Below are 56,777 nucleotides of genomic sequence, written 5' to 3'. Positions count from 1 at the left end.
ACGTCACCCCGGTCAGCTCCTCGGACGCGGCCCACAGCCGCTGCCCCGCCACGTCGTTGAGGGTCCAGGGCGCCCGCCAGGACGGTGCGGGCGCCCCGCGCCACATGGCGATGTGCGGGCCGGTGAAGGAGTCGGGCCGCACGCCGGGTTCTGTCGCGGCGTACAGGATCGGCAGCGCGCCCGCCTCGGCAGGCTGCGCGATGACCCGGTTGCCGATCCGCACGAGCCGCTCGGCGGCCCGGCGCCCCTCGGCGAGCGGTCCGGTGGTCTGGAGGTTGGTGGCCGCGTATCCGGGGTGGGCCGCGGCCGCCACCAGGTCCCTGCCGTGCGCCGCCGCCCGGCGCGCCAGCTCGTGCGTGAACAGCAGGTTGGCCGTCTTGGAACGGGCGTAGGCGATCCAGCGCCGGTAGCGCCGCTCGCTGTTGAGGTCGTTGATGTCGATGTTGGCGAGGGCGTGCATCCCGCTGGAGACGACCACGACCCGGGCCTCCGGCGCCGCCAGCAGCGCGGGCAGCAGCAGGCCGGTGAGGGCGAAGTGTCCCAGGTGGTTGACCCCGAACTGCGTCTCGAAGCCGTCCGCCGTCGTCCCGTACGGCAGCGCCATCACCCCGGCGTTGTCGACGAGCACGTCCAGCCGCTCGTAGGGGAACCCGGCCGCGAACTCGCGTACGGAGGCGAGGTCCCCTAGGTCGAGCCGGGCCAGCTCGACCCGGGCGTCCGGCAGTTCCGCACGGAGCCGGTCCAGGGCCGCATTGCCCCGGGCCTCGCTGCGGCACGCGAGCACCACCCGCGCGCCCTTGCGGGCCAGTTCCCGTGCCGTGACGAGCCCGATCCCGCTGTTGGCGCCGGTGACGACGGCGACGCGGCCGCTCTGGTCCGGGATGTCCTGTGTGTTCCAGCCTGGCATGGCAGGCTCCCTCCGTCGGTGGCCGCGATCCACCCTACGAGGGGCCGCGCGCCGCCTGATCGAACGGGGGCGTGCACGCGTACTCGGGCGTGCACGCCCCCGGTCGGATACGGCGAGGAGGCCCCGGTCAGGTACGGCGAGGAGGCCCCGGGCCCGTGGACCCGGGGCCGCTGTCAGCCCACCGGGCTCGACCGCCGGCCGTCCGAGAGCGGCCGGGTGTCGAGGTAGAACCACTCGGCGTCGGCCGGGGGCCAGGGGGAGGGTTCCCCCACCGCTTCGCCCCACGGTTCCTCGGCCATGGCCGTGACCGGCCGCTTGGGCAGCGGTGCCTGGGCCTCTCCCGCCGGCGCCGCGGCCCGCCCACCGTCCGGCTTCGCCTCCCCCGGCATCAGCAGCTCCACCCGCAGCCCCAGTCCCCGCTGCTGGGCGGTGAACTCCTCGACCTGGTTGCGGCAGGCGTGGTCCAGGTGGGTCACGCCGGTCAGGTCGAGCCGGATCCTCGGCTTCCCGGCCGCGGCGGCGGCCTCCAGCGCCTCGATCACCTTCGGCAGCCGCAGGAACGTCGCGTTGCCGGCCATGACGACCTTCGCGGTGTCGTCCTCGACGTGCTGGCGGATCGCGGTCTGAGACATCCGCAGCGCGGCCAGCACGATTCCCGCGGCGAGACCGATCAGCACGCCCTCGAGCAGCGCGGTCACGACGATGACCAGCGTGGTCAGCGTCATCACCCCGAACTCGCCCTTGTCCTGCCGCCACATCTTCGGGAACTCGGCGGGCCCGAACAGCTTCCAGCCGCTGTGCACGAGGACACCGGCGAGCACCGAGATCGGGATCAGCGCGAGCACCTGCGGCAGCAGCAGCGCGAAGGCGAGCAGCCACAGGCCGTGCAGGGTGCGCGAGAGCCGGGTCTTGGCTCCCGCCTGGACGTTGGCCGAACTGCGGGCCACGACCGCCGTGATCGGGAGCGCGCCGAGGAGGCCGGCGACGGTGTTCCCGGCGCCCTGGGCGATCAGCTCGGTGTTGTAGCGGGTGCGCGGACCGCTGTGCATGCGGTCCACCGCGGCGGCCGTGAACAGGCTCTCGGCGGACGCGATGACCGTGAAGGTGAGGATGGCGGTGATGATCGCCCCGTCCGCGAGCCCGGCGAACTGCTCGGGCCCGGGCACCGACACGGACGCGAGCAGGTTGCCCACCTGGAGCGTCTTCACGTCCACGCCGGGCAGCGCGGCGACCACGATGCCGATGCCCACGGCGACCAGCGCGGCCGGGATCTTCCCGGCCGGGCCCGGCACCTTCTTCCACACGAAGCTGAGCACGATCGTGACGACACCGAGCAGCGTGGCGATCATCGCCTGCGGGTCGGTCAGGATCCCGGCCAGCAGTCCGGGGATGCCGGCCATGTTCTCGAGCGCCGTGCCGGGGGCCTTGGCGTCGGCCATCGGGTAGGCCTGGCTGAACATCAGCGGCACGCCGATGCCGGCCAGCATGCCCTGGACGACGGCGACCGAGATGGCCTGGAACATCCGGCCGAGCCGCACCAGTCCCAGGATGATCTGGAGGATCCCGGCGAACAGCACGATCACGCCGAGCATGGCCACACCGACCTCGGCGACGGTCTCCGCGACGAGCGCGGCGAGGCCGGCGGCCGGCCCGCTGACCTGGAGCGTACTGCCGCGTGCCGCGCCGACGACCAGACCGCCGATCACCCCGGAGATGATCCCGAGCTCGGCGGGCACGCCGGAGGCGACGGCGACACCGATGCACAGCGGCAGGGCGACGAGGAAGACGACGAGGGAGGCGGTGATGTCGGTGACGAGGTCGGCCTTGGTCCGGGCCCCGGCTTTGCCACCCCCGCCCTTCGCACCACCGGACACACGGCTGATCAGCCCGCCCAGCACACCGCCCACGGCACCTCCGGCCGAGCCGCCGGCCGGTTCACCGGACGATCCGCCCGACCACCGACTCGCAGCGCCCCCTTCCGGGTCCCGCGCCGAACCGCCGCCCGGGCCACCCGACCGGCCACCCAGGGAACCGCCCGCCGAACCGCCAGACCACCGACTCGCAGCGCCTCCTGCCCGGTCCCCCGCCGGACCGCCGGACCGCCGACTCGCAGCACCTCCGGCCAGGCCCCCGCCGGGGCCACTCGCCCCCGACCGGCCGCCCGTCAAACCGTCCGGAGGTCCGCCCGGCCCCCAGCCCGTGGCGCCTTCGGCCGCGCCACGCACCGGCCCACCCGACTGCCAGTCCCCCGAGCTCCGCGCGGAGCCGCCGGACCCCCAGTCCGCCGTGCCCTCCGCGGAACCGCCTGTCCGCCACTCCGCAGCGCTTCCGTCCGAACCAGCGGCCCCCCAACCCGCCGCGCCCTCACCGCGACCGCCCGGCCCCCAGCCTCCCGAGCCCCCTGGGAAGCCGCCCGACTCCCAGCTCCCCGAGCTCTCCGCGGGACCGCCCGCCCCCCAGTCCGAAGCACTCCCCTCGGAACCGGCCGCTCCCCAACCCGCGGCGCCCTCGCCGCGAGCGCCCGCTCCCCAGTCCCCCGAGCCCTCTGCGAAGCCACCCGCTCCCCAGTCCCCCGAGCCCTGTGCGGAACCTCCCGACTCCCAGTCCGAAGAACCGGAACCAGCCGCCCCCCAGCCCGCAGCCGTATCTCCCGCCGGACCGGCCGCCCGGCCCCCCGACGCGGCGCCACCGCGTCCCCGCCCCCGCGCATGCGCCCCGCTCACGCGGCATGCACCCGGAAGGCGCCGTCGTCACCGAGTTCGTAGACGAACGCCGTGTCGACCTCGTAGTACCAGCCGTGCAGACGCAGTCGGCCCGCGTCGAGCCGCTGTCGCACCACCGGGTAACTCCGCAGCGACGCCAGCTGGTTGACGACATTGCCCTGGGACACCTCCGGCAGCGACGGGTCGTCCGGTGCGGATTCCAGGACGGGGGCCAGTTCCGGGCGGGCGATGTGGAGCCAGGCGTCCACGCCGGGCAGGGCGGACAGGTCGTCGCCGGACTTCAGCGCGCCCATCGCGCCGCAGTGTGAGTGACCGCACACCACGATGTCCTGAACCCCGAGCACCTCCAGTGCGTACTCGATGGTGGCCGCCTCTCCCGAGGCCCCGGGCCGTCCGTAGGGCGGCACGATATTTCCCGCGTTACGCAGCTCGAATATCTCACCGGGCCGGGCTCCGGTGATCAGTGCGGGTATGACCCGGGAGTCCGAGCAGGTGATGAACAACGCCTCCGGATATTGCCCTTCGGCCAGTTTCCGGTATTCGCCGCTGTCGAAATCGACGCGCGTCCTGAATGTGCGGGCACGGTCCAACAACGCCTTCAACTTAACCTCCTGAGCTGCGGTTTCCTTCGATGCACCCCACCGTAGACGGACGACCTACAGCGGAAGGTTAAGCGAACTCCAGAGCCCGGCCAGGAATTGAACATTCTTTGTCGGGATACCCTTACCAACGGTCATCTTGTAGCGTGTGAACTCCAGGGCAGAAAACGCGAATTCACGCTGCCCGGATTCATGCCGGCTCACGGAGAGACAGGACGTATGGGCCTACGAGTGCTGCTCATCGAGGACGACGAGACGATCGCGGAGCCGCTCACCGAGGGGCTCGGCCACTTCGGGCTGACGGTCGACCACGTCGCCACCGGCGCGGACGGACTGAGAGGCCCGTACAACGACGTCGTCCTGCTCGACCTGGGACTGCCGGACATGGACGGCATCGACGTCTGCCGCGGTATCCGGCAGGTCTCGGACGTGCCCATCGTCATCCTCAGCGCCCGGGGCGAGGAGGCGGACCGCGTGCTGGGCCTGGAGCTGGGCGCCGACGACTACCTGGCGAAACCTTTCAGCGTGCGGGAGCTGGTGGCCCGGGTCCGGGCCGTGACCCGCCGCACGCAGCGCACCCAGCAGCCGTTCCCCGAGACCCCGGGCACACCGAACACGCCGGCCGCGCCCGGCACCCCCGAGCCACCGCCGCCCTACGAAGCGGCCCCCTCCCCCACGTACGAGCCGGCCCCGGCCCTCTCCTACGACCCCCCTGCCACACCGTCGTACGATCCGGCCCTCGATCCCCCGCACGACCCGGGCCCGCTCGTGGTGGACCGCCGTACCCGCCAGGTCTGGGTCGGCGACTCCCCCGTGCCGCTCACCCCCAAGGAGTTCGACCTGCTGGCGCTCCTCAGCGAGGACCCGGGCGCGGTCTACTCGCGCCAGCAGATCCTCGACCGCGTCTGGGATCCGCACTACGACGGCCCGACCAAGACCCTGGACGTCCATGTGGCCGCGCTGCGCCGCAAGTTGGGGCACCCGGCGTGGATCAGGACACTGCGGGGCGTGGGCTTCCGGCTGGCGGTGCACACCGGGCCGGACGCCCCGCAGGTGACCTCTCCATGACCCGTCGGCTGTTGCTCAGCTACCTCAGTCTCGCCGCGCTGGTGCTGCTCTGCCTGGAGATCCCGCTGGGCTTCGTCTACTCGCGCGGGGAGCGGGAGCAGGCGGTCAACGCGGCGAAGGACGAGGCCGAGTCGGTCTCCGCGTACGCCGCGCTGTCCCTCGCGGCGGGACGGGCCGAGCAGGACCTGCCCGCGCGGGTGGAGCACTGCGCCCAGCGCATCGGCGGGAAGGTGGTGATCGTCGGCGCCTCGGGCGCGCCGCTCGCCACCTCGCACCCCATGGACCCCTCGGTGTCCGGCGCCCTGGCCGACCGGCCGGGCATCGCGGCCGCGCTGCGGGGCACCTCGACGGTGGACGTGCGCACCTCCACGATCGGCGGGGTCGAGTACCTGTCGGTGGCCGCGCCGGTCGGCCAGGAGGCGCGCCCGGTGGGTGCCGTGTGGCTGACGGTGCCCACGCGGACGGTGCACGAGCGGGTCCACCACGTGTGGCTGCTGCTCGCCCTGGGCGGACTGGCCGTGCTGACGGCGGTGGCCGTGGTCGGCTTCGCCTTCGCCCGGTGGGCCGGCCGCCCCATCCGTGAACTGGAGCGGGCCACGCACGAGCTGGGGGAGGGCGGCGGCCGGTTCACCCCGGTGACGATCACGAAGGGCCCACCGGAAGTACGGAGTCTGGCGGCGGCGTTCAACCGCACCGCGGCCCGCTTCGCCCATCTGCTCGCCTCCCAGCGGGCGTTCGCCGGCGAGGCCTCGCACCAGCTGAAGACCCCGCTCGCGGCGCTGCGGCTGCGCCTGGAGAACCTGGAGCCGGACGTCGCCGCCCGGGCCCGGGGCAGCCTCACCGCCGCCGTCACCGAGACGGACCGGCTCGCCCGGATGGTCGAGCACCTGCTGGCGATGGCCCGGCTGGAGGAGCACGCGGCGATCCCCGCCACCGTCGACCTGGGCGCGGTCTGCGCGGAACGGCACCGCACCTGGCAGCCCATGTTCGCACGGGAGGACGTCTCCCTCGTGCTCTTCGCGGGCAGCGTCGGCCCGGTGCTCGCGGTGCCCGGAGCCGTCGAGCAGATCATGGACAACCTGCTGTCCAACGCCCTGCGGGCGTCCCCGCCCGGCAGCACCGTCACGATCGAGCTGCGGATGCCGGCCCCGCCCCGCCGCGCGCTGCGCGACAGCCGCCCCCGCTGGGTCGACCTGCACGTCACCGACGAGGGCCCCGGTATGACGGAGGAGCAGCGGGCCCGCGCCTTCGACCGTTTCTGGCGCGCCCCGGGCGCTCCCAAGGGCGGCTCGGGACTCGGACTCGCCCTGGTGCAGCGCCTCGCCCACGCCAGCGGCGGCGAGGCGACCCTGCACGCGGCGGCGACGGGCGGCCTGGACGTGGTGATCCGGCTGCCGTCCGTGCGACCGTCGGCCGAGGGGCCCGGGCCGGGCACGGACCGGCCGAGGGGCGGCCGGAGACGAGAAGCCCCGGCGCTGCCCGCGTGAGGCCGCGGACGACAACGCGTCAACTTGAGTCAGAGAACGACAACTTGAGGCAATGAACGACAAGACGGGGCCCGCGGGCGCCTGGTCCCACAGGCGGCACACAGCATGCCGTCCCGCGGCCACGAATTGTCCATACCCCGTCAACCCTGTCCGCTTAGCGTCCCTCCCGCCTCCCCCCGCGCACAACCCTGCCGTCGACCGGCGGCAGGGCGGTACGGCACCTCTTGGAGTGAGAGTGGAACGTCGTAGCCTCCTGCGTGCGGCCGTCCTCGGCGGCACCTCGGCCGCCCTGGGCGGAACCCTGTGGCGCGGCGCCGCGTACGCGGCCCCGGCCCAGCCCGGCACCGGCCCCTACGGGCCGCTGGGCTCCCCGGACGCCAACGGCATCAGACTCCCCAGCGGCTTCACCAGCCGGGTGATCGCCCGGTCGGGCCAGCGGGTCGGGACCACGTCGTACACCTGGCACAACGCCCCGGACGGCGGCGCCTGTTACGCCGACGGCACGGGCTGGATCTATGTCTCCAACTCCGAGATCAACCCCTCGGGCGGCGCGAGCGCGGTGAGGTTCTCCTCGACCGGCGCGATCACCGGCGCGTACCGCATCCTGTCCAACACGCGCCAGAACTGCGCAGGCGGCAAGACGCCGTGGAACACCTGGCTGTCCTGCGAGGAGGTGTCCCTCGGCTACGTCTACGAGACCGACCCGTGGGGCACGAACGCGGCGGTGCAGCGTGCGGCGATGGGCCGCTTCAAGCACGAGGCGGCGGCCGCCGACCCGGTACGCAAGGTGATCTACCTGACCGAGGACGAGACGAATGGCCGCTTCTACCGCTTCGTCCCGACGACCTGGGGCAACCTGTCCTCCGGCAGGCTCCAGGTGATGGTCGCGGGCAGCGCCACGAGCGGCTCGTTCACCTGGGCCGACGTCCCCGACCCGGACGGCTCGCCCACCGCCACCCGCTCCCAGGTCTCCGGTTCGAAGTCCTTCAACGGTGGCGAGGGCTGCCACTACGCCAACGACATGGTCTGGTTCACCACCAAGGGCGACAACCGCGTCTGGCAGCTCAACCTGCTGAACAACACGTACGAACTGGCCTACGACGACTCCCTCGTCAACGGCACGGCCCCCCTCACCGGCGTCGACAACATCACCGGCGCCTCCTCCGGCGACCTCTTCGTCGCCGAGGACGGCGGCAACATGGAGATCTGCGTCATCACCCCCGCCGATGTCGTCGCCTCGTTCCTCCGCATCGACGGCCAGTCCGGCTCGGAGATCACGGGCCCGGCCTTCTCCCCGGACGGCACCCGCCTGTACTTCTCCAGCCAGCGCGGCACCAGCGGCAGCTCCTCGGGCGGTATCACCTACGAGGTGAGGGGCCCGTTCCGCGCGTAACCGCACCACCCGCCTTCACGTGACCATCACAAAATGGTCACCTCCCCGTCATCCCGGACCGCCCGGACCTACGGTCGTCCCCTCACGTGTCACCACTGGGGGGACGACCATGACCAATCCGTACACCGGCCCGAACGCCAACCCGTATCCCGGGCCGCCCATCCCGCCCGCGCCGCAGCCCGCACGCCGGGCGCCCCGCTGGGCCCGCAAGCGCTACGTGCTGCCCGCCCTCGGCCTGGCCTGGTTCATCGGCGTCGGCATCGGCGCCTCCGGCGACACGACGGCCGACGCGAAGCCCGCGGCCGCGAAGCCGCAGCCGACCGTCACGGTCACCGCGACCACCACCGCCACCGCCACCGCGACACCGCTCGCGAAGAAGCCGGAACCCGCTCCCACGGTCACCGCCACCAAGACCGTCAGAGCCACCACCACGGTCACCGCACGACCGGCCGCGGGCGGCGGCTCCGACGACAGTGGTTCGGGCGGTTCGGGCGGCTCAGGGGGCTCGGCGGACGTCTACTACGCCAACTGCGACGCCGTCCGTGCCGCCGGCGCCGCCCCCATCCACCGGGGCGAACCCGGCTACGCCTCCCGCTTGGACCGCGACAACGACGGCGTCGGCTGCGACACGTGACACGAGTACGTCGGTGACCATCGGCGCGTCCGGCCGTTCCACCGTTTGGGCAGCTCGTCCCGGGCTGCCCTGCCGACGGAAGGAACAACACCGTGGACACGACCGTGCCCGCCACCGAGGTACCGCGCGTGCTGCCGCGTGACGAGTGGGTCAAGACCCTGCCGCAGTCCATCGTCGCGGCGTGCGTGCTGCTCCTCGACGCCGAGGACCGGATGCTGCTGCTGCGCTACGCCGAGGGCCAGCCCGGCGCCGGGCTCTGGGGGCTGCCGGGCGGCATGCTCGACCACGGAGAGGACCCCCTCGGCGCCGCGTGCCGGGAGCTGCACGAGGAGACCGGCATCGTCCTGGACCGGGAGCCCCGGTTCATCGGCTACGACCACCGGGCCGATGTGAAGGGCACGGGCCCGGTGATCGACTTCTTCTTCCACGGCGGCCGGCTCGCCCCGGAACAGACCGTCAGGCGCAGCGGCGAGCACGACCAGGACGGCCTGTTCGCCCTCTCCGACCTGGAGTCCACCCCGCTCATGCCCCCGCTGCCGGCCCTCGCCGCCCTGCACACGGCAGCCCTGACGGGGACCGTCGTCTGCCTGCGGGAAGGACTGCCCCGGTGACAGCCCCACGGGCCCGTCGGACCTCGCGGGACGCGGAGCGCGGGTCCGCCTCCCTTACCCGGCCGCCCGCACCCGAACGGATCGCCAGAGAGCGGCGGCGCACCTCCGCACAAGGTGCGCCGCCGCTCTCCTCCGTGCTCCGGAGCCGCCGCGATCGGTGAGGGTCGGGGACCGCCGACGGCTCCGGGTCCTGAGCGGCCCCGCGCGGGCCACGGTGAGGTGACCTCGCGCGGGCCGCGGTCTACCGGTGGTCGCTGCCCTGCGACTGCACCGCCGCCCGGCCCGCCTCCAGCCGGGCCACCGGGATGCGGAACGGGGAGCAGGAGACGTAGTCGAGTCCCACCTCGTGGAAGAAGTGGACCGACTCCGGGTCACCGCCGTGCTCGCCGCAGACGCCGAGCTTGAGGTCCGGGCGGGTCTCGCGGCCGGCCTGGGCGGCGAGCTTCACCAGGGAGCCGACGCCGTCCTTGTCGATCGTCTCGAACGGGGAGACGCCGAAGATGCCCTTCTCCAGGTACGCGGTGAAGAAGCTGGCCTCCACGTCGTCCCGGGAGAAGCCCCACACCGTCTGGGTCAGGTCGTTCGTGCCGAAGGAGAAGAACTCGGCGGCCTCGGCGATCTGACCGGCGGTCAGGGCGGCGCGCGGCAGCTCGATCATCGTGCCGATGGACAGCTTGAGCTGCGTGCCCGAGGCCGCCTCGACCTCGGCGATGACCTGGTCGGCCTCCTCGCGCACGATCTCCAGCTCCTGCACCGTGCCGACGAGCGGGATCATGATCTCGGCGCGCGGGTCGCCCTTGGCGGCCTTGCGCTCGGCGGCGGCTTCGGCGATCGCCCGGACCTGCATGGTGAACAGGCCGGGGATGACCAGGCCGAGGCGCACACCGCGCAGACCGAGCATCGGGTTCTGCTCGTGCAGCCGGTGCACGGCCTGGAGGAGGCGCAGTTCGTTCTCGTGCGGCTCCTGGCGGGACTCGGCGAGGGCGACGCGCACCGACAGCTCGGTGATGTCGGGCAGGAACTCGTGCAGCGGCGGGTCCAGCAGCCGGACGGTGACCGGCAGGCCGTCCATCGACTCGAAGAGCTGGACGAAGTCCTGCTTCTGGAGCGGCAGCAGTTCCTTGAGGGACTCCTCGCGCTCGGCCTGGGTGTCGGCCAGGATCAGCCGCTCCACCAGCTCGCGCCGGTCGCCGAGGAACATGTGCTCGGTGCGGCACAGGCCGATGCCCTGGGCGCCGAAGCGGCGGGCCCGCAGCGCGTCCTCGGCGTTGTCGGCGTTGGCCCGCACGCGCAGCCGGCGCTTGCGGTCGGCGAACGCCATGATGCGGTGGACCGCCTCGACCAGCTCGTCGGCGTCCTCGGCACCGGCGTGCATCCGGCCCTCGAAGTACTCCACGACCGGGGACGGTACGACCGGTACCTCACCGAGGTACACCTTGCCCGAGGAGCCGTCGATGGAGACGACGTCGCCCTCCTCGACGACGTGCCCGCCCGGCACGGTCATCCGGCGGCGCTTGGTGTCGACCTCCAGCTCCTCCGCGCCGCAGACACAGGTCTTGCCCATGCCGCGCGCGACCACGGCAGCGTGGGAGGTCTTGCCGCCGCGCGAGGTCAGGATGCCCTCGGCGGCGATCATGCCGTCGAGGTCGTCGGGGTTGGTCTCGCGGCGGATCAGGATGACCTTCTCGCCGGAGCGGGACCACTTGACGGCGGTGTAGGAGTCGAAGACCGCCTTACCGACCGCCGCGCCCGGGGAGGCCGCGATGCCCCGGCCGACGGTCGCGACCTTCGAGTCCTCGTCGAAGCGCGGGAACATCAGCTGCGCGAGCTGGGCGCCGTTGACGCGGGTGAGCGCCTCGGCCTCGTCGATCAGGCCCTGGTCCACCAGCTGGGTCGCGATGCGGAACGCCGCGCCCGCGGTGCGCTTGCCGACCCGGGTCTGGAGCATCCACAGCACACCGCGCTCGATGGTGAACTCGATGTCGCAGAGGTCCTTGTAGTGGTTCTCCAGCGTCTCCATGATCTGCATCAGCTGGTCGTACGACTTCTTGTCGATCCGCTCCAGCTCCGCGAGCGGCACGGTGTTGCGGATGCCCGCGACCACGTCCTCGCCCTGGGCGTTCTGGAGGTAGTCGCCGTAGACGCCCTGGTGGCCTGAGGCGGGGTCGCGAGTGAAGGCGACGCCGGTGCCGGAGTCGGGGCCGAGGTTGCCGAAGACCATCGAGCAGACGTTGACGGCGGTGCCCAGGTCGTGCGGGATGCGCTCCTGGCGGCGGTAGAGCTTGGCGCGGTCGGTGTTCCAGGAGTCGAAGACCGCGTGGATGGCGAGGTCCATCTGCTCGCGCGGGTCCTGCGGGAAGTCCCGGCCGGCCTCGGTCTTGACGATCTTCTTGAACTTGGTGACGAGCTTCTTGAGGTCCGCGGCCTCCAGCTCGGTGTCGACCGTGACCTTCTTGGTCTCCTTGGCCTTCTCCAGCGCGTCCTCGAAGAGCTCGCCGTCGACGCCGAGGACGGTCTTGCCGAACATCTGGATGAGGCGGCGGTAGGAGTCCCAGGCGAAGCGCTCGTCGCCGGCCTGCTTGGCCAGGCCCTGCACCGACTTGTCGGAGAGGCCGATGTTGAGGACGGTGTCCATCATGCCGGGCATGGAGAACTTGGCGCCCGAGCGCACCGACACCAGCAGCGGGTCGTCGGCCTGGCCGAGCTTCTTGCCCATGCGCTGCTCCAGCGCGTCGAGGTGCGCACTCACCTCGTCACGCAGTGCCGCCGGCTCCTCGCCGCTGTCCAGGTAGACCTTGCACGCCTCGGTCGTGATGGTGAAGCCGGGCGGAACCGGGAGGCCCAGGTTCGTCATCTCGGCGAGGTTCGCGCCCTTGCCACCGAGGAGGTCCTTGAGGTCCTTGTTGCCCTCGGTGAAGTCGTAAACGAACTTCACGCCCTCAACACTCGTACCGTGCTCAGCTACGTGGGGATCTTTGTTTTCCGACACGGGTCTCGACTCCTCGAGGACGCGGTGGCTGCCCTGACGGCGAGGAACATACCCAGATCAAAGGCTTCTGGGTACGTCCACTCGCGCGTCATACGCCTGTAACCACTCGGCCGCCAGCAGATCGAAAGTCAAGGCTCGGCAAGCGATCACAGCCGTATGTTTTCACTTCTTGAACGCGTGAACCTCCACAGCCCCCTGTTGGGCGCTCAAACGAGCGAGCTTCGGCACGAATGATTTCGCTCGATGAACGATCAAAGGGTGGCACTCAGTGCCACCCTTTGAGAAGTGCAGTCGCTCAAGATCCGCTCATCTGAGCGCAACCCTTATCAAGGGTGGCGAGAATCACGCTGCCACAGCCGAGGGGATTTCACCATGCGGACGCGTCTCGCGACCGAAATGTCCCTGTCACACCCCGAGGGCGCGCAGCCGTTCCTCGACCCGCTCGGGGGCGTAGAGGTGCTCCACGACCATCGCCCCGGCCCCGACCAGCCCGGACCGCTCGCCGAGCCGTGACGTCACGACGTCCAGGTGGGCGGTGGAGCGGGGCAGCGCCCGCTGGTAGAGCAGTTCGCGCACGCCCGTGAGGAAGGGGGTTCCGGCCAGATCCCCGGCGATCATCAGCACCCCGGGGTTGAGCAGCGTCACCACGGTCGCCAGCACGTCCCCGACACGGCGCCCGGCCTCCCGGGCGAGACCGACCGCCTCGGGATGCCCGGACGCCAGCAGATCCCGTACGTCCGAGCCGGAGGCCGCCGGCACCCCGGCCTCCGCCAGCCGCCGCGCCACCGCGCCACCGCTCGCGACGGCGGCCAGGCAGCCGTACGAACCGCACCGGCACAGCGTCTGGGCGCCCTCCGGCACCCGGATGTGCCCGATGTCCCCGGCACCCCCGTCGATGCCCCGGAACACCGCGCCGTCCACCACGACCCCGGCGCCGATGCCGGTGGAGACCTTGACCAGCACGAAGGCGGAGCACTCGGGATAGCCGGTGCGCTGTTCGCCGTAGGCCATGAGGTTGGCGTCGTTGTCCACCAGCACCGGCACCTCGGCGGCGCCCGTGTGCTCGGCGAGCGCCCGGGCCAGCCGGCTCCTTATGTCGTAGCCGTCCCAGCCGGGCATGATCGGCGGCTGGACGACGCGGCCGGTCTCGGTGTCCACCGGGCCGGGCACGGCGAGCCCGACCCCGCACACCGACTCGGCCCCGCGCCCGGTCTTCTCCAGCAACTCGCCGAACCACCGGCCGAGTTCACCCAGCGCGAGGTCCGGCCCGTCGTCGACGACGAGGGTGCCGGAGTGCTCGGCGAGGATCTCGCCGCTCAGCGACAGCACCGCCGCCCGCGCGTGCCGGGTGTCGAGGTCGGCGGCCAGGACCACCGCGTGCTCGTCGTCGAACTCCAGGGTGATGGAGGGGCGCCCGCCCAGCGGGGAGTCCACCGGCCCCCCGGCGCCCTCGCGCAGCCAGCCCGCACGGAAGAGCCGGTCGAGCCGCTGCCCGACGGTGGCCCGGGACAAACCGGTCGCCTGCTGGAGCGCACCCCGGGTCACGGCACGGCGACTGCGCACCAGTTCGAGCAGTTCGCCGGCGCTCGCCTGGCCGGCACCTCGTCCCGTTCTGACGGGCCGTCCGGTCATGCACACCCCCTTGTGTTTCTCAACCTTGCCTTACATAGTGGGTTTTGCGTGTTAAATAGACGTAACCCCACGGTAGCCGCAGCCGAACCTGCCGGCCGGACGTCTTTCCGGAGAGCCCCGAGTGGACAGCACCGCCCAACGCGCCCCTCGTCCCACGGGACGAACCGTTGCATACGATCCGCCCGTCCCCGCGCCACCCCTGCATGTCAGGGCCGCCGCCGTGCTGGAGGCCGGCTGGACGGGCACGTCCACGGTGCCCTCGCGCGGTCTGTATCCGCACCAGTGGTCCTGGGACTCGGCGTTCATCGCGATCGGACTGAGGCACGTCTCGCCGTTACGGGCACAGACGGAGCTGGAGACGCTGCTGGCGGCCCAGTGGGCGGACGGGCGGATCCCGCACATCGTCTTCAACCCCTCCGTCCCGCTCGACGCGTACTTTCCCAGCCCCGACTTCTGGCGCTCCTCGACCGCGGGGCGCGCCGCGGGCGCCCCGCGCACCGTACAGACCTCCGGGATCGTGCAGCCACCGGTCCACGCGCTGGCCGCCTGGCTGGTGCACCTCGCCGACCCCGGTCTGTCCCGGGCGCGCGGCTTCCTCGCCCGGGCGTATCCCCGGCTCGCGGCCTGGCACCGGTATCTGCTCCACCGGCGCGACCTGGGCGGAGGCGGACTGGTGTCCGTCGTGCACCCCTGGGAACAGGGTATGGACAACAGCCCCTGCTGGGACCGTCCGCTCTCCCGGGTCACTCCGGCCCCGGCCCGCTCCTTCCGCCGCGCCGACCTCGACCACGGCTCCCCCGAGGACCGGCCGACAGATCTGGACTACGGGCGGTACGTGCGGCTGGCCACCGACTACCGGGATCGCGGATACCTCGACGGACCGGGCGGCTTCGCCGTGGAGGACCCGGCGTTCAACGCCCTGCTCATCGCCTCCGAGTACGCCCTGGCCCGGATCGCCCGCGAGCTGGGCGCGGCGGCTCCGGCCCGGCAGGAGCGCGCCGAGCGGCTCACCGACGCCCTGGTGGAGCGGCTGTGGGAGCCGTCGGCGGGGACGTTCCTGTGCCGGGACGTGTGCGCCGGGGAGCTGATCCCCGAGCGCGGTGTCTCCGGGCTGATCCCCCTGCTGCTGCCGAACCTGCCCCGCGACCTCGCGGCCACCCTGGTGCGCACCGTCTGCGGCCCGCACTTCGGGCTCGGCGGCACGACCCGGCTGGTGCCCAGCTACGACCTGCTGGGCGACGCCTTCGACCCGCACCGCTACTGGCGCGGCCCGGCCTGGTTCAACACCAACTGGCTGCTGGAGCGCGGGCTGCGGCTGCACGGCGAGCGCGGCCGGGCCGACGCCCTGCGCAGGGGGATCCTGCACACCGCGGGCACCTCCGACTTCGCTGAGTACGTGGACCCGCACACCGGACAGGCCTGCGGCGCCACAGGCTTCGGCTGGACCGCCGCGCTCACGCTCGACCTGCTGCACGACCGGCCCGCATGGGACAAGGACTGCGTCACGGCGATCAAGGGAGAGGTTCGGGGATGACGGACCGGCATCATCTGCTCGTGCACGGCGGGACCTTCGCCGCCGTCGGCGACCGCGGCGACATCAGCGGCTACCGGGGCGGCAGCGCCCCGGACGGAATGTTCGTACAGGACGCGAGGCACCTGAGCCGGTGGCAGCTCACCGTCGACGGGGCCGTGCCCGACACGCTGACGCCGGTGGCCGACGCGGACACCGCGCGCTGCGTCCTGGTGCCGCGCGGGGGCCGCAACGAGCCGCCCGCGTACACGCTCTTCCGCGAACAGGCCGTCGGGGACGCCTCCTTCGTCGAGTCGCTGCGGGTCACCAGCAACCGTCCGGCGCCGACGACGGTCCGCCTCGCGGTCACCGCCGACGCCGACTTCACCGACCAGTTCGAACTGCGCTCCGACCACCGCACCTACACGAAGGCCGGCGCCGTCCGCTCCCGCCAGGTCCTCGGGCACGGCGTGGAGTTCACCTACCGGCGCGGCGAGTGGCGGTCCGTCACGACCGTGACAGCCGAGCCCCAGCCGGACGCCGTGGAGGAGACCGGCACCGGCGCCCGCCGCCTGGTGTGGACCCTGGACCTCGAACCGCACGGCACGGCCGAGCTGCTCCTGCGCGTCATGGCCCGCCCGCACGGCGACAAGCGCGCCCTGCGCGTGCCCCGCTCCCCCGCCGCCCTCCAGGAGCGGCTCCTCGCCCGGGAGGGCCGGTTCATGGAGGGCGTGGCCTTCCCGGCCGGCTGGCCGGAGCTGTCCGCGGCCTGCGCCCGGGGCCTCGCCGACCTGGCCGCGCTCCAGGTCCCAGCGACCGGCCCGGACGGCGAGGAACTGCGCGTGCCGGCCGCCGGCGCCCCCTGGTTCCTGACCCTGCTGGGCCGGGACGCCCTGCTGACCTCGCTGTTCGCACTGCCCTACCGGCCGCGGCTGGCCGCCGCCACACTGCCCGCGCTCGCCGCGACCCAGGCCACGGACACCGGAGTCAGCGAGGTCGCCCAGCCCGGCAAGATCGTGCACGAGGTGCGGCACGGCGAACTGGCGCACTTCGGCCAGGTCCCCTACGCCCGCTACTACGGCTCGGTCGACGCCACGCCGCTGTTCCTCGTCCTGCTCGGGGCGTACACCGAGCAGACCGGCGACACGGACCTGGCCCGCCGTCTGGAGCGGCACGCCCGGGCTGCGGTCGGCTGGATGCTCGACCACGGCGGCCTGACCTCGCGCGGCTATCTCGTCTACCGCGCCGACCAGGGCGGCCTCGCCAACCAGAACTGGAAGGACTCCCCCGGCGCCATCTGCTCCGCCGAGGGCGCCCGCCCCAACGGCCCGGTGACGGCCGCGGGCGCCCAGGGCTACGCGTACGACGCGCTGCGCCGCACGGCGTGGCTGGCGCGCACGGTGTGGCAGGACGGCACGTACGCGGACCTGCTGGAGCAGGCGGCCGGTGACCTGCGCGACCGTTTCCAGCGGGACTTCTGGATGCCGGAGCGCTCCTTCCCGGCGCTCGCGCTCGACGGCCGGGGCCGGCAGGTCGACGCGCTCGCCTCCGACGCCGGGCATCTGCTGTGGTCCGGCCTGCTGGACAAGGAGTACGGCGAACAGGTCGGCCGGCGCCTGCTGGAGCCGGACTTCTTCTCCGGCTGGGGCGTCCGCACCCTGGCCGCCGGCCAGCCGGCCTACCACCCGCTCTCCTACCACCGCGGCTCGGTCTGGCCGCACGACAACGCGCTGATCGCGCTGGGCCTGGCCCGCTACGGGCTGCACGACGAGGCCCGGGCGATCGCCCGCGGCCTGGTCGACGCGGCGAGCGCGACCGGCCACCGGCTGCCGGAGGTCCTCGCGGGCTACGGCCGCGACACCCATCCCGAGCCGGTGCCGTACCCGCACGCGTGCGTGCGTGAATCCCGGTCGGCGTCGGCCCCGTTGGCACTGCTCACGGCGGTCGGCGGCGTCTGAGCACCGGGTTGGCCCAGGGGGTGTCCCAGAGTCCCGTCGTCCGCCCGGAGGGCGGGCCCCGCGGCGTCCGGTGCGTGCTCTGGGGGTCCCCCCGCACGAAGGCTGGGAGAGTGCCGGGCGGACGCCCGCGTACTGGTTGTACGCGGGTGGTCGCCCGGTGCGGCGAGTGGGGGCACCTCCCACGCCCTTGAGGCAGTGGGGGAGCGTGCCGGGCGTCGCGAGGCAGGCGGGACTCTGCGGACACCCCCTGGCGTTTGCCCGGAGTTTGCCGAGCGCTGGCCCGGCCGGCTGAACACACCTGCCGGACGCACCGTACGGAACTGCGGCGGACCCGTACCCCCACGCGGGTCCGCCACTTCGCCGCGTTCCGCACGGGAAGGACCTCCGGGTGCCTGTCTTCACACGCTTCAGCCGGTCGCCGCAGCCGGGCACCCCAGGGGCCGAGGCCGAGACGGAGCGTGACGCGAGGGAGGAGCCCGAGCCCGTCGCGGCGGAGGCGGAGACTCCCGCCCCCCGATCCCGCCTCGCCCGCCTCCGCACCTGGCGCGCCCGTCACCCGCGGGCCGCCCGCGCCCTGCGCCTGACCACGACCGCCCTCGCCGCCGTCCTGGTCCTCGGGGCCCTGCTCCTGCCCAACACCCTCCCGGCCGTCGAGCCGGACCGCTTCGCGCGGATCCCGGCCGAGGCGGTCATCGGGGCCGTCGTCATGCTGGTGCTGCCGAGCCGGCCCCGGCTGGTGGCGGCGGTGCTGTACGGGCTGGGGCTCACCGCGCTGACCACGGTGAACCTGCTCGACATGGGGTTCAACGAGTATCTGGGCCGGGGCTTCAACGCCGCGCTCGACTGGGACCTGCTGCCCGACGCGCAGGCGTACGTCGAGGACACGCTGGGCGGGGGCGTGGCGACCGCCGCGGCCGTCGGCGCGGTCGTGCTCGTCCTGCTCGTGGCCGCCGTCATGGTCACGGCGACGGTCCGGCTCGCCGACGTGCTGTCCCGCCACCGCGTCCGGGCGACCAAGGGCGCCCTGCTCGCCGGCACCGTCTGGGTCACCTGCGCCGCCCTGGGCCTGACGCTCTTCGGGGGCCCGATCGCCTCCGAGCGCGGGGCCGGGACCCTCCGCGTGCACGCGCAGCGGACCGTGCAGTCGCTGCGGGACGAGGCGGCGTTCGCACGGGAGGCCAAGGCGGACACCTTCGGCAACACCCCGCCCGACCAGCTGCTGCCCGACCTGCGCGGCAAGGACGTGATGTTCACGTTCATCGAGAGCTACGGCCGCAGCGCGATCGAGGACCCGGTCATGGCACCCGGCGTCGGCCGGACCCTCGATGCGAGCACCGAGGCCCTGGCGAAGGCCGGCTTCCACGCCCGCAGCGGCTGGCTGACCTCGGCGACCTACGGCGGCAGCAGCTGGCTCGGCCACTCCACGACCATGTCCGGCCTGTGGATCGACAACCAGCGCCGCTACCGCACGGTCACCGCGGGCGACCACCTCACCCTCACCAAGGCGTTCCGGAAAACCGGCGCGTGGGACACGGTGGGCGTCATGCCGGGCGTGCAGAAGGGCTGGCCGGAGGAGAAGTGGTACGGCCTCGACAAGCTCTACGACGCCTTCGACCTGGGCTACCGGGGCCCGAAGTTCAGCTGGTCGACGATGCCCGACCAGTACGCGCTGGAGGCCTTCCAGCGCCGGGTGCACGGAAAGAAGCGCGACAAGCCGCTGATGTCGTTCGTCATCCTGACCTCCAGCCACCAGCCCTGGGCGCCCCTTCCGAAAATGGTCGGCTGGGACGAACTGGGCGACGGCTCGGTCTTCGACGCCGTCCAGAAGGCGGGCAAGAAGGCGTCGGACGTCATCACCGACACGACCAAGTCCCGGCAGGAGTACGGCAAGTCCATCCAGTACTCGGTCACCAGCCTCACCCAGTGGCTGGAGCGCTACGGCACCGACGACACCGTCCTGGTCTTCCTCGGCGACCACCAGCCCATGGCCCGGGTCAGCGGCAACCGCGCGAGCCGGGACGTGCCGGTGTCCATCGTCGCGAAGGACCCGAAGGTCCTCGACAAGGTCTCCGGCTGGAACTGGACGGAAGGCCTGGAGCCGGACCGCGACGCCCCCGTCTGGAAGATGAGCGCGTTCCGCGACCGCTTCCTCAAGGCGTACGGCTCCACACCGCACGCCTCGGGAGGCTGATCAGCCGCCGGAGGTGTCCAGCTCCGCTTCCTCGCCGACGCCCGCGCAGTCGTACGGGTCCTTCAGCCAGCCGTCCGGCAGCACCACGCGGTTGTTGCCGGACGTACGGCCCCGGGGCCCGTCGGCTCCGGCGGGCCAGGGCTGGTCGAGGTCCAGTTCGTCGAGACCGGCCCGCAGCTCTTCGAGCGACGAGGTGATCGCGAGCCGCTTGCGCATCTCGGAGCCGACCGCGAAGCCCTTCAGATACCAGGCGACGTGCTTGCGGAAGTCGATCACGCCCCGGGCTTCGTCGCCGATCCACTCGCCGAGCAGGGTGGCGTGCCGGACCATGACGTCGGCGACTTCCCGGAGGGCGGGCCGCGCGATGTCCTCGGAGCGCCCCTCGAAAGCGGCCACGAGGTCGGAGAACAGCCAGGGCCGCCCCAGGCACCCGCGCCCGACCACCACACCGTCGCAGCCGGTCTCGCGCACCATCCGCAGGGCGTCCTCGGCCGACCAGATGTCGCCATTGCCGAGCACGGGGATCTCCGGCACGTGCTCCTTCAGCCGCGCGATGGCGTCCCAGTCGGCGGTGCCGCCGTAGTGCTGGGCGGCGGTGCGGCCGTGCAGCGCGATGGCGGTGACGCCCTCCTCGACGGCGATCCGGCCGGCGTCGAGGAAGGTGATGTGGTCGTCGTCGATGCCCTTGCGCATCTTCATCGTCACGGGCAGGTCGCCGGCACCGCTGACCGCCTCGCGCAGGATGGCCCGCAGCAGGTTCCGCTTGTACGGGAGCGCGGATCCGCCGCCCTTCCGGGTCACCTTGGGCACCGGGCAGCCGAAGTTGAGGTCGATGTGGTCGGCGAGGTCCTCCTCCGCGATCATGCGGACGGCCTTGCCGACGGTCGCCGGATCCACGCCGTACAGCTGGATGGACCGGGGCCGCTCAGTCGCGTCGAAGTGAATGAGCTGCATCGTCTTCTCGTTGCGCTCGACCAGCGCCCGCGTGGTGATCATCTCGCTCACGAACAGGCCCTTGCCGCCGCTGAACTCCCTGCACAGGGTGCGGAAGGGCGCGTTGGTGATCCCGGCCATGGGTGCCAGGACGACGGGGGGCTGGACGGCGTGCGGACCGATCTGAAGGGACGTGGGCATTCCTCCATTGTGCCGTGCAATGAGACGGCACAATTCGTTAGTTAGGCACACTATCGAAGGGTGCGTACGATGATCCGCATGCCCGAGCTCAGTCACCGCCGGCGGATGCTGGTGCTGGGGGCGGTGACGAGCGGGCGGTGGGCCCTTGGGGCTGCCGACCGGACGGCCGCGCGGCTTGAGTCTGTGGAGGTGCGGGAAGCGGTGGGGGCTGCGGAGCGTGCCCAGCCGCGGGCGAGGGTGGCTGGTCGCGCGGTTCCCCGCGCCCCTGAGGCTCCTGCCGTACGACGGCTGCGAGACCCCGTGACGGCATTCACAGCCTGCCAACCACCCCCCGGAGCGCCGGTGATGTCGATCTTGCTGCACACTCCTTGCTGCGAGCAGACCGGATCCGCCGGATTCCTGGACGCGGGAGACGTCATGGCGCAGATCGACACCAGCAAGGTCAGCCGCTGGGACCAGCACGGCCGGGAGCACGTGGTGCGGGTGCAGCGCACGGGCGTGCAGCGGACGATCAGATGCGACACCTGCGGCTGGCGCAGAAAGGCCCAGTTCCTGCCCTGGCTGAAGGCCGAGGAACACCTGGCGGAGGCCCATCAGGCGACGGTGGACCCGACGGCGGCGTGAACGGCGGAGGGGCCCTGGTACGGACGGGCCTCAGTAGAGGATCGAGGGCAGGTACGCCCCGTCGGGCTGGTTGTACAGGCCGATGGTCATCAGGCTCATCAGCTGAACGACCTTGAGGCCGTTGGACAGGCACCACCTCAGCAGCACACTGTCGCTCACGGGGACGAGGATGCCCGGCCCGGCGAACTGCGGGGCCGCAGCGATCAGGGCCTGGAGGTCCGGGGTGGTCTCACCGACGGCGTGCGCGAAGAAGGCCAGGTCGGTGGCGTACCCGGTGACGCGCCCCGCGCGCTCGACAACCCGGGCGGTGCCCTGTTTGAGCGCATCGGCGACCTCGCCACCCCGGTCGACGCCGTGGACCCGCCGGCACACGTCGTTGCAGACGCCGAGGTCCGCGTCCGTGGCCTCCCGCACCGTGTAGCCGGGCAGCGCACGCCCGATCGGCGGGCCCTGGACGCAGGCGACCGTGGCCCGGTGGACGAAGCCCAGGCTGACGTACAGCGAGAACGACCTGTTGTGGTAGCCGGTCTGCAGCAGCCGGATGCCCGGCGCCCCGCGCTCGTCGGCCCGCTCCATCACGTCCCGCATCAGGCGGCGGCCCACACCCGCGTTCTGCAGGGTGGGGTCGACGGTGACGGGCCCGACCCCGACGACGGCCGAGCGTTCGTCGAGGAAGTTGCTGCCCACGATCCGCCCGTCGAGCTCGGCGACGACGCTGTAGAAACCGGGGTGCGTCAGGGCTCCCTCGATCACCGCGACACCCACGTCGGGGCTCGGGAAGTCAGGTGGGAACGCGTGCTCCTCGGCGATGCCGGTGAAGGCCTCGTAGCAGATCCTTCCGCATTCCGCGGCATCGTCCGCGGTGCCCGGGCGAAGTATGAGATCCACGATCGCCATCCCCTTCTCAGCGCCCCCGCGCGGCGACCCACGCCTCACTTCCCATCCTGTGCCCCTCCCGGCCGGGGCGCACCCGGTAGGGACGGCGATCCCCTCAGGGCCGCAGTCCTCGCATCAGCAGGTCCACGACCGCCGTGAAGTCGGCCTCGGCCCCCGGCTCTTCCCACTCCCGGGCGTAACCGGGGTCGTGGAAGCGACCCGTCGCCTGGAAGACCGCGCGGGCCGTGGCCTGCGGGTCGGCGGCGGCGAAGTCGCCGGTCTCGACGCCGGCCTGGATGATGCGGGTCAGCTGGGACGTCAGGTCGGCGATGTGCTCACCGACCGCCGCGCCGTTCTCGCCCGTGAGGACCGTGTACGTGGCGAACAGCTCCGGGTCCCCGCCCGCCTTGCGCCGCTTCGCGGCGAACAGCGCGGCGAGCCAGTCCCGCAGCCGGGCCTCCGGGGCACCGTCCCCCTCGGCGATGCCCGACAGCTCCCCGGACGTGCGGTCCAGCCAGCGCTTGGTGACCGCCTCGCGCAGCGCCGCCTTGGTGCGGAAGTGACGGTAGACGCTGCCGTGGCTGACGCCGAGCGCGCGGGCCACGTCCACCACGGTGGCCTTGGCCGGGCCGTGGCGGCGCAGCACATCCTCGGTCGCCTCGAGGATGCGCTCGGCGGTCAGGATCTCGCTGGTCGGTGCCATGCCCTGACCGTACCCGGAGCCCGGTTCAGCTCTCGAGGTGCGCCATCTGGGCCGCCGGGTAACGGTCGCCCGCGGCGGCGCCGGGCGGTACGGCCTCCTCGATCGCGGCCAGGTCGGCCGCGTCCAGCGTGACGTCCAGCGCGCCCAGCGCCTCCGTGAGCCGCTCGCGGCGGCGGGCGCCGACCAGGGGCACGATGTCCTCGCCGCGGGAGAGCGCCCAGGCGATGGCGATCTGCGCGACGCTGACGCCCTTCTGCTCGGCGATCTTCCGCAGCGCCTCGACGAGGTTCAGGTTGTGCCGGAGGTTGTCCCCCTGGAAGCGCGGCGACATCGCCCGGAAGTCGCCGGCGCCGAGTTGCCGGTCGGCGGTGAAGTGGCCGGAGATCAGGCCCCGGGAGAGCACGCCGTACGCCGTGATGCCGATGCCCAGCTCGCGCGTGGTGGGAAGGATCTCGTCCTCGATGCCGCGCGAGATGAGGGAGTACTCGATCTGGAGGTCGGAGATGGGCGCGGTGGCGGCGGCCCGGCGGATCGTGTCGGCGCCGACCTCGCTGAGGCCGATGTGCCGCACGTACCCCTTCTCGACCAGTTCAGCGATCGCGCCGACCGTCTCCTCGATCGGCACGTCGGGGTCGAGGCGGGCGATGCGGTAGACGTCGATGTGGTCGACGCCGAGCCGCTGGAGGGAGTACGCGGCGAAGTTCTTCACGGCGGCGGGCCGGCCGTCGTAGCCGGACCAGCCGCCGTCCGGGTCGCGCAGGGCGCCGAACTTCACGCTGACCAGGGCCTGTTCACGCCGGGCGGCGGAGGTCGTGCGCAGGGCCTCGCCGATCAGCATCTCGTTGTGGCCCATGCCGTAGAAGTCGCCGGTGTCCAGCAGGGTGACGCCCGCTTCGAGCGCCGCGTGGATGGTCGCGACGGACTCGGCCCGGTCCGCCTCGCCGTACAGCGCGGACATGCCCATGCAGCCGAGACCGAGGGCGGAGACCTGGGGGCCGGTGGTTCCGAGGGTTCGGGTTCGCATCGTCATGCCGTCCACTGTGCCATGACAGCTGACAAATTTCAATATCTGTCATTCGATACTTGTCAGCCCGCTCCGGAACCGGGGCCCCTGGCCGTGGCTACCGCGCCGTGACCGCCAGCTTCGCGCCCAGTGCCACGAACGATCCCGCGAACCCCCGCCGCAGCCACGCCATCACCCGGGGCCGTCCGATCACATGGCTGCGCACCGAGGCGGCCAGCACCCCGTAACCGGCGAACACGGCGAAGGTCGCCAGCATGAACACCCCGCCGAGCGCCGCCATGTGCACCACCGCGTGCGGCTCACCCGGGCTCACGAACTGCGGCAGGAACGCGAAGAAGAAGATCGTCAGCTTCGGATTGAGGATGTTGATCAGCACGCCCCGCACGATCACCCGCCGCGCGGACACCGGCGCCGCCCGCTCCTCCTCCACCACGAGCGCCTCCTTGTCCCGCATGGTCGCCCACGCCATGTACAGGAGGTAGGCGACCCCGGCGTACTTCAGCACCTGGAAGGCGGTCGCGCTGGCGTGCAGCAGGGCGGCGACCCCGGTGACCGTGGCCAGCAGATGCGGCACGATTCCGAGCGTGCACCCGACGGCCGCGACGACGCTCGCGCGCCTGCCCCGGGAGAGCGCTGCCGCGAGGGTGTAGACGACCCCGGTGCCCGGCGTGGCGACGACGACAAGAGTGGTCAGCAGGAAAGCGATGCTCATGCGCTCACCCTGACGCCGCGCCGCTTCCGGAAACAGGGCCAATCGGCAGCAGCATTGAAGGACCAATCAGGCCGGCCACAGAAGCGCTCACCCGCCCCACCGGTCGACATGCATCACACCGGCTCCGAGAATGGAAGAGCCGGCGAGCGGTCTCCCCGGCGGCGCCTGCCCACCGGCCGCGCGGAACTCCTGCGCCGCCCGAGGGAGCGCGCCATGACGATCCGTATCGCCACCTTCAACACGGAGAACCTCTTCCGCCGTCCCAAGGTCTTCCGCCTCCCCGGCGACAAGCAGCGCCGGGAGGTCCTGAGCGACTACTCGAAGCTGATCTCCCTCCTGGAGAAGAAGACCTACGACGACGAGACCAAGGAGCGCATCGCCGAACTCCTCAAGAAGCACCGGGTACACGACTCGCGCAAGGACAGGCCGTTCTTCGTCAACGAGACGCGCGGCCAGGGGACGCTGTTCAAGACGAGGGGCAGCGGCGAGCACGTCACCTTCGAGATCGTCGCCAAGGGCCGCTCGGGGTGGACCGGCTGGGTGGAGCTGGTCCGTGACGACCTCGACTGGGAGGCCGTGCACAACACGGGCCGGGTGATCGCCGAGGTCGACGCCGACATCCTGCTCGCGGTGGAGGTGGAGGACCGCACGACCCTGCGCCGCTTCAACGAGCAGGTGCTGGGCGGCGACCTGAAGAAGACGCCGTACCCCTACGATATGGTGATCGACGGCAACGACCCGCGCGGCATCGACGTGGGGATCCTCAGCCGCCACCCGATCACGTCCATGCGGTCCCACGTCTTCGACCCCGACCCGGACCGGCCGGGCGAGTACCTCTTCAGCCGGGACTGCCCCGAGTACGAGATCCAGACCGGCGGCACCCCGCTGTGGCTGCTGGGCAACCACCTGAAGAGCCAGAGCGGCGACGACCCGGAACTGCGCATCGCCCAGGCCCGGCGCGTGGCGTCGATCTACCAGAGCGCCCTGGAGCGTTCCCCGTACGTCGTGGTCGCCGGGGACCTCAACGACGAACCGTCCAGCGAGGCGATCCGGGCCCTGCTGGGCACCGGCCTGCGGGACGTGATGAGCCACCCGGAGTACCGGGGCACTCCGGGCACCCACGGCACGGGCACCTCCGAGAACCAGAAGCTGGACTACCTGATGCTGCCGCCGCCGCTGTGGGACCAGGTGCAGCACGTCGAGGTCGAACGGCGCGGCATCTGGGCGCCGTCCACGATCAAGTCCTTCGACACCGTCACCTCGAAGTGGAACCGCGCCTCGGACCACGCGGCCGTCTACGCGGACCTTGACCTCTGAAACGCGGCGGTGCCGGGCCCTTCGAAGAGGAACCCGGCACCGGCGTACGTACGAGAAGCGATCAGCAGCCGACCAGGCGGGCCGCCAGGTAGCCCTCGATCTGGTCGAGGGAGATGCGCTCCTGCTTCATCGAGTCACGCTCGCGGACGGTGACCGCGTTGTCCTCCAGGGTGTCGAAGTCGACGGTCACGCAGAACGGCGTGCCGATCTCGTCCTGGCGGCGGTAGCGGCGGCCGATGGCGCCCGCGTCGTCGAACTCGATGTTCCAGTGCTGGCGCAGGGCCTGGGCGAGGCCCTTGGCCTTCGGGGACAGCTCCGGGTTCCGGGACAGCGGCAGCACCGCGACCTTCACCGGGGACAGGCGCGGGTCGAGGCGCAGCACCGTGCGCTTCTCCATCTTGCCCTTGGCGTTGGGCGCCTCGTCCTCGATGTAGGCGTCCAGGAGGAACGCCAGCATCGCGCGGCCGACACCGGCCGCGGGCTCGATGACGTACGGGGTCCAGCGCTCGCCGGCCTCCTGGTCGAAGTAGGTGAGGTCCTGGCCGGAGGCCTTGGAGTGGGCGCCGAGGTCGTAGTCGGTGCGGTTGGCGACGCCCTCGAGCTCACCCCACTCACTGCCGCCGAACTGGAAGCGGTACTCGATGTCGGCGGTGCGCTTGGAGTAGTGGGAGAGCTTCTCCTTCGGGTGCTCGTACCACCGCATGTTCTCCTCGCGCAGGCCGAGACCGGTGTACCAGTTCCAGCGCTGCTCCATCCAGTACTCCTGCCACTTCTCGTCCTCGCCCGGCTTGACGAAGAACTCCATCTCCATCTGCTCGAACTCGCGGGTGCGGAAGATGAAGTTGCCGGGCGTGATCTCGTTGCGGAAGGACTTGCCCATCTGGGCGATGCCGAACGGCGGCTTGCGGCGCGAGGTGGTCTGCACCTGGGAGAAGTTGGTGAAGATGCCCTGCGCGGTCTCGGGCCGCAGGTAGGCGATGGAGCCGGAGTCCTGGGTCGGGCCGAGGTGGGTGGACAGCAGGCCCGAGAACTGCTTGGGCTCGGTGAACTGGCCCTTGTTGCCGCAGTTCGGGCAGTTGACGTCGGCCAGGCCGTTCTCCGGCAGGCGGTTGTGCTTGGCCTCGTAGGCCTCCTCCAGGTGGTCCGCGCGGAACCGCTTGTGGCAGGAGGTGCACTCGGTCAGCGGGTCCGTGAAGGTGGCGACGTGACCGGAGGCGACCCAGACCTCGGGGGCCAGGATCACGGACGAGTCGATACCGACGACGTCCTCGCGCGACGTCACCATGTAGCGCCACCACTGGCGCTTGAGGTTCTCCTTGAGCTCGACACCCAGGGGGCCGTAGTCCCAAGCGGCGCGCTGACCGCCGTAGATCTCACTACAGGGGAATACGAAGCCACGGCGCTTGCTCAGGCTGACGATGGTGTCGATCTTGTCGGCGGCCACGGTGCTCTCTTCATTACGACGACGGGCGACGAAGCGAGTTGCTTCCAGCGAATGCTTCAGGTTACCGGCGGGGGCGCCCCCTCAATCAAATCGCTCCCCCTCCCGCGACCGCCAGACCCCCTCCACGGAACCCGCTCAGCCCTTTTGTTGACAACGGTTTCCATATTTGTTGAAAATGAGTGTCATGAACGTACGACGACGCCTCATATCCGCCACCGCGGTCACCGCGGCCACCGCTCTCGGCCTCGGTGCTCTCTCCGCCTGCTCCAGCGACAGCGCGGCGACGGGCAACACGGACAAGTTCGACGTCGTCGCGTCGTTCTACCCGATGGCCTTCCTCGCCGAGCAGATCGGCGGCGACCACGCGAACGTCACGAGCCTGACCGAGCCAGGCCAGGAGCCGCACGACCTGGAGATCAGCACCAAGCAGCGGGCACAGCTCGAAGAGGCGGACGCGGCGCTCTTCCTCAAGGGCCTCCAGCCCGCCGTCGACGAGGCGGTCTCGCAGACCGGCATCAAGACGAAGATCGACGCGGCCGGCCTGACCACCCTCGAGGACCACGGCAGCACCGAGCACGACCACGAGGGCGAGGGCGAGGAGGGCCACGCCGAGGAGAAGGGCCACGCGGAGGAGAAGGGCCAGGCCGAGGAGGAGGAGCACGCCCGCGACCCGCACATCTGGCTGGACCCGGTGAAGTACGCCGAGGTCGCCGAGGGCGTGGGCAAGGCCTTCGAGAAGGCCGACCCGGACCACGCGGCCGACTACAAGAAGAACACCGCGGCCCTGGTCAAGAAGCTGAACGGCCTCAACGGCGAGTTCGAGAACGGCCTGAAGGACACCAAGACCAAGGTCTTCTTCACCAACCACGCCGCCTTCGGCTACCTCGCCGAGCGCTACGGCCTCACCCAGGAGGCCATCTCCGGCCTCGACCCCGAGAGCGAGCCGAGCGCCGCCCGGGTCCGGGAGCTCCAGCAGGAGGCCAAGGCCGACGGCGTCACCACGGTCTTCTACGAGACACTGGTCTCCGACAAGACCGCGAAGACCCTCGCCAAGGACGCGAAGCTCAAGACGGACGTCCTCGACCCGCTCGAGGGCATCACCGACAAGTCCCGCGGCGACGACTACTTCCAGGTCATGGAAGCCAACCTCAAGGCCCTTCAGGCGGCCCTGGGAGCCAAGTGATCGACCCATCGGAGGACGGCATGACCGAGCCCGTCGTATCCCTGCGCGGCGTCCGCGCGGACCTGGGCTCGCGCCCCGTCCTGCGCGGCATCGACCTCACCGTGCACCACGGTGAGGTCGTCGCGCTGCTCGGCGCGAACGGCTCCGGCAAGTCCACGGCCGTGCGCAGCATCATCGGCCAGGTGCAGACCGGCGCCGGCGAGATCGAGCTGTTCGGCACGGACCGCATGCGGTTCCGCGACTGGCACCGCGTGGGCTACGTCCCGCAGCGCACCACGGCCGCGGGCGGGGTGCCCGCCACGGTGACCGAGGTGGTCTCCTCGGGCCGCCTGTCCCGGGCCCGCTTCGGCGTGCTGCGCAAGGCGGACCACGCGGCCGTGCGCGCGGCGCTGGAGCTCGTCGGCATGGCGGACCGGGCCAAGGACTCGGTCGACGCCCTCTCGGGCGGCCAGCACCAGCGCGTCCTGATCGCCCGCGCGCTCGCCTCCGAGCCGGAACTGCTGATCATGGACGAGCCGATGGCCGGCGTCGACCTGGCCAGCCAGGAGGTCCTCGCGCACACGCTGCGCGAGCAGGTCTCCCAGGGCACGACCGTGCTGCTCGTGCTGCACGAACTGGGTCCCCTGGAGCCCCTCATCGACCGGGCGGTCGTCCTGCGCGACGGCTGTGTCGTGCACGACGGCCCGCCCCCCAAGGCGGTCGGGCAGCACGCCCTGCCCGGCCACGACCACGTACACCCGCACGCACCCGCGGGCCACGAACCGATCCGCACGGGACTGCTGAGCTGATGGAGATCCTCGACTACGCCTTCATGCAGCGGGCGCTGCTCGCCGCCGTCCTGGTCGGCATCACGGCCCCCGCGGTGGGCATCTACCTGGTCCAGCGCCGCCAGGCCCTGATGGGCGACGGCATCGGCCACGTGGCCATGACCGGCGTCGGCCTCGGCTTCCTGCTGACCTGGTCCCCGGTGTGGATGGCGACCCTCGTCTCCGTGATCGGCGCGGTCCTCATGGAGCTGATCCGCTGGTACGGCAGGACCCGCGGCGACATCGCCCTCGCGATGCTGTTCTACGGCGGCATGGCCGGCGGTGTGATGTTCATCAACCTCGCGCCGACGGGCTCCAACGCCAACCTCACGTCGTACCTCTTCGGCTCCCTGTCGACGGTGTCCGAGTCGGACGTCACGGCGATCTGCATCCTGGCCGCGTTCGTCGTCCTGGTCACCCTCGGCCTGCGCCGGCAGCTGTTCGCGGTCAGCCAGGACGAGGAGTTCGCCCGGGTGACGGGCCTGCCGGTGCGCGCACTGAACCTGCTGACGGCGATCACCGCGGCCGTCACGGTGACGGTGGCGATGCGCGTGGTCGGCCTGCTCCTGGTCAGCGCGCTGATGGTGGTGCCCGTCGCGGCCGCCCAGCAGATCGGCCGCAGCTTCGCCGCGACCTTCGTGATCGCCGTCGCCATCGGCGTGAGCGTGACGATCGGCGGCACCGTCACGTCGTACTACCAGGACGTCCCGCCCGGCGCGACGATCGTGCTGCTGACCATCGGCGCCTTCGTCGTGCTGACGGCGCTCGCGGCCCCGCTGGCCCGCCGCCGCGCCCGCGCCCGGAGCGCCGCGGATCCCGCCCACGACCCTGCCGAGTGCGCGATTCCGGGCACCCGGAAGACAACCGACGAAGTCGGCGTCTGACCGCCCCCACCCCGGGCTGGCACAATGGCCCGGGCAAGGCAGACGTGAGGAGGCAACGGTGACGACCGCTGGACCGTCCGTGAAGGGCCGCGCCACCAGGCAGCGTGCCGCCGTGGCGGCGGCCCTGGACGAGGTCGACGAGTTCCGCAGCGCGCAGGAACTGCACGACATGCTCAAGCACAAGGGCGATTCGGTCGGGCTCACCACCGTCTACCGCACCCTTCAGTCCCTCGCCGACGCCGGTGAGGTCGACGTCCTGCGCACCGCCGACGGCGAGTCCGTCTACCGCCGGTGCTCCACCGACGACCATCACCACCACCTGGTGTGCCGCGGCTGCGGCAAGGCCGTCGAGGTGGAGGGCCCGGCCGTGGAGAAGTGGGCGGAGGCCATCGCCGCCGAGCACGGCTTCGTGAATGTGGCCCACACGGTGGAGATCTTCGGCACCTGCGCCGACTGCGCGGCGGCGGCGAAGTAGCGGACCAGGGCGGCCCGGCTGCCACTCGAGGGGCTGCCGGGCCGGGCGAGGCCGGTGAGGCCTACTGCTGCTTGCCCTCCATGGCCAGCAGCTCCTCGTTCGGGATGGCCCCGCCGAACCGGCGGTCCCGCGAGGCGAACTCCAGGCACGCCCGCCACAGGTCGCGGCGGTCGAAGTCCGGCCACAGCACGTCCTGGAAGACCATCTCGGCGTACGCGCTCTGCCAGATCAGGTAGTTGGAGGTGCGCTGCTCACCGCTCGGACGCAGGAACAGGTCCACGTCCGGCATGTCCGGGTAGTACATGTACTTCGCGAAGGTCTTCTCGTTGACCTTCGACGGGTCGAGCTTCCCGGCCTTCACATCGGCCGCCAGCGCCTGCGCCGCGTCGGCGATCTCGGCACGCCCCCCGTAGTTCATGCAGAAGTACAGCGTGAGCTTGTCGTTGCCCTTGGTCTGCTCCTGGGCGATCTGGAGCTCCTTGGCGACCGAGCGCCACAGCTTGGGCATACGGCCCACCCAGCGCACCCGGATGCCCAGCTCGTCCAGCTGGTCGCGGGTCTTGCGGATGAAGTCCCGGTTGAAGTTCATCAGGAAGCGCACCTCGTCCGGCGACCGCTTCCAGTTCTCGGTGGAGAAGGCGTACAGGGAGATGGCGCCCACGCCCATCTCGATGGCGCCCTGGAGCACGTCGAGCACCCGCTCGGCGCCGACCTTGTGCCCCTCGGTGCGCGGCAGGCCCCGCTCCTTCGCCCAGCGCCCGTTGCCGTCCATGACGATCGCCACATGCTGCGGTACGAGCTCTCCGAGCTTCGGCGGCCGCGCGCCGGACGGGTGGGGCTCCGGCGTCCTGTACTCCCGGCGCTGCCGCCCCAGGATCCCGCGTACGGCCATGTGTTTCTCGTCTCCTCGTGCTTGCTTGCTTCGCTTACTTCTCGACGTAGCGCAGGGAGCGCAGCCCGCGCTCCATGTGCCAGTGCAGATACGCGGACACCAGCCCGCTGCCCTCCCGGACGTACCGCGCCTCGCAGGCGTCCGCGGTCTCCCAGTCTCCCGTAAGCAGCGCGCCGAGGAGTTCCAGGGCCTGTGGCGAGGGTACGACGCTGCCGGGCACCCGGCAGTCCCCGCAGACGGAGCCGCCCGAGGCGACCGAGAAGAACCGGTTGGGCCCGGGCATACCGCACTTCGCGCAGTCGGTGAAGCTCGGGGCGTACCCGTTGACGGCGAGGGACCGCAGCAGGAACGCGTCCAGCACGAGATGTGGCGCGTGCTCCCCGCGGGCGAGGGTCCGCAGCCCGCCGACGAGCAGCAGGTACTGCTGCACGGCCGGCTCGCCCTCGTGGTCGGTGAACCGCTCGGCGGTCTCGAGCATCACGGTCCCCGCGGTGTACCGCGCGTAGTCGCTGACGATCCCGCTCCCGTACGGGGCGATGGTCTCGCTCTGCGTACACAGCGGCAGCCCGCGCCCGACCAGCTCGCTCCCCTTGGCGAAGAACTGCACGTCGACGTGGGAGAAGGGTTCGAGGCGCGCACCGAACTTCGACTTCGTCCGGCGCACGCCCCTGGCCACCGCCCGTACCCGTCCGTGACCGCGGGTGAGCAGCGTGATGATCCGGTCCGCCTCACCCAGCTTCTGGGTGCGCAGCACGATGCCGTCGTCGCGGAACAGACTCATGGCGTCATTCTCGCAGGGTCACCGCGTCAAGGGACCTCGCCCCTGCTGCGGGCGTTGGCGTACGCCGTCGCCGCGCGCAGCCGCTCGGCCGGGGTGGCGTGCCGGACGGCACCGGGGTCGGCGTCCCACTCCTTCCCGCCCCCGTACGGCCTCAGCTGCACATAGGGCCCCTCATGCCCCATGACGATGCCGATGCGGCCGCTGCGGGTGTCCACGACGTATGCGCCGACCGGTGGCTTCATCGCGGCACCGCCGCGAGCGGCCGGGCGGTCCGAACGGAACACCGGCTCAATTCCACGAGCGGACAGGGTGCTTCCCGCGCAAGACTTACCGGGTCCAGCCCCAATGACGGCAGGGTAATTCCGGCCTTGGCGAGTTCTGCCCGCAATTCTTTCACCGCATCCTCCGCTTCTTCGACGCAGAGCGCCGATTGTCGTGCCTCCACCGTGCTCCCCTCCCTTTTGGAGTTTCACTCTTCGCATCTCCGCGGTGACGCTCCGCGTCTACACTCGGGAGGGGTCTGTGCCTTACAACTGCGGCGCGACACAAGGGGTTCGGCAATGGCCAACGGTTCTCGGCATGCGGCGAGGGGTATTTTCCGAGCGGCGGGCGGGAAGCCGATCGGAGATAAGCGGCCGCTGACATAATCCGGCCGTGGATACGCGTACGCCGGCGGACGGGATACGGCCGGTCCCCATGACTTGGGTGTTGCGTCCCGCCGAGCCGGCGGACGTCGAACCGATAGCGGAACTCCGGGCCGTGGTGATGCGCCCGGACCTGGAACGCCTGGGCCGCTTCGACGCACACCGGGTCAGGCAGCGGCTGCGAGACGCCTTCTGCCCACAGGACACGTCGGTCATCGAGGCCGACGGCATGTTCGCGGGCAGCGTCGCACTGCGCCCGTCCGAGACCGACGAGAACGGCCGCTGGCTGGAGCACTTCTACCTCAGCCCGGAGTTCCAGGGCCGGGGCCTGGGTTCGGCGGTCCTGCGCACCGTGCTGACCCGGACCGACGCCGACGGCGAACTCGTACGCCTGAACGTCCTCCAGGGCAGCCCGGCCCGGCGCCTGTACGAGCGCCACGGTTTCACCGTGGAGTCGCAGGACCCGGTCGACGTCTTCATGGTGCGACCGCCGGGACGTGTCTGAACAGGGTGCGCACGGCGGCGGCGGTGAACCAGTCGTCGCGCGGGCCGAGCAGCACGGGAAGCACCAGTGTCAGAACGAGGAAGGCCGGCTGCTACTCGGCGAAGACTCCTTCCAGCCGCTCACCAGGCCCTGGCCGGGCTCACCTCTCGCCGAAACTCCGTACGTACCGCCGCTGCCAGGGCGTTTCCACCGCGTGCCGGTCGTAGTGCCGCCGCACGTATGCCACCGCCTCCTCCCCCGGCACCCCGTCCAGCACCGCCAGGCAGGCCAGGGCCGTGCCCGTGCGGCCACGTCCTCCGCCGCAGGCGATCTCCACGCGCTCCCCGGCGGCCCGTTCCCACGCGCTCGCCAGGACCGCCCGGGCGGCCACCCGGTCCGGCGGGAGGCGGAAGTCGGGCCAGCGGAGCCAGCCGGACTCCCAGGGGACCTCGGGGGGCTGCTTGCCGAGCAGGTAGAGGCCGTAGGAGGGGGTGGGTGCGGCGGGGTCCAGGGGGTGGCGGAGGCCTCGGCCGCGTACCAGCCGGCCGGAGGGCAGCCGCAGGACGCCGGCGTCGCTCTCGCTCCACAGCTCAGTCATGCCCCTCATCATGCTCCGCGCCCGCTCGCCCGGGAGCGGAATCAGCCCACCCCTCGCGACTCCTCCGCCGCCCGCGCCTCGACCCCCCGGAAGTGCACCGCCATGGCCCGCTGCGCGCCCTCGACGTCGCGGGCGCGCAGGGCGGTGACGATGTCGCGGTGGCGGCGGACCGTGATCTCGGGGGACGGGTCGTCGGTCCAGCCGCGGGCGCCGGAGACCCGGCGGAAGACCGTCCAGAACGCGCCGAGGAGCTGCGGGACCAGCGCGTTGCCGAGGGAGGCGTACAGGATCTCGTGGAACTCGCGGTCGAGTTCGGGGAAGGAGCGGCCCGCGCCGCCCGCGGACTCCATGCGGGTCACCACGCCCTCCAGCCTGTCCAGTTCCGCCTCGGTGACGGTCGCGGCGACCCGGCGGATCAGGCCCTCCTCCAGTACTTCCCGGACCTGGAGGATCTCGGCGAGGGCGCCGGTGTCGTCCTCGTGCCGGGCCAGGGTGCGGAAGGTCAGGCCGTCGACGAGAGGAGTGAGGGAGGCCTGGCCGACGTAGGTGCCGTAGCCGTGTCTGATCTCGACGATGTCGAGGGCCTGGAGGGCTTTGAGCGCCTCGCGCACGGAGTTGCGGCTGACGCCGAGGTCCTCCATGAGTTCGGCCTCGGTGGGCAACGGCGCGCCGGCGGTGAGTCTGCGGTCGAGGATGAGCTGCACGACCTGGCGTTGTATCCGGCTGGTCCTGGGCTCCTCGGACATGCGCCGCATCGTACGCGCCCCGGACGTCCCACGTCCCACCTCTGGCGGTACCCGGCGCCGGACCTTCCCTGATGGGTCGTCAACTCACCCTATTCACAGCGTCATTGGTCCGACCTCTGGCAGATACGCCATTCGTGTGCGCCCCCTTGACCGCCTCCACGGCCCCTCCTATCGTCGCGCTGACCGCAGGACGTAGGACGTCGTATCTCCTCTGCTCGCCCCCTCGCTTCCTTTCCAGACCTCTCGCTGGAGGACCCCGTGCGCGACGTGACCCACGACGTGCCGGCGCCGCACCGCCGGACGTTCCTGAAGTACACCGGCGCGCTGGGCGCGGCCGCCGCCGTCTCCGCGTCGCTGTCGGCCTGTTCGTCCGGGCCGGAGTCCACCAACGACACCGGTGGCGGCGGCAGCGGGGCGAACCGGACGCTGACCGCGGTGATCGGCTACGGCAACGACGGCAGCTGGGATCCCACCCAGACGGCGTCCGCGTTCTGCATGGCCGCCAACAACCACATCTACGAGGGCCTGCTCGACACCGACCCGATCTCCCGCGAGCCGTACGCGGCCCTGGCGACCGAGGTGCCGAAGGACCCGGACGGCACGTCCTGGAAGTTCACGCTGCGCGCGGGCGCGAAGTTCCACGACGGCAAGCCCGTCACCGCCGACGACGTGGTCTTCGTCTTCGAGCGGATCCTCGACCCGGACACCCAGACCCTCGCCAAGGGCTTCTTCGCGAGCTGGCTGAAGGAGGTCCGCAAGATCGACGGGCGGACCGTGGAGCTGGTGCTCAAGTTCCCGTTCCCGGACGGGCTTTCACGGCTGACCCTCGCCAAGATCATGCCGAAGCACGTGTTCTCGAAGCCCGGCGCCTGGGACGACGCCATCAAGGGCAAGGCGATCGGCTCGGGGCCGTACCGGCAGACCGCGCACCACCCGAAGTCGAACACGACCTTCGAGGCGTTCGACGGCTACAACGGCCCGCGCAAGCCGGCCTTCCGGAAGATGAACTGGCTGACGATCGTGGACGCGGCACCCCGCGTCGCGAAGATCTCGGGGTCGAGCGCGGGCGCGCAGATCGCGGACAACATCCCGTACGCCAACATCGCACAGCTGGAGAGCAGCGGGCTGACCGTCGCCGGCGGGGCCGGGATGAACAACCTGTTCCTGATGTTCAACACCCAGCACAAGCCCTTCGACGACGTGCGCGTACGCCAGGCCCTGCACTACGCCATCGACACCGAGAAGATGGTGGAGGTCGCGCTCAAGGGCCACGGGAAGCCGTCGAGTTCCTTCCTCGACGAGAGCAACCCGTCCTACCGCCGGGCGAAGACCGTGTACGACTACGACCCGGACAAGGCGAAGGCGCTGCTGAAGCAGGCCGGGGTCAAGGGGCTGAGCATCGACATCCTCGCGGTGAACGTGAGCTGGATCGTCGACTGCCTGCCCACCATCAAGGCGTCCTGGGACGCGATCGGTGTGAAGACGACCCTGTCCCCGCAGGAGACCACGGCCGTGTTCACGAAGATGGACCAGAAGCAGGACTACCAGGTCGTCGCCGCCGCCTCGAACCCCAACCAGTTCGGCCTCGACGCCGACCTGATCATGCACTACAACTACGGGCCCGGGAACCTGTGGATGCAGTACACGCGGTGGGCGGGCGACCCCGTCGCCAAGGCTCTCTTCAGGGACATGGACCGGGCCACCCGGGAGCCTCATCCCGAGAAGAAGAAGGTGATGGTCCAGGACTACATCGACGTCGTCGCCGAACAGGCCGTGCTCTACCCGGTCGTCCACAACGAGCTGATGACGGCCTGGGACCCGAAGCGGCTCAGCGGCATAAGGGCACAGCCCTACCCCGGCATCAACCTCCTCCAGGCCAAGTGGGCCTAGCGGCATGACGGCAGTCCTGCGGATCCTGCTCCGCCGCGTCGCCCTGCTCGTGCCGCTGATGCTCGGCATCGTGCTGTTCGTGTTCCTGGTGATGCGGTTCTCGGACGTCGACCCGGCGTCCGCGTTCTTCCAGGGCGCCAACCCGACTCCGGAGCAACTGCACGACTTCCGCGAGGAACACGGCCTGCTCGACCCGCTGCCCGTGCGCTACGCCGACTTCGTCGCCGACCTGCTGCACGGCGACATGGGCACCAGCGCGCTGACCCGGGCGCCGGTGATCGACCAGGTCACCACCGCGCTGCCGCTCACCCTCCAGCTGACCTTCCTGGGCCTGGGCGTCGCGGTCGTGCTCTCCCTCGTGGGCGGCGTGACCGCGGCGATCTACCGGGACCGGCTGCCCGACCAGATCATCCGGGTCGTGTCGCTGACCGGTGTCGCGGCGCCCGGCTTCTGGCTGGCGCTGCTGATGATCCAGTACCTGGCGGTCGACCTGGGCTGGTTCCCGACCGGCGGCTACATCAACCCGGCCGACTCCTTCACCGGCTGGCTGAAGACCATGACGCTCCCCGCCCTCGCCCTCTCCCTGCCGGTGGCGGCGCAGCTGACCCGGATCGTGCGGACGGCGGTGGTGGAGGAGCTGGACAAGGACTACGTGCGGACGGCGATCGGGAGCGGGCTGCCGCCGCGCGTGGTCGTGGGGCGGAACGTGCTGCGGAACGCGCTCATCAACCCGCTCACCGTGCTCGGGCTGCGCGTCGGCTATCTGCTGGGCGGCGCGGTCGTCATCGAGACGATCTTCTCGCTGCCCGGCATGGGCAAGCTGATGATCGACGCGGTGAAGAACGGCGATCCGGCCGTCGTCCAGGGCGTCGTCCTGACCACGGCGGCCGGGTTCGTCGTCGTGAACCTCGTCATCGACGTCCTCTACCTGCTGGTCAACCCGCGACTGAGGGATGCGACCACGTGATGACCCGCATGATGACCCGAAAGAGCCTCACCGAGGCGCTGTCCCGGCCCGGCCTCCGGCTGCGCGGCTGGCGCCGGCTGCCGTTGCTGTCGAAGGCCGCCGTCTGCTTCCTGGCGGTCGTCGTGCTGCTGGCGCTGCTCGCCCCGCTGCTCGCCCCGCACGACCCCTTCGACCAGCAGCCGCCCGTCGACGGCACCGGGCATCCGTCCGCCGGGCACTGGATGGGCCAGGACAGCCTCGGCCGGGACATCCTCAGCCGGCTGATGTACGGGGCGCGCTGGTCGCTGGCGATCGGGCTCGGCGCCACCGGTCTGGCGCTGGTGGCCGGCGCGCTGCTCGGGGCGATCGCCGCGACCTCCCGCAAGGCGGTGGACGAGACGCTGATGCGCTGCCTGGACGTCGTCATGGCGTTCCCGGGCATCGCGCTCGCCGCCGTGCTGGTGGCCGTGTTCGGCGGGGGCATCACGGTGCTGATCTGCGCGATCGCGTTCCTGTTCACGCCGCCGGTGGCGCGGGTCGTCCGCGCGAACGTCCTCGACCAGTACGGCGAGGACTACGTGACGGCGGAACGGGTGATCGGCGCCCGGACACCGCACATCGTGCTGAAGCACGTGGCGATCAACTGCGCGGCTCCGGTGCTGGTGTTCTGCACGGTGCAGGTCGCCGAGGCGATCGTCTTCGAAGCGTCGCTGTCCTTCATCGGAGCGGGCGTACGGCCGCCCGACCCGTCCTGGGGCAGTGTCATCGCGGACGGCAAGAACATGGTGCTGACGGGTGGCTGGTGGGCGACGGTCTTCCCCGGCCTGCTGATGCTGGTCACGGTGCTGTCGCTGAACATCCTGTCCGAGGGGGTGTCCGACGCGTGGGCGGCCCCGTCGGCGCGCGAGGTGGAGGTCCCCGAGGACGACGACCGCCTCCAGGCGCCGGAGCCCGGCAGCGGGGAGATCGTCCAGCTGCCCGGCCTGACGGAAGCGGCCCGGCGACTGCGGGCCCGGGCCCGGCGGCTGCCCCGGGACGGACAGCCGGTACTCGCGGTGGAGAACCTCACCATCGGCTTCGACCAGCGGCACGGCGGCGTGGACATCGTGGACGGCATCAGCTTCGAGGTGCACCCCGGCGAGGTGCTGGGCCTGGTCGGCGAGTCGGGCTGCGGCAAGTCGCTGACCGCGCTGGCGGTCATGGGCCTCCAGCCGAAGGGAGCGCGCGTCGGCGGCCAGGTCCGGTTCAACCAGCGCGACCTGCTCGCCGAACCGATGCGCGTACGCCGCAGACTCCTCGGCCACGAGATGGCGATGATCTACCAGGACGCGCTGTCGTCGCTGAACCCGGCCATGACGATCCGCGCCCAGCTCAAGCAGGTCGTGCGGCGGGGCGGGCGGCGCGATCCCGCCGAGCTGCTGACGATGGTCGGCCTCGACCCCGGGCGCACCCTGCGCAGCTACCCGCACGAGCTGTCCGGCGGGCAGCGGCAGCGCGTCCTGATCGCCATGGCCCTGTCCCGCGACCCGAAACTGATCGTCGCCGACGAGCCGACGACCGCCCTGGACGTGACGGTGCAGGCCCAGGTCATCGAGCTGCTGCTGCGGCTGCGCGAGGAGCTGGGCTTCGCGCTGATCCTCGTCTCGCACGACCTGGCGCTGGTCGCGGATGTCACCGACCGGGTGGCGGTGATGTACGGCGGGCAGATCGTCGAGATCGGCGTCACCGCCGACCTGGTGGAGGCCCCGGCCCACCACTACACGCGCGGTCTGCTCGGCAGCGTGCTGTCGCTGGAGTCGGCGCAGGAGCGGATGACGCAGATCAAGGGGGTCGTGCCCTCCCCCGCCGACTTCCCGGCCGGGTGCCGGTTCGCCGACCGGTGTCCACGGGCGAGCGGGATCTGCCGGACGACGGCCCCGCTCCTGACCGGTACGCCGGCGCACACGGCGGCCTGCCATCACCCGGCCATAGAGCTGGCGACGACCGAGACAGAGGCGGTGTCATGAATGCACGGCCCGCGCTCGTGGAGCTGTCCGACACGCATGTGGTGCACAAGGCCCGCAGCGGCGGCCTGTTCACCCGCGACCGGGTGTACGCCCTGACCGGCGCCGACCTGGCGATCGCGCCCGGCGAGACCGTCGGCGTGGTGGGCGAGTCGGGCTGCGGGAAGTCGACGCTGGCGAAGGTGCTGGTGGGCGTGGAGCGGCCGACGCGGGGGACGGTGTCGTTCCGGGGCCGCGACCTGTGGGCGATGCCACCCGCCGAACGCCGCCGGGCCGTCGGCGGCAGCACCGGCATGATCTTCCAGGACCCGTCGACCGCCCTGAACCGCCGCCTGACCGTACGGCAGATCCTGCGGGACCCGCTGGACGTGCACGACCGGGGCACTCGCGGGCAACGTGACGAGAGAGTCCGGGAGTTGATGTCCCTGGTCGGCCTCCCCCGGGCTCTCGCCGACGCCCTGCCCGGCCAGCTGTCGGGCGGGCAGCGGCAGCGCGTCGCGATCGCCCGGGCGCTGGCGCTGGACCCGGACCTGGTCGTCGCGGACGAGCCGACCAGTGCCCTGGACGTGTCGGTCCGCGCCCAGATCCTCAACCTCCTGCTGGACCTCAAGGAACGCCTGGGCCTGGCCCTGGTGTTCGTCTCGCACGACATCCAGACCGTACGGCGGATGAGCGACCGCGTGATCACCATGTACCTGGGCCGGATCGTCGAGGAGTCCCCGGCCGCCCTGGTCACCGACCGGTCCCGGCACCCGTACACCCGTGCCCTGTTCTCCGCCACGCCCGGCCTGCTCGACCCGATCGAGCCGATCCCGCTGGCCGGTCCGGTCCCGTCGGCGACGCGCCCACCGAGCGGCTGCCCGTTCCGCACGCGCTGCTGGAAGGCGGACGGGACGTGCGCGGAGGCGATGCCGGACTTCTCGGCCGCGTCGGCCCCCGCGCACCGCTTCCGCTGCCACCATCCTGTCCAGGAGGACGAGTCGACCCGCGACCTCGTCCGCCGGAGCGACCCGATGGAGGCCCCATGACGATCACCTCGCTGACCGGTGTCATCCCGCCCGTCTGCACGCCCCTGACACCGGACCGCGAGGTGGACGTCCCCTCGCTGCTCAGGCTGGTCGACCATCTGGTGGCCGGCGGGGTGCACGGCCTGTTCGTACTCGGCTCGACCTCGGAGGCGGCGTATCTGACGGACGCGCAGCGCAGGCTGGTGGTCGAGTCGGTCGCGGCCCACGTGGGCGGGCAGCTCCCGGTGCTGGCCGGGGCGATCGACATGACGACGGCCCGGGTCCTCGGCCATGTCGCGGCGGTGTCGGCGGCCGGCGCGGACGCGGTCGTCGTCACCGCCCCGTTCTACGCCCGCACCCACCCGGCGGAGATCGCCCGCCACTACCGCGTGGTCGCGGGGGCCAGCCCGGTGCCCGTGGTCGCCTACGACATTCCCGTCGCCGTCCACACGAAGCTGCCCGCGGACGTGGTCCTGGAGCTGGCCGCCGACGGTGTCCTGGCCGCGCTCAAGGACTCCAGCGGCGACCTGGCCGCCTTCCGCCAGGTCGTGACCGGGGCCAGGGCCCACCAGGGCATCACCGGCTTCAGCGTGCTGACCGGCTCCGAGCTGATCGTCGACGCGGCGCTCGCGGTCGGCGCGGACGGAACCGTGCCCGGCCTCGGCAACGTCGACCCGCACGGCTACGCCCGCCTGGACCGCCTGTGCCGCGCCGGGGAGTGGCAGGAGGCCCGTGCCGAACAGGAGCGGCTGTGCGCCCTGTTCGGCATGGTCACCGTCGGCGACCCGGCCCGCATGGGCCCCGGCTCCTCGGCGATCGGCGCCTTCAAGGCCGCCCTGCACCTGCGGGGCGTGATCGACTGCCCGGCCACGGCGGAGCCGCAGGTGCCGTTGTCGCAGGACGAGGTGGAGCGGGTCGGGAAGTACCTGGCGGCGGCGGGGCTGCTCTAGAGCTCCTGTTTCCAGAGGTCGTCGACCGGGAGGCGGCGGAACTCGATCGTCTCGTAGGTCCCCTGGGCGCCCGTCTCGTAGAGGATCCCCACCGTCTTCCGGCCGAGCGGCACCAGATCGGAGTAGGCCGCGGGCCGCTGGGAGAGCGTCAGCGCCTTGGTGAAGGTGGCGCCGCCGTCCGTGCTGCGCCAGACGGCCATCGCCCGGCGGGCGGTGGGGACGGACGGGCCGGAGAACAGCAGCGGGCCGCGGCGGCCGGGGAGTTGCAGGACGCTGCCCTGGACGACCGGGACCTCGTTCAGGGCGGGCTGCACGGTGTACGGGCGGTCGAGAGACCGGCCGCCGTCCGGCGAGTGGCTGTCGAGGCGGTTGCCCGGGCTCGTGCCGTGCTGGTCCCGGGCGTTGAAGTACACCCTGCCGTCGGGCAGTTGGGCGGCGGTGGACTCGTTGGCGTTGTGGGTCCCCTCGTACGAGTCGTCGACGAAGCCCGGCCGCCAGGTCCGGCCGCCGTCGTCGCTCAGCAGCGCGTGGGCGCCGTAGTAGCGGGGCTCCTGGCCGGTGTCCGGGGAACCGGCCGGCGGGGACGCCGAGTGGTTGGCGGGGACGACCAGGCGGCCCGCGTACGGGCCCCGGGTGAGGGCGATCGCATGGCCGGGGCCGGTCGCGTACCAGCGCCAGGACGGGTCCTTCACCTGCGCGGTGATCTCGCGGGGCGGGGTGAAGTGCCGGCCGTCGTCCCGGCTGCGCTGCACGAACACCCGGCGGCTCTGCTCGGGGGTGACCTCGCCGCGCATGATCCGGGCCTCCGTCACCTCGCCGCTGTTGTACGAGGTGAGGAGTACGACGGCGCCGGTGCGCGGGTCGACGACGGGCGCCGGGTTGCCCCGGGTGTCGCCGTCCCCGGCGGCGACGACGGTGAGCGGGCCCCAGGTGCAGCCGCCGTCCGCCGAGCGCCGGAGGACGACGTCGATGTCGCCGGTGTCGCCCGCACCGCCGCGTCTGCCCTCGGCGAAGGCGAGGACGGTTTCCTTGGCCGTCGTGACCGTGGCCGGGATGCGGTACGTGTCGTAGCCGCCCTCGCCCGAGACGTACGGGACGGAGGAGGCGCAGCCGGGGGTGGCCGAGGCGTGGGTCGTGGCGGTGAGGGGCGTGCACAGGACGGCGGTGACGAGGAGTGTGCGTCTGAGGAGTGTCATCCCTCTCCTGACGGAGCGTGACGGAGCGTCGGACAGGACCTGTCCGTCAGATGCTCCCCGGCGTCACCAGCCCCGACTCGTACGCGACGATGACCAACTGCGCCCGGTCCCGCGCCGCCAGCTTGCCCATGATGCGGCTGACGTGGGTCTTCGCGGTCAGCGGGCTCAGCCCCAACGCATCGGCTATCTCGGTGTTGTTGAGGCCGCGCGCGACCAGCGACAGCACCTCCCGCTCACGGCCGGACAGGCACTCCGGCCCGCCGGTCTCCGGCGTGGAGGGACTGCGCAGGAACCGCTCGATCAGCCGTGCCGTGGGCCCCGGCGACAGCAGGGACTCCCCGGCCGCGACCGTGCGGATGGCGTCGAGGAGTTCGGCCGGCCTGGTGTCCTTCACCAGGAACCCGGAGGCCCCGGCGCGCAGCGCGTCCACGATGTTCTCGTCGGTGTCGTAGGTGGTGAGGACCAGGACGCGGACGCCCGCGAGGTCCTCGTCGGCCGCGATGAGCCGGGTCGCCTCGATGCCGTCCAGGTCGGGCATGCGGATGTCCATCACCACGAGGTCGGCGCGCTCGCTGCGGGCCAGCCGCACGGCCTGCCGGCCGGTGGCGGCCTGGCCGACGACCTCCATGTCCCGGGCCGACTCCACGAGCATCGCGAACGCCTCCCGCACCAGCGTCTGGTCGTCCGCGAGCAGCACTCGGATGGTCATCCGGCTCTCTCCCCCGTCGTCAGCGGCAGGACCGCGGTCACCTCGAACCCGCCCCCGGTGCGCGGTCCGGCGTCGAGTGTGCCACCGACGCTGCGGGCCCGCTCCCGCATTCCGACGAGCCCGAACCCCGGGGTGCCACCCGGCGCCGGTCCGGTGCCGTCGTCGCTGACCGTCAGGTGCAGAGCACCCTGCCGCTCGTCCAGGTCGACACGGACGGCCGGTTCGGGTCCCGCGTGCCGCACGGCGTTGGTCAGCGCCTCCTGCACGATGCGGTAGGCGGCGGCACCGACGGCGGGCGGTGCCTGCCGTACCCGTACGGTCTGCTCGACCCGGGCACCGGCGAGCCGTGCGGCCTCCGCCAGGTCGGTCAGACCGTCGAGGCCGGGCAGCGGACCGCGGACGTCCGGGGAATCGTGCTCGCGCAGCACCTCCAGCGTCGTACGGAGTTCCCCGCGGGCGCTGCGGCAGGTCTCGGCGATGTCGTCCAGCGCCTTGGCCACGGTCTCCCGGTCGAGTCGCTCGGGGTCGGCGGACAGCACGTGGGCGGCGACGGAGGTCTGCACGCCGATGAGGGTGATGCTGTGCGCGAGCAGGTCGTGCAGGTCCCGGGCGATCCGCAGCCGCTCCTCGGCGACCCGCCGCCGGGCCTCCTCCTCGCGGGTGCGCTCGGCACGTTCGGCGCGTTCCACGATGGAGGCGACGTACTGGCGGTAGAAGCGCACGTCCGCACCGCAGAACAGCACGGCGACGACCCACCCGGAGATCTGGAGCACCCTCAGCGCCTCGTGCATGCTCACGGTGAGCATCACGCTCGTCGAGAGGGTGATGACGCCGACGCCGACCAGGACCGTACGCAGCGGCCGTCCGGTGACGGCGACGGTGTAGAGGGCGATGTAGGTGGCCGGGGTCGGCGCCGTGTGGGTGTTGTCGAGGGCGTGGTAGGGCGCGACGCAAGCCACGATCGCGAGCAGCACGAGCAGCGGACGACGGCGCCGCCACGCCAGCGGCACGTGGCAGGCGAGCAGCAGCGTCCAGCCGAGCGCGTCGGGCCGTCGGCCGTCGTCGACGAACAGCGCGAGTCCGACCGCGAGTACGGCGGCGACGGCAGCGAGCAGCGCGTCGTTGCGCACGGCGTGCGGAGCGGTCAGCGGATCACGGTTGATCACCGCCATGATCCGATTACCTGTCGTGGGCACCTGCACGGACCTCATCCTCGTCCAGGAATGCGCCCCTCCGGGAGAGGAGGGGCACTTGATCTGCTCAGCGCGACGCAGGGCTGCGCACCCGCCCCTGTTCAGCTCCGGCAGGCTGCTCCGGTGCACGCGAGAGCCGGCCCGGCCACCACATCCGCCGCTTCAGCAGCACGCTCGCCGTGGTGACCAAGTACGTCCGCACAAGGAAGGTGTCCAGCAGCACCCCCACCGCGATGACGAACCCGAGCTCGACGAGCCCGACCAACGGCAGCGTCGTCAGCACCGCGAACGTCGCCGCGAGCACCACCCCCGCAGAGGCGATGACCCCACCGGTCGTACGCAACGCGGTCAGCGCCGCGGCCTCCGGTTCGGCACCCTTCACCGACTCCTCCCGCATCCGGTGCATGAGGAAGATGCCGTAGTCGACCCCGAGGGCGACCAGGAACACGAACGACAGCAGCCCCAGTCCGGGATCCGTACCGCCGAAGCCGAACACAGGCTCGAACACCAGCCCCCCGATGCCGAGGGCCGCACCCCACACCGCCACCACGGCCGCCAGCAGCAGCAACGGCGCGACGAGACTCCGCAACAGACCGACCAGGATGACGAACACGGCGGCCAGCACCAGCGGCACGATCACCTTCCGGTCCCGGGACTCGCTGTCGGCCAGGTCGATCTGCTGCGCGCTGGGCCCGCCGACATAGGCGCCCGCGGTGTCGAGCCCGGCCCGCAGCGCCTCGATGGTCCGGGTCTCCGCCGCGGTCTCGGGCGAGGCGGTCGTGAAGACCGCGATCTCGGTCCATCCCGAACCACTGCGCCCGGGAACCGCCTCGGCGACGCCCTCGGTCTCACCGGCCCGGTCCAGCACCACGTCGGCCCGCTCGTCGGGGGCGATGACGGTCACGGGCCGGCTGCTGCGCTCCGGATACTCCCGCGCCAGCGTCCGCATCGCGGTGATCGACTCGGGCCGCTCCGTGAAGGAGTCCTCCTGCTTGATGCTGCCGGACAGATTCAGTGTGCCGAGCGCGAGGGCGCCGAGCAGCAGGGCCCCGCCGGCCAGGACGGTGACGGGCCGGCGCGTCGCCGAGGTCCCCATCGCGGCGAACAGCGACCGGCGGGCCTTGGGTTCGCTGCCGAAGGCGGGGATCAGCGGCCAGAAGACCCGCCGCCCGAGCAGCACGAGCACGGCGGGCAGCAGGGTCGTCATCGCGACCAGCGCCGCGAGCACCCCCACCGTGCCGACCGGCCCCATGCCGCTGCTGCTGTTGAGATCGGCGGCGAGCAGGCACAGCAGCCCGGCCGCGACGGTCCCGGAGGAGGCGAGGATGGCCGGTCCGCACCCGCGCAGAGCGGTGCGCATGGCGTCGTACGGCCGTTCGTGGCGCCGTAGTTCCTCGCGGTAGCGGGCGATGAGCAGCAGCGCGTAGTCGGTGCCGGCGCCGAGGACGAGCACGGTCATCACGCCGCCGCTCTGGCCGGTGACGGTGACGTCGAACAGTTCGTGGAGTCCGTATCCGGCGGCCATGGCGGTGGCGGCGGCGACGCCCGCGACGGCGAGCGGCACCAGCCACAGGAACGGGCTGCGGTAGATCAGGATCAGCAGGACGGTGACGACGGCGAGCGTGGCCAGCAGCAGGGTGCCGTCGATCGTCTCGAACACCTTGCCCATGTCGGTGTTCAGCGCCCCCGGCCCGCCGACCTCGACGCTCAGCCCGCCGCTCCCCTCGGCGACCTCCCGCACACCGTCCACGAAGGCGTTCCGGGCCTCCTCGTCCTGGCCCGGCTGGGTGCTGGACACCGGGTACATCAGGGTGGAGCCGTCCTCGGACGGAACGCCCCGCGGCTCGCCGGTCAGGTCGTAGGCGCCGCGCACCTCGGCGATCTGCCCGGCGGCCGTGCGCCGGTCGGTGTCGGTCAGACCGCCGTCCCGGTGGTACACGAGCACCAGGTCGGTGGACTCACCGCCCGGGAGCCGGTCCTGGATCCGCGCGACCTGCGTGGAGTCGGCGCTGTCGGGCAGGTAGTCGACCGCGCGGTTCTGCTGGATGCCGGCGAACTTCCCGGCGAGCGGCCCGACCAGTACGAGGGCGGCGAGCCACAGCCCGACCACCGCCCAGGGCACGGCTCGCCGCCGCGTGGTTTTCCTTGTGTCCCCCACTGTTCGGGCTCCCTCCGGTCCGGGTGTCTGGAACGGTCTCCAGACTCCCGGCGCACGGGGGCGGATTCGTCGGGCCAGAGGCCGAGTCGGGGGTTACTGCGCAGGGCGGCACGGGCTGCGGATTACTCCCCGGGGAGTAACGCGGGGGCGGAGGACGAGGGGCGGCCGAAGGGGTGCGCTGCCCTACGACGGTGTACGCGCCGCCGCCGCCATCACCCGTGTCACGTCGTCCGAGCAGATGGTGAGCGCGGCCCCCACCGTCGCGAGCACGTCCCGCTCGGCCGGGGTGTACGGCCCGTCCGCCAGGGCGATGCGCGCCCCCTGGAGCAGGATCGATTCGCGGCCGACCGTGGCGAGGTGCGGGGCGAGCGGGTCCAGCGCCTCGTGCAGCTCTATGGCCAGCCCGGCACCGCAGGGCTCCCCGGTGATCCGGCCGGTGTCCGCCTCCAGCGCCTCCACGAGGGCGGCCAGCTGCTCCTCCGTGCAGTCGTCGAAGCCGGCCGCGCGCACGGCGAGCACCGCGGACTCCAGCGCCGTACGGGAACCGGCGCCGCCCGCGGCCAGCACGGCGAGGGCGACGGTGTGCACGGCGTCGCGGAGCATCGCGGAGAAGCGGGTGGTCGTCGGATGGTCGAGGACGTCCATGCCGAAGTGGCGGCGGCAGGCGGCACACTCCACGACCGGGCCGGTCTCGCCGCGCGGCAGCACGGGCAGGCCGAGCAGGGTGAAGCGGCGTTGTCCGGTCAGCCGCTGGTAGTTGCGGTCGCCGCCGCAGCCCGGGCAGAAGAACTCCCCGTCACCGGCGGGCGTCCACGCGGTACGGGTGCCCAGGATGCTCGAAAGCCTGGCGGCATGGCCGTTTCGTCCCCGTCCTGGCAGCACGTCGCACCTCCGTCATGCCGCACGGCAGCGTCGCCGCGCTTGCGTGATGTTAGCCACATCCATGAGGAGGAGTCAGTACCCCGGAGGAGACCTTTCCGTGACCCTCACAGGGATTGGCCGGTATACGACGGGGCTCCGCCCGCCGGACAACGGCGGACGAAGCCCTCGAATCAACGTTCAGACTGGTCAGCGAGTCGCGCGGTTGACGGCCGAGACGACCGCCTTCAGCGAGGCGCGCGTGGTGTTCGCGTCGATTCCGATCCCCCACAGGACCTTGTCGTCGATCGCGCATTCGATGTAGGAGGCGGCCTGCGCGGAGGCGCCCTCGCTCATCGTGTGCTCCTGGTAGTCCAGCAGGCGTACGTCGATGCCGACGGACTGGAGCGCGTCGAAGAAGGCCGAGATCGGACCGTTGCCGGAACCGGTCAGGACGGTGTCCTGGCCGTCGACCGTGGCCTCCACCGTCAGCGTGTCCACGCCGTCGGTGTCGGTCGTCGACTGGTTGTTCTTGACCTGGATCCGGCCCCACGGGTTCTCGGGGTTGGGCAGGTACTCGTCCCGGAAGGCCGCCCAGATGTCCTTCGGCGTGACCTCGCCGCCCTCGGCGTCGGTCTTCGCCTGGATGAGCTTGGAGAACTCGATCTGCATCCGGCGGGGCAGTTCCAGCTTGTGGTCGTTCTTCAGGACGTACGCGATACCGCCCTTGCCGGACTGCGAGTTGACCCGGATGACGGCCTCGTAGGAGCGGCCGACGTCCTTGGGGTCGATCGGCAGGTACGGGACCGCCCACTCGATGTCGTCGACGGTGACGCCCTTGGCGGCCGCGTCGGCCTCCATCGCGTCGAAGCCCTTCTTGATGGCGTCCTGGTGGGAGCCGGAGAAGGACGTGTAGACCAGGTCGCCCACGTACGGGTGGCGCGGGTGGACCTCCATCTGGTTGCAGTACTCCCACGTACGACGGATCTCGTCGATGTCGGAGAAGTCGATCTGCGGGTCGACGCCCTGGGAGAACAGGTTCATGCCCAGGGTGACCAGGTCGACGTTGCCGGTGCGCTCGCCCTGCCCGAACAGGCAGCCCTCGACGCGGTCGGCGCCGGCCATCAGGGCCAGCTCGGCGGCGGCGACGGCCGTGCCGCGGTCGTTGTGCGGGTGGATCGACAGGCAGACGTGCTCGCGGCGGGAGAGGTTGCGGCCCATCCACTCGAAGCGGTCCGCGTGGGTCGACGGGGTCGAACGCTCCACCGTGGCGGGCAGGTTGAGGATGATCTCGCGGCCCGGGCCGGGCTGCCAGACGTCCATGACCGCCTCGCAGACCTCCAGCGCGAAGTCCAGCTCGGTGTCGGTGAAGATCTCCGGCGAATACTGGTAGCCGAACTCCGTCTCCGGGCCCAGCAGCTTCTCCGCGTACTCCATGACCAGCCGCGTGCCGTCGACGGCGATCTGCTTGATGTCGTCCCTGGAGCCCCGGAAGACGACCCGGCGGAAGACGGGGGCGGTGGCGTTGTAGAGGTGGACGGTCGCGCGCTTGGCGCCCTTCAGCGACTCCACCGTGCGCTCGATCAGGTCCTCGCGGGCCTGGGTCAGTACGGAGATGGTGACGTCGTCGGGGATGGCCCCCGGCTCCTCGATGATCGACCGTACGAAGTCGAAGTCCGTCTGGCCCGACGCCGGGAAGCCGACCTCGATCTCCTTGTAGCCCATCTTGACCAGCAGGTCGAACATCGCGCGCTTACGGGCGGGCGACATGGGGTCGATCAGGGCCTGGTTGCCGTCACGCAGGTCCGTGGAGAGCCAGCGGGGGGCGGTGGTGATGCGCTGGTCCGGCCAGGTGCGGTCCGGGATGTCGACCTGCTCGTAGCGGCCGTACTTGTGGATCGGCATGGAACTGGGCTGCTGGCGGTTCGCCATGATGCGGGGGCTCCTCAGAGGGTGTCCGGAAGGACGGCCGACGACGCAGCACCAAGCTCCGCGGGGAGGGAGTCGGCCTCGACTACAGGCCCTCGCCGCGGCAGCTAAGGAGAAGCAGCCCGAAACGCATGATGCGCAGCATGCTAGTCGAGGCCCTCCGTGTGCGCGGATCCGTATCAGTATGCGGGACCGGCCGCACATACGGGACAAAAAGTGCGCTATACCACTTCGCCACGGAGAGTGAAGGCCCTTGTCCCGGTATTTCACCAATCATGGTGGCGACTAGTGACAGGTTCGTCACGCAGTGCAAGGGTGCCGGGCATGACGACTCACGGGGGCTTCGAGCCCGTCTTCTGCACCATCGTTCCACCCCACGTCCTCGACAAGCTCTCCCAGGCCGAGGACCCCGCGCTCGCCGGGCCCGCCCGCCGGACCCTGGAGCGCGACGCCCTGGAGCGCACCCACCGCCGGCTGACCACGGTCGTCGGCGCCCCGTCCGTGGCCCCGCCCGCCGGGGCCGAGCCCGCCAGGCCGCACCGCACGGTGCACGACGCCCGGCACGGCACGGACCTGCCCGGACACAAGGTGCGGGGCGAGGGCGACAAGCCCGGCAAGGACGCCACGGTCAACCGCGCCTACGCCGGTCTCGGCGCCACCTTCGAGCTGCTCCTGAAGGCGTACCGGCGCGACTCGATCGACGGTAACGGCCTTCCGCTGAACGCGACCGTGCACTACGACCGTGAGTACAACAACGCCTTCTGGAACGGCGAGCAGATGGTCTTCGGCGACGGGGACGGTGAGATCTTCCTCGACTTCACCATCCCGATCGACGTCATCGGCCACGAACTCGTCCACGGCGTCACGCAGTACACGGCCAACCTCACCTACTTCGGCCAGCCCGGCGCGCTGAACGAGTCCGTGTCGGACGTCTTCGGCTCGCTGATCAAGCAGTACACGCTCGGCCAGACCGCCGCCGAGGCCGACTGGCTGATCGGCGCGGGCCTGCTCGCCCCGCGGGTGACGGGCAAGGCACTGCGCTCCATGAAGGAGCCGGGCACGGCGTACGACGACGACGTCCTGGGCAAGGACCCGCAGCCGGCGACGATGGACGACTTCGTCCGCACCGGCCGCGACAACGGCGGCGTCCACATCAACTCGGGCATCCCGAACCACGCCTTCTACCTGGCGGCCACGGCCCTCGGCGGCCACGCCTGGGAGCGCGCGGGGCTGATCTGGTACGACGTGCTGACCGGCGGCGAGCTGAAGCAGCAGGCGATGTTCGCCGACTTCGCCACGCTCACCGTCAAGGCCGCGCGGGAGCGGTTCGGCGACGGGGAGGAGCTGGACGCCGTGTCGAAGGCCTGGGAGCAGGTCGGGGTGCGGACCCTGTAGTTCCGTACTAGACAGGTGTCATGCGTATTCAGGTGAGGCGCACGGGCGGGTTCGCGGGCATCGAGCGGCATGCCGAGGTGGACACCTCCGGCCGCCCCGATGCCCCCGAATGGCACGCGCTGGCCGAGCAGGCGGTCGCCGCCGGCCGGAGCACGCCGCCGATCGGGGTCCCGGACGGGTTCAGCTACCAGATCACCGTGGACGGGAAGACGGTGTACGCGGCCGACCCGAGGCTGACGGACGAGCAGCGGAAGCTGATCTCGCGGGTGCTGAAGGAAGGCGCGTAACAGCTCCTCCGCGGCGGCCTGTTGACTTCCGTTACCGGCGGTACGGATGATCCAGCGCATGGCGACTGACGCAGGCAATCCGATCCCCCGCTTCCCGGCCGGCTTCCTCTGGGGCGTGTCGACCTCGGCGCACCAGATCGAGGGAGCCGCGGACCAGCGCGAGCCGTCCGTGTGGGACGCCTTCACGGCCGAGCCGGGCCGGGTGAAGGACGGCTCGACGGCGGCGGTGGCCTGCGACCACTACCACCGCCACCGCGAGGACGTGGCCCTGCTGGCCGGCCTCGGCGTGAACGCCTACCGCTTCTCGGTCTCATGGCCCCGGGTGCGCTCCGAGAAGGGCCTGGACTTCTACGACCGGCTGGTGGACGACCTGTGCGCGGCGGGCGTCCGCCCGGTTCCGACCCTGTTCCACTGGGACCTGCCGGCGGACCTCGACTGGCTGGAGAGGGACACGGCCGCACGCTTCGCCGACTACGTCTCGCTGGTCGCCGGCCGCCTCGGGGACCGGGTGACCAAGTGGATCACCCTCAACGAGCCCGCCGAACACACCCTGCTGGGCCACGCCCTGGGCGTGCACGCGCCGGGCAGGCAGCTGCTGTTCGACGCGCTCCCGGCCGCCCACCACCAGTTGCTGGCCCACGGCCTGGCCGTACGCGCCCTGCGTGCCTCGGGCGCCACGGACATCGGCATCGCCAACTCGCACGGCCCGACCTGGGCGGCGTCGACCGAAGCGGCGGACGTGGAGGCGGCCGAGTTCTACGACGTGCTGCTCAACCGCCTGTTCGCCGACCCCGTACTGCTGGGCCGGTACCCGGACGGCATCGGCGAGCTGATGCCCGGGGACGTCGAGGCCGACCTGGAGGTGATCGCCGAGCCGGTCGACTGGTACGGCGTCAACTACTACGCGCCGACGCGGGTGGGCGCCCCGCAGGGCACCGACGTCACCTTCGGCGGGGTCGCCATGCCCGCCGAACTCCCCTTCGCGGTCCGGGAGATCACCGGGCACCCGGTCACCGACTTCGGCTGGCCGGTCGTGCCCGAGGGCCTGACCGAACTCCTCACCGACTTCCGCGACCGCTACGGCGACCGGCTCCCGCCCGTCGTCATCACCGAGAACGGCTGCTCGTACCCCGACATCGACGACCAGGACCGCATCGCCTACCTGGACGGCCACCTCCGGGCCCTGCACCGGGCGCTGGAGGCGGGCGTCGACGTGCGCGGCTACTTCGTGTGGTCCCTGCTCGACAACTTCGAGTGGGCGGAGGGCTACGCACGCCGCTTCGGCCTGGTCCACGTCGACTTCGAGACCCTTCAGCGCACCCCGAAGTCGTCGTACGGCTGGTACCGGGAGGTACTGCGGGCCCAGGGGACGGGGACTACGGCTTGATGCCCACCCCGGTCCACAGGCTGACCTCGGCGTCCGTCGGGGCGTCGCCGTCGACGGCGTCGGGCCGCCAGCGGTGGCCGACGGTGACGCCGGGGTCGAGCAGCTCCAGGCCGTCGAAGAAGCGGGCGACGTCCTCCCGGGAGCGGAACCGCACCGGCGTGCCGGCCGACGTGTAGATGTCGGTGACCTTCTGCCAGGTGGAAGGGTCGAAGTCGGGCGTGCAGTGGCTCAGCGCCAGGGCGCTGCCCGAGGGCAGGACGTCCAGCAGGCGGCGCACGATGCCGTACGGGTCCTGGGCGTCGGTGACGAAGTGCATCAGGGCGTTGAGGGAGAGCGCGACCGGGCGGCTCAGGTCCAGGACCTCGGCCAGTTCGGGTGCGTTCAGGAGTGCCTGGGGGTCGTTGACGTCCGCCTCCATGTACGTCGTACGGCCCTCGGTCGTGCTGCGCATCAGGCGCTCGGCGTACTTGAGGACGAGGGGGTCGTTGTCGGCGTAGACCACGCGGGCGTCGGGGACGACGGACTGGGCCACCTGGTGCAGGTTGGGCTCGGTGGGGATGCCGGTGCCGATGTCCAGCCACTGGCGGATGCCGTGCTCGCGGGCGAGGACGCGGGTGGCGCGGTGCATGAAGGCCCGGTTCTCGCGGGCGCAGACGAAGATGGCGGGGTAGGCCTCGGCGACCCGCTCGGCCGCCTGCTTGTCGACCTCGAAGTGGTCCTTGCCGCCGAGGTAGTAGTCGTACATGCGGGCGGAGTGCGGCCTGCTGGTGTCTATGTCCCGCGCGGCCTGCGAGTGGGTCATGGGGGGGTGCCTCTCGTGGGGGGTGGTGGTGCGAGTCCGGCTCGGTGGGGGTTCCGTGGCCGTGGGAGTGAGGCTCAGTGGACCGTGAGAGTGGGGCTCAATGGGCCGTGAGAGCAGGTCTTCAGGGAGGCTTCAGTCGGCCGTCAGATGGTCGGCGAGGCCCTGCTTGACCCCCGCGACGAACGCGGTGATCTCCTCGGGCGTGTAGATCAGCGCGGGACCGGCGGGATCGGCGGACTGCCGTACCGCCACGCGTCCGTCGGCGAGTTGCTTGGTCTCGACGCACTGGCCCCCGTTGGGGCCGCTCCACGGACGTTCCCAGCCCTGTTCCCCGAGGTCCGACGCGGGCATCCCGTTGTAGACGGTGCCCTCGGCGATGGTCATGAGTACTCCTTCCGCATGCGGTTCAACAGCGCCTTGCTGTCCGCGGACGAGGTCTTCAGCGACAGCCGGTTGTGGGCCTCCAGATGGGCCACGACGTCGGCGCGCTGGTCGAGGTAGACGGACGCGGAGAGGATCTCGCTGTAGACGATGTCGGGCAGCTCCCGCTCCTCGAACCGGAAGTAGGTGAAGGGCGCGCACGCCCCGACGTGGGCGCCCGCGTCGAACGGCACGATGTCGACGCTGACGTGCTCCAGCTCGGACGTCTCCAGCAGCCGGTCGATCTGCTCGCGCATCACCTCGGGGCCGCCCACCACCCGGTGCAGCACGGCCTCCTCCATCACCACCCACAGCGTGGGCGCGTCCGGCTTCGTGAGCAGGCTCTGGCGGCGCAGCCGCAGCTCCACGCGCCGTTGAAGGTCCTCCTCGTCGTCGTTCGGGAAGCCGCCGCGCAGCACGGCACGCGCGTACCCGGGTGTCTGGAGCAGGCCCGTGACGTACTGCGGTTCATAGGTGCGAACTGTTCTCGCGCCGGTCTCCAGGCTCACGTAGGCGGTGAACCAGGACGGCATGACATCGCGGTACGGGTGCCACCAGCCGGGCTCGTTGGCCCGCTCGGCCAGGGTGACGAACTCGTCGATCTCCTGCCGGCCGGCTCCGTAGGTCTGGAGCAGCTTCTCGACGTAGAGGATCTTGAGGCCGACCTCGGCCTTCTCCAGGCGGCGGACGGTCAGCGGCGTGACACGCAGGGCCTTGGCCGCGTCGTCCAGGGACAGGCCCGCGGTCTGCCGTGCCTCCTGGAGGCGGCGTCCCAGGATCATGCGGAGGACGGTGGGCGCGCCGGCGCCGGTGCCTGATCGCGCGTCGTTCACGCCGTGCCTCCTGAGGGGTCGTCACCGGCGCAAGAGTGGCAGGGACTTGATCGATCCGCCAAGCGACCAGAGCAACCTTCGTTCTGAAATTATCAGGCAGATGGTTGCAGCGTGAACTGCTCTGCGACCATAGTTACTTGTGCGAACAGGGCGCCGGAACCCCGAACTCCCCTTTCCCGCCGGGCCGTTTCGCGCCTCGCCCCTTCCACTGCGCCCACCCCCCACGGAAGGCGACCGCCGTGTCCCCCCACACGACTTCCACCACTCGGTTCCTGGACGCGGTGCGCCCGGGCCGCACCCACTGGCTGGAACTGCCGCCCCTGCGGACCAGCGTCAGAGTCGCCCGTCACGCCACGCGGGCGCGGCTGGCCTCGTGGCGGGTGCCCGACGAGGTGTGCGCGAACGCCGTGCTGCTCGTGTCCGAGCTGGTGACGAACGCCGTACTGCACACGCCCAGCGAGCGGATCCTGTGCGGCGTCGGGCGGATGACGGACGAGCGCTTCCGGCTGGAGGTGCACGACGGCGACCTCACGGGCCGCGGCATCCCCGACCGCTGCCCGAGCCTCGACGACGAGGGCGGCCGCGGTCTGCTGCTCGTGCGCGAGATAGCCGACAGCTGGGGAGTCACCCGCTCGCCCCGCACCGGCGGCAACGCGGTCTGGGCGAGCCTCGCGACGGCGTTATGACGCGCCCGGGAACTCAGAACCCCAGCTTGCGCAACTGCCGCGGATCCCGCTGCCAGTCCTTGGCGACCTTCACATGGAGGTCCAAGAACACCGGCGTGCCCAGCAGGGCCTCGATCTGTTTGCGGGACTTGATGCCGACCTCCTTCAGGCGCTTGCCCTTGGGGCCGATGATGATGCCCTTCTGGCTGGGGCGCTCGATGTAGACGAAGGCGTGGATGTCGAGCAGGGGCTTGTCGGCGGGGCGGTCCTCGCGGGGGAGCATCTCCTCGACGACGACCGCGATGGAGTGCGGGAGCTCGTCGCGGACGCCCTCCAGCGCGGCCTCCCGGATCAGCTCCGCGATCATGACCTGCTCGGGTTCGTCGGTCAGGTCGCCCTCGGGGTAGAGCGCCGGGCCCTCCGGCAGGAGGGGGACGATCAGGTCGGCCAGCAGACCCACCTGCTGGTCGCCGACCGCCGACACCGGGACGATCTCGGCCCACTCGAAGCCGAGCTCCTTGCCGAGCTGGTCGATCGCGATGAGCTGCTCGGCGAGCGTCTTGCTGTCCACCAGGTCGGTCTTGGTGACGATGGCGATCTTCGGCGTCTTCTTGATGGACGCCAGTTCCTTCGCGATGAAGCGGTCACCGGGGCCGAGCTTCTCGTTCGCCGGCAGGCAGAAGCCGATCACGTCCACCTCGGCCCACGTGGTGCGCACGATGTCGTTCAGCCGCTCGCCCAGCAGCGTGCGCGGCTTGTGCAGCCCCGGGGTGTCGACCAGGATCAGCTGGGCGTCCGGGCGGTGCACGATGCCCCGCACGGTGTGCCGCGTCGTCTGCGGCTGGTTCGCCGTGATCGCCACCTTCTGGCCGACCAGAGCATTCGTGAGGGTGGACTTGCCCGCGTTGGGACGGCCCACGAAGCAGGCGAAGCCAGCCCTGTGGACAGCTTCGGCCGGCTTTTCGGATGACTGGGTACGAACGCTCATGGCGCCCATTCTCCCTGATCCACAGAGCCCTGCCGCACAGGCGCCCGAACCGCCCGCCCCGTGCCTCCGGCCGCAGACGGCGCGGACCTTCCGGCGCGCTCAGGGACGGCCTACGATCACGGCATCCCGGGC

51 protein-coding genes (1 of these 51 only partly in view) are annotated in these 56,777 nt (G+C 71.5%); 24 read left to right on the top strand and 27 right to left on the bottom strand.

Annotated elements, in window-relative coordinates; all coding sequences use genetic code 11:
- From QC385_RS27030 to QC385_RS27020, 3 genes are all read right to left on the bottom strand, one after another.
- Positions 1-907: the 5' portion of an oxidoreductase gene (locus QC385_RS27030; RefSeq protein ID WP_279543970.1), read on the bottom strand. 20 nt of this gene lie to the left of the window's left edge; only the first 907 of its 927 coding nucleotides appear in the window; it begins with the start codon at positions 905-907; its stop codon lies off the left edge, out of view.
- 173 nt (positions 908-1,080) lie between these two features.
- Positions 1,081-2,781: a SulP family inorganic anion transporter gene (locus QC385_RS27025; RefSeq protein ID WP_279544080.1), complete on the bottom strand. Its 1,701-nt coding sequence runs from the start codon at positions 2,779-2,781 to the stop codon at positions 1,081-1,083.
- Between the two features lie 845 nt (positions 2,782-3,626).
- Positions 3,627-4,232, bottom strand: coding sequence for a carbonic anhydrase (locus QC385_RS27020; protein ID WP_279543968.1), 606 nt, complete (start codon positions 4,230-4,232; stop codon positions 3,627-3,629).
- A gap of 216 nt (positions 4,233-4,448) precedes the next feature.
- Here QC385_RS27020 and QC385_RS27015 point away from each other — a divergent pair, with 216 nt between their 5' ends.
- The 5 genes from QC385_RS27015 (at position 4,449) to QC385_RS26995 (ending at position 9,422) form a co-directional block, all read left to right on the top strand.
- The gene (locus QC385_RS27015; RefSeq protein ID WP_279543967.1) at positions 4,449-5,297 is read left to right on the top strand and encodes a response regulator transcription factor; all 849 of its coding nucleotides are present in this window, start codon (positions 4,449-4,451) and stop codon (positions 5,295-5,297) included.
- Positions 5,294-6,784: a sensor histidine kinase gene (locus tag QC385_RS27010; RefSeq protein WP_279543966.1), complete on the top strand. Its 1,491-nt coding sequence runs from the start codon at positions 5,294-5,296 to the stop codon at positions 6,782-6,784. Before QC385_RS27015 ends, QC385_RS27010 begins: the two co-directional genes overlap by 4 nt.
- 235 nt (positions 6,785-7,019) lie before the next feature.
- A complete protein-coding gene (locus QC385_RS27005) occupies positions 7,020-8,177 on the top strand; it encodes an alkaline phosphatase PhoX (protein ID WP_279543965.1) in 1,158 nt (385 codons plus the stop codon).
- Between the two features lie 109 nt (positions 8,178-8,286).
- A complete protein-coding gene (locus QC385_RS27000) occupies positions 8,287-8,811 on the top strand; it encodes an excalibur calcium-binding domain-containing protein (RefSeq protein ID WP_279543964.1) in 525 nt (174 codons plus the stop codon).
- A gap of 92 nt (positions 8,812-8,903) precedes the next feature.
- Positions 8,904-9,422: an NUDIX hydrolase gene (locus tag QC385_RS26995; protein WP_279543963.1), complete on the top strand. Its 519-nt coding sequence runs from the start codon at positions 8,904-8,906 to the stop codon at positions 9,420-9,422.
- A 241-nt stretch (positions 9,423-9,663) separates the two neighbouring features.
- Here QC385_RS26995 and ppdK read toward each other — a convergent pair whose 3' ends face one another.
- A complete protein-coding gene (gene ppdK / locus QC385_RS26990; RefSeq protein ID WP_373304842.1) occupies positions 9,664-12,411 on the bottom strand; it encodes a pyruvate, phosphate dikinase in 2,748 nt (915 codons plus the stop codon).
- A gap of 405 nt (positions 12,412-12,816) precedes the next feature.
- Positions 12,817-14,043 (bottom strand): ROK family transcriptional regulator, encoded by a 1,227-nt coding sequence (locus tag QC385_RS26985; RefSeq protein WP_279543962.1) that lies wholly within the window; start codon positions 14,041-14,043, stop codon positions 12,817-12,819.
- Between the two features lie 121 nt (positions 14,044-14,164).
- Here QC385_RS26985 and QC385_RS26980 point away from each other — a divergent pair, with 121 nt between their 5' ends.
- The 3 genes from QC385_RS26980 (at position 14,165) to QC385_RS26970 (ending at position 19,702) form a co-directional block, all read left to right on the top strand.
- On the top strand, positions 14,165-15,577 hold the full coding sequence (locus tag QC385_RS26980) for an MGH1-like glycoside hydrolase domain-containing protein (RefSeq protein WP_279543961.1): 1,413 nt from the start codon (positions 14,165-14,167) through the stop codon (positions 15,575-15,577).
- Positions 15,574-17,511, top strand: a complete 1,938-nt coding sequence (locus tag QC385_RS26975) for an amylo-alpha-1,6-glucosidase (protein ID WP_279543960.1) — start codon at positions 15,574-15,576, stop codon at positions 17,509-17,511. The genes QC385_RS26980 and QC385_RS26975 overlap by 4 nt, the downstream gene beginning before the upstream one ends.
- A gap of 388 nt (positions 17,512-17,899) precedes the next feature.
- Complete coding sequence (locus QC385_RS26970; protein WP_279543959.1) at positions 17,900-19,702, top strand: CDP-alcohol phosphatidyltransferase; 1,803 nt, start codon at positions 17,900-17,902, stop codon at positions 19,700-19,702.
- Here the strand turns inward: QC385_RS26970 and dusB are convergent, their stop codons facing one another.
- Positions 19,703-20,836, bottom strand: coding sequence for a tRNA dihydrouridine synthase DusB (gene dusB / locus QC385_RS26965; RefSeq protein WP_279543958.1), 1,134 nt, complete (start codon positions 20,834-20,836; stop codon positions 19,703-19,705). It lies immediately after the preceding gene.
- Between the two features lie 417 nt (positions 20,837-21,253).
- Between dusB and QC385_RS26960 the strand changes: the two genes are divergently transcribed.
- The gene (locus tag QC385_RS26960; protein ID WP_279544079.1) at positions 21,254-21,460 is read left to right on the top strand and encodes a hypothetical protein; all 207 of its coding nucleotides are present in this window, start codon (positions 21,254-21,256) and stop codon (positions 21,458-21,460) included.
- Between the two features lie 30 nt (positions 21,461-21,490).
- Here the strand turns inward: QC385_RS26960 and QC385_RS26955 are convergent, their stop codons facing one another.
- From QC385_RS26955 to QC385_RS26940, 4 genes are all read right to left on the bottom strand, one after another.
- Positions 21,491-22,357 (bottom strand): GNAT family N-acetyltransferase, encoded by an 867-nt coding sequence (locus QC385_RS26955; protein ID WP_279543957.1) that lies wholly within the window; start codon positions 22,355-22,357, stop codon positions 21,491-21,493.
- Positions 22,358-22,451: 94 nt separating this feature from the next.
- Positions 22,452-23,039, bottom strand: coding sequence for a TetR family transcriptional regulator (locus tag QC385_RS26950; RefSeq protein WP_279543956.1), 588 nt, complete (start codon positions 23,037-23,039; stop codon positions 22,452-22,454).
- Between the two features lie 25 nt (positions 23,040-23,064).
- Positions 23,065-24,069 carry an aldo/keto reductase gene (locus QC385_RS26945; RefSeq protein ID WP_279543955.1) on the bottom strand — a complete coding sequence of 335 codons (1,005 nt, stop codon included), beginning with the start codon at positions 24,067-24,069 and terminating at the stop codon, positions 23,065-23,067.
- 91 nt (positions 24,070-24,160) lie between these two features.
- Positions 24,161-24,775, bottom strand: coding sequence for a LysE family translocator (locus tag QC385_RS26940; RefSeq protein ID WP_279543954.1), 615 nt, complete (start codon positions 24,773-24,775; stop codon positions 24,161-24,163).
- A 213-nt stretch (positions 24,776-24,988) separates the two neighbouring features.
- Between QC385_RS26940 and QC385_RS26935 the strand changes: the two genes are divergently transcribed.
- A complete protein-coding gene (locus QC385_RS26935) occupies positions 24,989-26,092 on the top strand; it encodes an endonuclease/exonuclease/phosphatase family protein (RefSeq protein ID WP_279543953.1) in 1,104 nt (367 codons plus the stop codon).
- Between the two features lie 61 nt (positions 26,093-26,153).
- Here QC385_RS26935 and QC385_RS26930 read toward each other — a convergent pair whose 3' ends face one another.
- Positions 26,154-27,536, bottom strand: coding sequence for a glycine--tRNA ligase (locus QC385_RS26930; protein WP_150480755.1), 1,383 nt, complete (start codon positions 27,534-27,536; stop codon positions 26,154-26,156).
- A 184-nt stretch (positions 27,537-27,720) separates the two neighbouring features.
- Here QC385_RS26930 and QC385_RS26925 point away from each other — a divergent pair, with 184 nt between their 5' ends.
- The 4 genes from QC385_RS26925 to QC385_RS26910 are packed head-to-tail and all read left to right on the top strand — an operon-like array spanning position 27,721 to position 30,884.
- The gene (locus QC385_RS26925) at positions 27,721-28,719 is read left to right on the top strand and encodes a metal ABC transporter substrate-binding protein (protein ID WP_279543952.1); all 999 of its coding nucleotides are present in this window, start codon (positions 27,721-27,723) and stop codon (positions 28,717-28,719) included.
- 20 nt (positions 28,720-28,739) lie between these two features.
- Positions 28,740-29,507, top strand: coding sequence for a metal ABC transporter ATP-binding protein (locus tag QC385_RS26920; RefSeq protein ID WP_279543951.1), 768 nt, complete (start codon positions 28,740-28,742; stop codon positions 29,505-29,507).
- Positions 29,507-30,409: a metal ABC transporter permease gene (locus tag QC385_RS26915; protein WP_279543950.1), complete on the top strand. Its 903-nt coding sequence runs from the start codon at positions 29,507-29,509 to the stop codon at positions 30,407-30,409. The genes QC385_RS26920 and QC385_RS26915 overlap by 1 nt, the downstream gene beginning before the upstream one ends.
- Before the next feature lie 58 nt (positions 30,410-30,467).
- Positions 30,468-30,884, top strand: a complete 417-nt coding sequence (locus QC385_RS26910; RefSeq protein ID WP_086559064.1) for a Fur family transcriptional regulator — start codon at positions 30,468-30,470, stop codon at positions 30,882-30,884.
- A gap of 61 nt (positions 30,885-30,945) precedes the next feature.
- Here QC385_RS26910 and QC385_RS26905 read toward each other — a convergent pair whose 3' ends face one another.
- The 4 genes from QC385_RS26905 to QC385_RS26890 are packed head-to-tail and all read right to left on the bottom strand — an operon-like array spanning position 30,946 to position 33,002.
- Complete coding sequence (locus QC385_RS26905; protein WP_279543949.1) at positions 30,946-31,776, bottom strand: isoprenyl transferase; 831 nt, start codon at positions 31,774-31,776, stop codon at positions 30,946-30,948.
- Between the two features lie 34 nt (positions 31,777-31,810).
- Positions 31,811-32,557: a DNA repair protein RecO gene (gene recO / locus QC385_RS26900; RefSeq protein WP_279543948.1), complete on the bottom strand. Its 747-nt coding sequence runs from the start codon at positions 32,555-32,557 to the stop codon at positions 31,811-31,813.
- Between the two features lie 26 nt (positions 32,558-32,583).
- Positions 32,584-32,799, bottom strand: coding sequence for a hypothetical protein (locus QC385_RS26895; RefSeq protein ID WP_086599578.1), 216 nt, complete (start codon positions 32,797-32,799; stop codon positions 32,584-32,586).
- Complete coding sequence (locus QC385_RS26890; protein ID WP_279543947.1) at positions 32,796-33,002, bottom strand: hypothetical protein; 207 nt, start codon at positions 33,000-33,002, stop codon at positions 32,796-32,798. Before QC385_RS26890 ends, QC385_RS26895 begins: the two co-directional genes overlap by 4 nt.
- A gap of 251 nt (positions 33,003-33,253) precedes the next feature.
- Between QC385_RS26890 and QC385_RS26885 the strand changes: the two genes are divergently transcribed.
- Positions 33,254-33,706, top strand: coding sequence for a GNAT family N-acetyltransferase (locus QC385_RS26885; RefSeq protein WP_279543946.1), 453 nt, complete (start codon positions 33,254-33,256; stop codon positions 33,704-33,706).
- A 139-nt stretch (positions 33,707-33,845) separates the two neighbouring features.
- Here QC385_RS26885 and QC385_RS26880 read toward each other — a convergent pair whose 3' ends face one another.
- Entirely contained in the window at positions 33,846-34,283 is a 438-nt protein-coding gene (locus QC385_RS26880; protein WP_279543944.1) for a protein-tyrosine phosphatase family protein, read from the bottom strand.
- Positions 34,284-34,324: 41 nt separating this feature from the next.
- On the bottom strand, positions 34,325-35,038 hold the full coding sequence (locus QC385_RS26875) for a FadR/GntR family transcriptional regulator (RefSeq protein ID WP_279543943.1): 714 nt from the start codon (positions 35,036-35,038) through the stop codon (positions 34,325-34,327).
- Between the two features lie 249 nt (positions 35,039-35,287).
- Here QC385_RS26875 and QC385_RS26870 point away from each other — a divergent pair, with 249 nt between their 5' ends.
- From QC385_RS26870 to QC385_RS26850, 5 genes are read left to right on the top strand one after another with little or no spacing between them, the layout of a single operon-like run.
- Positions 35,288-36,919 carry an ABC transporter substrate-binding protein gene (locus QC385_RS26870; protein WP_279543942.1) on the top strand — a complete coding sequence of 544 codons (1,632 nt, stop codon included), beginning with the start codon at positions 35,288-35,290 and terminating at the stop codon, positions 36,917-36,919.
- A gap of 4 nt (positions 36,920-36,923) precedes the next feature.
- On the top strand, positions 36,924-37,886 hold the full coding sequence (locus QC385_RS26865) for an ABC transporter permease (protein WP_279543941.1): 963 nt from the start codon (positions 36,924-36,926) through the stop codon (positions 37,884-37,886).
- A gap of 8 nt (positions 37,887-37,894) precedes the next feature.
- On the top strand, positions 37,895-39,871 hold the full coding sequence (locus QC385_RS26860; protein ID WP_279544077.1) for a dipeptide/oligopeptide/nickel ABC transporter permease/ATP-binding protein: 1,977 nt from the start codon (positions 37,895-37,897) through the stop codon (positions 39,869-39,871).
- Positions 39,868-40,896, top strand: coding sequence for an ABC transporter ATP-binding protein (locus QC385_RS26855; RefSeq protein ID WP_279543940.1), 1,029 nt, complete (start codon positions 39,868-39,870; stop codon positions 40,894-40,896). The genes QC385_RS26860 and QC385_RS26855 overlap by 4 nt, the downstream gene beginning before the upstream one ends.
- Positions 40,893-41,825: a dihydrodipicolinate synthase family protein gene (locus QC385_RS26850; protein WP_279543939.1), complete on the top strand. Its 933-nt coding sequence runs from the start codon at positions 40,893-40,895 to the stop codon at positions 41,823-41,825. The genes QC385_RS26855 and QC385_RS26850 overlap by 4 nt, the downstream gene beginning before the upstream one ends.
- On the opposite strand, the gene QC385_RS26845 is transcribed toward QC385_RS26850, so the two are convergent.
- The 6 genes from QC385_RS26845 to leuA all read right to left on the bottom strand — a co-directional run bounded on the left by QC385_RS26845 (position 41,822) and on the right by leuA (position 49,871).
- A complete protein-coding gene (locus tag QC385_RS26845; protein WP_279543937.1) occupies positions 41,822-43,021 on the bottom strand; it encodes a sialidase family protein in 1,200 nt (399 codons plus the stop codon). The genes QC385_RS26850 and QC385_RS26845 overlap by 4 nt on opposite strands.
- 46 nt (positions 43,022-43,067) lie before the next feature.
- A complete protein-coding gene (locus QC385_RS26840) occupies positions 43,068-43,730 on the bottom strand; it encodes a response regulator transcription factor (protein WP_279543936.1) in 663 nt (220 codons plus the stop codon).
- Entirely contained in the window at positions 43,727-44,941 is a 1,215-nt protein-coding gene (locus QC385_RS26835) for a sensor histidine kinase (RefSeq protein ID WP_279543935.1), read from the bottom strand. Before QC385_RS26835 ends, QC385_RS26840 begins: the two co-directional genes overlap by 4 nt.
- Positions 44,942-44,990: 49 nt before the next feature.
- Complete coding sequence (locus tag QC385_RS26830; protein WP_279543934.1) at positions 44,991-47,081, bottom strand: MMPL family transporter; 2,091 nt, start codon at positions 47,079-47,081, stop codon at positions 44,991-44,993.
- A gap of 183 nt (positions 47,082-47,264) precedes the next feature.
- Complete coding sequence (locus QC385_RS26825) at positions 47,265-47,963, bottom strand: tellurite resistance TerB family protein (protein WP_279543933.1); 699 nt, start codon at positions 47,961-47,963, stop codon at positions 47,265-47,267.
- A gap of 186 nt (positions 47,964-48,149) precedes the next feature.
- Positions 48,150-49,871 carry a 2-isopropylmalate synthase gene (gene leuA / locus QC385_RS26820; protein ID WP_279543932.1) on the bottom strand — a complete coding sequence of 574 codons (1,722 nt, stop codon included), beginning with the start codon at positions 49,869-49,871 and terminating at the stop codon, positions 48,150-48,152.
- Positions 49,872-50,192: 321 nt separating this feature from the next.
- Here leuA and QC385_RS26815 point away from each other — a divergent pair, with 321 nt between their 5' ends.
- From QC385_RS26815 to QC385_RS26805, 3 genes are read left to right on the top strand one after another with little or no spacing between them, the layout of a single operon-like run.
- On the top strand, positions 50,193-51,263 hold the full coding sequence (locus QC385_RS26815) for a M4 family metallopeptidase (protein ID WP_279543931.1): 1,071 nt from the start codon (positions 50,193-50,195) through the stop codon (positions 51,261-51,263).
- Between the two features lie 20 nt (positions 51,264-51,283).
- Complete coding sequence (locus tag QC385_RS26810; protein WP_059414081.1) at positions 51,284-51,550, top strand: protealysin inhibitor emfourin; 267 nt, start codon at positions 51,284-51,286, stop codon at positions 51,548-51,550.
- A gap of 58 nt (positions 51,551-51,608) precedes the next feature.
- On the top strand, positions 51,609-52,937 hold the full coding sequence (locus tag QC385_RS26805; RefSeq protein WP_279543929.1) for a GH1 family beta-glucosidase: 1,329 nt from the start codon (positions 51,609-51,611) through the stop codon (positions 52,935-52,937).
- Here QC385_RS26805 and QC385_RS26800 read toward each other — a convergent pair.
- The 3 genes from QC385_RS26800 to QC385_RS26790 form a co-directional block, all read right to left on the bottom strand.
- Positions 52,927-53,739: an SAM-dependent methyltransferase gene (locus QC385_RS26800; protein WP_279543928.1), complete on the bottom strand. Its 813-nt coding sequence runs from the start codon at positions 53,737-53,739 to the stop codon at positions 52,927-52,929. The two genes, QC385_RS26805 and QC385_RS26800, sit on opposite strands and share 11 nt — an antisense overlap.
- Positions 53,740-53,871: 132 nt before the next feature.
- Complete coding sequence (locus tag QC385_RS26795; RefSeq protein WP_279543927.1) at positions 53,872-54,123, bottom strand: DUF397 domain-containing protein; 252 nt, start codon at positions 54,121-54,123, stop codon at positions 53,872-53,874.
- Positions 54,120-54,992 carry a helix-turn-helix domain-containing protein gene (locus QC385_RS26790; RefSeq protein ID WP_279543926.1) on the bottom strand — a complete coding sequence of 291 codons (873 nt, stop codon included), beginning with the start codon at positions 54,990-54,992 and terminating at the stop codon, positions 54,120-54,122. The genes QC385_RS26795 and QC385_RS26790 overlap by 4 nt, the downstream gene beginning before the upstream one ends.
- 239 nt (positions 54,993-55,231) lie before the next feature.
- Between QC385_RS26790 and QC385_RS26785 the strand changes: the two genes are divergently transcribed.
- Positions 55,232-55,678 carry an ATP-binding protein gene (locus QC385_RS26785; RefSeq protein ID WP_279543925.1) on the top strand — a complete coding sequence of 149 codons (447 nt, stop codon included), beginning with the start codon at positions 55,232-55,234 and terminating at the stop codon, positions 55,676-55,678.
- Positions 55,679-55,691: 13 nt separating this feature from the next.
- On the opposite strand, the gene era is transcribed toward QC385_RS26785, so the two are convergent.
- On the bottom strand, positions 55,692-56,654 hold the full coding sequence (era, locus tag QC385_RS26780) for a GTPase Era (protein WP_279543924.1): 963 nt from the start codon (positions 56,652-56,654) through the stop codon (positions 55,692-55,694).
- Between the last annotated feature and the right edge of the window lie 123 nt (positions 56,655-56,777).

Source organism: Streptomyces sp. DH10, assembly GCF_029813805.1.
GTDB classification, from domain to species: Bacteria; Actinomycetota; Actinomycetes; order Streptomycetales; family Streptomycetaceae; genus Streptomyces; species Streptomyces coeruleofuscus.
Note: the sequence above shows the minus strand (reverse complement) of the source record. Positions and strands in the feature narration are given on the sequence as shown.

Coding starts and splice junctions, on each gene's coding strand:
- QC385_RS26805 (WP_279543929.1), top strand. CDS start 51,609: ATGGCGACTGACGCAGGCAATCCGATCCCCCGCTTCCCGGCCGGCTTC.
- QC385_RS26985 (WP_279543962.1), bottom strand. CDS start 14,043: ATGACCGGACGGCCCGTCAGAACGGGACGAGGTGCCGGCCAGGCGAGC.
- QC385_RS26855 (WP_279543940.1), top strand. CDS start 39,868: ATGAATGCACGGCCCGCGCTCGTGGAGCTGTCCGACACGCATGTGGTG.
- QC385_RS26960 (WP_279544079.1), top strand. CDS start 21,254: ATGGCGCAGATCGACACCAGCAAGGTCAGCCGCTGGGACCAGCACGGC.
- QC385_RS26975 (WP_279543960.1), top strand. CDS start 15,574: ATGACGGACCGGCATCATCTGCTCGTGCACGGCGGGACCTTCGCCGCC.
- QC385_RS26840 (WP_279543936.1), bottom strand. CDS start 43,730: ATGACCATCCGAGTGCTGCTCGCGGACGACCAGACGCTGGTGCGGGAG.
- QC385_RS26885 (WP_279543946.1), top strand. CDS start 33,254: ATGACTTGGGTGTTGCGTCCCGCCGAGCCGGCGGACGTCGAACCGATA.
- QC385_RS27010 (WP_279543966.1), top strand. CDS start 5,294: ATGACCCGTCGGCTGTTGCTCAGCTACCTCAGTCTCGCCGCGCTGGTG.
- dusB (WP_279543958.1), bottom strand. CDS start 20,836: ATGCCCACGTCCCTTCAGATCGGTCCGCACGCCGTCCAGCCCCCCGTC.
- QC385_RS26950 (WP_279543956.1), bottom strand. CDS start 23,039: ATGGCACCGACCAGCGAGATCCTGACCGCCGAGCGCATCCTCGAGGCG.
- QC385_RS26925 (WP_279543952.1), top strand. CDS start 27,721: ATGAACGTACGACGACGCCTCATATCCGCCACCGCGGTCACCGCGGCC.
- QC385_RS26905 (WP_279543949.1), bottom strand. CDS start 31,776: ATGGCCGTACGCGGGATCCTGGGGCGGCAGCGCCGGGAGTACAGGACG.
- QC385_RS26860 (WP_279544077.1), top strand. CDS start 37,895: ATGATGACCCGAAAGAGCCTCACCGAGGCGCTGTCCCGGCCCGGCCTC.
- QC385_RS26815 (WP_279543931.1), top strand. CDS start 50,193: ATGACGACTCACGGGGGCTTCGAGCCCGTCTTCTGCACCATCGTTCCA.
- QC385_RS26810 (WP_059414081.1), top strand. CDS start 51,284: ATGCGTATTCAGGTGAGGCGCACGGGCGGGTTCGCGGGCATCGAGCGG.
- QC385_RS26880 (WP_279543944.1), bottom strand. CDS start 34,283: ATGACTGAGCTGTGGAGCGAGAGCGACGCCGGCGTCCTGCGGCTGCCC.
- era (WP_279543924.1), bottom strand. CDS start 56,654: ATGGGCGCCATGAGCGTTCGTACCCAGTCATCCGAAAAGCCGGCCGAA.
- recO (WP_279543948.1), bottom strand. CDS start 32,557: ATGAGTCTGTTCCGCGACGACGGCATCGTGCTGCGCACCCAGAAGCTG.
- QC385_RS26800 (WP_279543928.1), bottom strand. CDS start 53,739: ATGACCCACTCGCAGGCCGCGCGGGACATAGACACCAGCAGGCCGCAC.
- QC385_RS26845 (WP_279543937.1), bottom strand. CDS start 43,021: ATGACACTCCTCAGACGCACACTCCTCGTCACCGCCGTCCTGTGCACG.
- QC385_RS26850 (WP_279543939.1), top strand. CDS start 40,893: ATGACGATCACCTCGCTGACCGGTGTCATCCCGCCCGTCTGCACGCCC.
- QC385_RS26865 (WP_279543941.1), top strand. CDS start 36,924: ATGACGGCAGTCCTGCGGATCCTGCTCCGCCGCGTCGCCCTGCTCGTG.
- QC385_RS26915 (WP_279543950.1), top strand. CDS start 29,507: ATGGAGATCCTCGACTACGCCTTCATGCAGCGGGCGCTGCTCGCCGCC.
- QC385_RS26895 (WP_086599578.1), bottom strand. CDS start 32,799: ATGAAGCCACCGGTCGGCGCATACGTCGTGGACACCCGCAGCGGCCGC.
- leuA (WP_279543932.1), bottom strand. CDS start 49,871: ATGGCGAACCGCCAGCAGCCCAGTTCCATGCCGATCCACAAGTACGGC.
- QC385_RS27000 (WP_279543964.1), top strand. CDS start 8,287: ATGACCAATCCGTACACCGGCCCGAACGCCAACCCGTATCCCGGGCCG.
- QC385_RS26935 (WP_279543953.1), top strand. CDS start 24,989: ATGACGATCCGTATCGCCACCTTCAACACGGAGAACCTCTTCCGCCGT.
- QC385_RS27015 (WP_279543967.1), top strand. CDS start 4,449: ATGGGCCTACGAGTGCTGCTCATCGAGGACGACGAGACGATCGCGGAG.
- QC385_RS26795 (WP_279543927.1), bottom strand. CDS start 54,123: ATGACCATCGCCGAGGGCACCGTCTACAACGGGATGCCCGCGTCGGAC.
- QC385_RS26940 (WP_279543954.1), bottom strand. CDS start 24,775: ATGAGCATCGCTTTCCTGCTGACCACTCTTGTCGTCGTCGCCACGCCG.
- QC385_RS26920 (WP_279543951.1), top strand. CDS start 28,740: ATGACCGAGCCCGTCGTATCCCTGCGCGGCGTCCGCGCGGACCTGGGC.
- QC385_RS26875 (WP_279543943.1), bottom strand. CDS start 35,038: ATGCGGCGCATGTCCGAGGAGCCCAGGACCAGCCGGATACAACGCCAG.
- QC385_RS26835 (WP_279543935.1), bottom strand. CDS start 44,941: ATGAGGTCCGTGCAGGTGCCCACGACAGGTAATCGGATCATGGCGGTG.
- QC385_RS26945 (WP_279543955.1), bottom strand. CDS start 24,069: ATGACGATGCGAACCCGAACCCTCGGAACCACCGGCCCCCAGGTCTCC.
- QC385_RS26955 (WP_279543957.1), bottom strand. CDS start 22,357: ATGGCGATCGTGGATCTCATACTTCGCCCGGGCACCGCGGACGATGCC.